Here is a 54,842-nt window from a genome sequence, read left to right on the forward strand (position 1 = left end):
CTTCGGTCGGTTCGTAACCGTCGCGGGCGAGCGCATCGCTCATGCGCGTGGAATCATAGACGTTCATCTGGCAGCCATAGGTCTTGATGAAGACCTTGCGGCTGTTGCTGCCGTCGCGGAGCATTTGTTCCGGGGCCGGGAGGAGGGCGCTGTCCTGTGTCATGGCGCGCTATTTAGTGGTTTTTGCCGTCGGAGAAAAGGGACTCTCGGCTCAGACGACATTTCGACCGCGCAGGCTTGTATTGAGCAGGTTGCGGATGCGGGTGGCGATGGTCGCGCTGACCTCCTTGCGATTGGTGTCGGCGCGATATTCCACCGCCTCGCCGAAGGAGACCTCTGCGTCGATCGCGCCGCAGCGCACGATGTCGAGGAGGTGCGGCAACAGCTCGATATCGCCTGGCCAGGCAGCGAGCGGCCGGTGATAGCGCCCCATGGCGATACCGTGCACCCGGGTATAGGCAACCGCCACCGGCTGCACCACGACTAGTCCCGTCGGCGAAGCGGGCACGGCCATGGCGGCGGCGCCAAACAGCGAGGACTTGACCTCCAGCAGCCGGTTGCCGTCCGAGGTCGTGCCCTCAGGGAAGAGCACGACGATTTCACCATCGGCCATGCGCCCGGCGATCTCGTTTGCCTGATGGCCGGTCTTGCGCCTCTCCTCGCGCACGACGAAGACGCTCTTCTGCAGCTTGGCGAGCGTGCCGAAGATCGGCCAGTCGGCCACCTCGATCTTGGCGATGAAGGCGACGTCGGCAACGGCCGACATCACCATGATATCCATCCAGGAGGAATGGTTCGAGCAGAGCATCAGCGGCCGGCGCCCTTCCAGCCGACCGCGGATGCGGACGCGGATGCCGAGACAATAGCAGACGATACGATGCCAGACACGCGGCAGCCGGCGCCGCAGCCGCCAGTCGAAACGCAGCGCCAGCAGCTGCAGCGGCACGAGCACGATGCTGACGGTCAGGATGACGACCGCAGCACAGGCAATGCGCAGCCAGGCGATCAAATGCTGGTCTCCCCGGCGGCCATTGCTTCAGAGGTCTTCCTTCTTCAGCGGCACGCCATAGAGCTCCAGCCGGTGATCGACCAGCCGAAAGCCGTGCTCGCGGGCAATGCGCTCCTGCAGCGCCTCGATCTCCGGCGAGCGGAATTCGATGACCGTGCCGGTCTTCAGGTCGATCAGGTGGTCGTGATGCTCTTCCGGCACCGTTTCGTAACGCGAGCGTCCGTCGCGGAAATCGTGGCGCTCGATGATGCCGGCATCTTCGAACAGCTTTACCGTGCGATAGACCGTCGAGATCGAGATCTTCGCATCGACCTTCACCGAGCGGCGGTAGAGCTCTTCGACGTCGGGATGGTCTTCGGAATCTTCGAGGATGCGCGCGATGACGCGGCGCTGCTCGGTCATGCGCATGCCGCGTTCGGTGCAAAGCTCCTCAAGGGTCTTGGCTGCGTCCGTCATGGCCCGCCTTTAAAAAGATATTCATATTGCGACAACGCCGGAGGGCTTTGGTGCCGGCCAGCATGTCATCTCTCTGTCAGGGAACTAGCGAAGAACGCGCTTCATGACAAGCGCCGTGGAGAGGGCGCCGTTTTCCTGCTTGTAATAACCCTTGCGTTCCCCGACCTTTTCGAAGCCGAGCTTGCGATAGAGGCCAAGCGCTGCCGTATTGCCGTCGTCGACTTCGAGAAACATGCTCTCGCCGCCGCGCGCGCGGGCTTCCCGCATCGCCGCCTGCATCAGCCGCCAGCCGAGCCCGGCGCGGGCGGCCTTCGCCTGCACGGCGATCGTCAGGATCTCCGCCTCGCCGGCGACATGGCGGGCAAGGATGAAGCCGGGAAGCGGCTTTTTCAGGATGGCGTTGGTCTGGCGCGCGACGAAGCCGAACACGGCGTCCTGCATCAGCAGGCCGTGAAATTCACCATCGCCCCAAGGCCGGGCAAAACGCTCGCCATGCAGGACGGCGACATCACGACAATCCTCGCGCTCCATGGCGATGATCTCGAATTCCGGCTTCAGCGTCAGGTAGGCTTCCAGCATCGTCATACTCGTCGGGCAATCGCATACCCGGCCTGCGGCTTGGCATCGGGTCCGCGCAGATAAAGGGGCTTCGGCTTTCCGGCATCGGGGGAGGCGGCAGCACCGAGGCGCGCCACGACGGAGATCGGGAATCTGTTGGTGTGATCGCCGCCGGCCTCCGGCTTCAGCAGCGCCGTCGCCGAACCGGTGATTTCGCCGTCGAAGCCTTCGGCAAAAGCCTGCGCTTGCGCAACGCTTAACGCCCGCGGCGCGTCGAGGGGCGAACCGTCCGATGAAAAGGACTGAAGGTAGATTTCGTCCCGCTTGGCGTCCATCGCTGCCAGCACGGCGCGATGCGGCGTCTTCTCGCGCTGGGCTGATGCCATGACCTCGAGCGTGGTGACGCCGACGGCGGGCACATTGAGGGAAAGCGCAAAACCGCGGGCTGCGGCAACGCCGACGCGGATACCGGTAAACGAGCCGGGGCCGATGGTGACGGCAATCCGGTCGATATCAGAAAGCACCATATCAGCCTGATCGAGCGCGCGATCGACGATACCGATCAGATGTTCAGCATGCCCCTTGCCGATCATGTCCGATGCCTCCCCCAGCACCGTATTCCTGCCGCTGTCGTAAACGGCGGCAGCGCAGTCCACACCTGCCGTGTCGAGCGCCAGAACGATCATGCCATCAATTTCCGAAAAATCTATTGTCGCCGATCATAAATTCGTCTGGCCGAACGAGAGATGAACGGCCGGACGAATACCAGAATTTTAAGCGGCAATCACTTCCTGCACTTCCGGAACGAAATGGCGCAGCAGGTTCTGAACGCCATGCTTCAGCGTTGCCGTCGAAGACGGGCAGCCGGCGCAGGAACCCTTCATGTTCAGGTAGACCTTGCCGTCCTTGAAGCCGCGGAAGGTGATGTCGCCGCCGTCCTGGGCAACGGCGGGCCGTACGCGGGTTTCGAGAAGTTCCTTGATGGTCAGCACGATGGATTCGTCGCCTTCGTCAAAAAACTCGTCGCCGGCATCGACGTCTTCGGAGAGGATGGAGGCATCGCCCATGACAGGCTTGCCCGACATGAAGTGCTCCATGATCGAGCCTAATATAGCCGGCTTAAGATGCTGCCATTCGGCATCGTCCTTGGAGACGGAAATGAAATCATAGCCGAAATAGACGCCGGTGACGCCGGGGATTTCGAACAGGCGGGCCGCCAGCGGCGAAGCTTCGGCCTCCTCGACGCTGCGGAATTCGGCCGTGCCGTTTTCCATCACCACCTTGCCCGGCAGGAACTTCTGCGTGGCGGGGTTCGGCGTGGCTTCGGTCTGAATGAACATCTGGTTCTCCATGCGGCCGGCCCATAGCGCAGCCGTCTTTAGAATTCTTCAAAAGAAGATAAGCCCATTGCTGGCGCCATTCAAGAGATTTTTACTCAAGAAATTATCAGCAGAGGGCGTCGATTTCCTCGTTGGTCAGGGTATCCGGCAGCACCGTGACCGGGATCGGAAACGCCGCGGCACGGCCGGCGATCGACGAGACCAGCGGTCCTGGACCTTCCTTCGCCGAACCGGCGGCCAGAACGAGGATCGCCACATCGCGGTCGTCCTCGATCACGGCGTTGATCTGTTCGGCCGCACCACCTTCACGGATGACGATCTCCGGCTCGATGCCGATTGTCTCGCGCACGATCTGGGCGATCTTGGCGACGACCGCCTCGGCCTCCTCCCGCGCCTCAGCCCGCATGATCGCCTCGACGCCGAGCCATTGCTGGAAATCCCCGTCGGGTATGACGTAGAGCAGCACCAGCCCGCCATTGGAATTCTTCGCGCGCCGGCCGGCATAATGAACGGCGCGCTGGCATTCGGGTGTGCCGTCGATCACCGCCATGAATTTGCGGCGATGACCTTCGAGCCGTGAGAGTCGCTTCGATACCATGGCGCGGACTCTGACACCCGAAGCGGAAAATTTGCAAGCCCAGTTTTTCCTCTTCTCCCCGCCGGGGAAGAAGAGGAGATCTGTCCTCAGTAGAGGAAGCCGATCACGTCGCGGACCTGGCTCATCGTCACCTCGGCGCGGGCTCTGGCGCGTTCGCCGCCCTTGCGCAGGATGGCGTCGATGTGGCTGGTATCGTCCATCAGCCGGCGCATCTCGCCGGTGATCGGCGCCAGCACATGGATGGAAAGATCGACCAGTGCCGGCTTGAAGACCGAGAACTGCTGGCCGCCGAATTCGGCAAGCACGTCGGCCTTGGATTTGTCGGCAAGCGCCGCATAAATCGCCACCAGATTGTCGGCTTCCGGCCGGCCCTGCAGCCCCTCCACCTCGCTCGGCAAACCGTCAGGATCGGTCTTGGCCTTGCGGATCTTCTTCGAGATCGCGTCCTCGTCGTCCATCAGGTTGATACGCGACAGATCGGAAGGATCCGATTTCGACATTTTCTTGGTGCCGTCGCGCAGCGACATGACGCGCGGCGCCGGCCCGCCGATCAGCGGCTCGACCATCGGGAAATAGGCATGCACCGGCTCGTTGCCGACGGTGATGTCGACGCCGTAACCGGTCTTGGCGATGTGCTCGGCATAATCGAGGTTGAACTTCATCGCGATGTCGCGGGCAAGTTCCAGATGCTGCTTCTGGTCTTCGCCGACCGGCACATGGGTGGCGCGGTAGACAAGAATGTCGGCGGCCATCAGGCTCGGATAGGCGTAGAGGCCGAGCGAGGCCTGCTCGCGGTCCTTGCCGGCCTTGTCCTTGAACTGCGTCATGCGGTTCATCCAGCCGATGCGGGCGACGCAGTTGAAGATCCAGGCAAGTTCGGCATGCTGCGGCACGGCCGACTGGTTGAAGACGATATGTTTTTCCGGGTCGATGCCGGCGGCGATGAAGGCGGCGGCGATCGAACGCGTCTGGCTCGGCATGTCCTCATGCACCAGCTGGGCGGTCAGCGCATGCATGTCGACGACGCAGTAGATGCAGTCATTGCCTTCCTGCAGCGCCACGAAGCGGCGGATCGCGCCGAGATAATTGCCGAGATGCAGATTGCCGGTCGGCTGCACGCCGGAGAATACGAGTTTCTTGAATTCGCTCATGTCGTCCTCAATAGGCTGGTGGAGGGCCCAGGGCTTTTCGCCCATGTTGCTAACGCGGCGGCTTATGCACGGCCAACCGGTCGCAATCAAGAGGTTACGCCTGCGGCATGCTGGATCAGATCGAAGCTGTTGCCATAGGGATCGGCAAACACTGCGACCGTGCCGTAAACCTCATGCCGCGGTTCTTCCAGAAAGCGCACGCCGGCTGCAAGCATTGCGGCATGGTCGCGGGCGAAATCGTCGGTCTTCAGGAAGAAGCCGACGCGGCCACCGGTCTGATTGCCGATCGCCGCCCGCTGCATTTCATTTGCCGCCTGCGCCAGCAGAAAGGCGGCGCCATCTCCGCCTCTGGGCTTCACCACCACCCAGCGCTTGCCCTCCGGCTGCGGCTCGTCCTGAAGGCAATCGAAACCGAGGGCATCGCAATAGAAGGCCTTGGCGCGGTCGTAGTCGTCGACGACGAGGGTGACGAGGAAAAGCGACTGGATTGTCATGTCATATCTCCCAATTGAGATGTTTATTCCCATGTGGATCGGCAATATCCGTTATTTTAAGCCAAATTGATCAAGCTGTTTACTCACAATTGAGTATAAAATTTCACAGAAAAGCTTTTATTGAACTGAAATTCTCGGTCGCGCAGGAGCGGCCCAATGGCCGCCCTGTCAACCGCCAGGAGGAACCATGCAGAACGCCAGTTTGCTCGTCATGGCAGGCCTTTTCGCCCTACAATCCGCAACCGGCGCCGTCGGTCAAGACAGCAAAAGACCGGCCATTCACCTGCCGAAACATGAAGCGCGCCTTGCCTACACGGTGCAGACGGTCAGCGTTCGCGCCGGTTGTTTTCCCGAGCGTCTGCGAGCGGTGCTGTCGCATATCGCCGCCAAGACCGGACGCCGCCCGATGATCACCTCAGGCCTCAGGCCGCACCCTCGCCGCCATGGCTCCCTGCATGGAAAATGCCTGGCCGCCGATATCAGGATGCCGGGCCTGTCGGAACGCGCGATCATCGCCGCCGCCAAAAGCGCGCCCGGCATCGGCGGCATCGGCACCTATTGCAACGGCATCGTGCATGTCGATGTCGGACCGCAGCGGCGATGGGTCGATTGTTAGAGCGATTCAGGAGACGTGCTGTGCAATGATTGTCCGGTTTGTGCCGGGGATTTGCCCCTCACCCTAACCCTCTCCCCGTTCTGACGGGGAGAGGGGACGTGCCCTGTGAGAGGTTGGTGGGAACGGAAAGGTCGCGGCATATCCCCTTCTCCCCGCCTGCGGGGAGAAGGTGCCGGCAGGCGGATGAGGGGCCGGCACCGGCGATCTGCCTAGCCTTGCGCATCCTTCACCGCCGCCGGTTTGCGGTTCAGATTGCGCCGGATCATGCCGAGATCGGCGCCGCCGATCAGGAAGGCGGCGGCGAAATAGATCAGCATGGAAATCGCAATCAGCAGTCCGAGCGTGCCGATCTTGGTCAGAAGCGGCGCGCCGGAGGCAAGCCAGGGCGCAAAATACTGCTTGAGGAAGACGATGGCCGCGCCCATGACCGCAGCAGCGACGATCAACAGGACGGTGCGCTTCGCCAGCGCCCATTCCCATGCCAGATGGCCGCGGCGCAGCAGCGTCGTGAACAGCAGCACGGTGCTGATCCACCCGGCCGTGGCTTCGGCAACGGCGATGCCGGGCGCGCCCATATAGGGGAAGAGGGTCAGCGCCGTGGCGCAGTTGGTCGCCACCGCGATTGCCGAGAAACGCATCGGCGTTTTGGTGTCCTCGCGGGCATAGAAGCCCGGCTGCAACGCCTTGATCAGCACGAAGGCCGGCAGGCCGATGCCGTAAATCGCCAGGATCGCACCGACGACGGCGGTGTTTTCCTGATGGAAGGCGCCGCGCTCGTAAAGCACGCGGATGATCTCGTCGGAGAGAATCCAGAGCGCGAAGGCGGCGGGGATCGTCAGGAACAGCACGAATTCGATCGAGCGGTTCTGCAGGTTTCCGGCCTCGCGCAGGTTGCCGCCCTTCAGCGCCCGGGCAAGTTCCGGCAGAAGCACCACGCCGACAGCGACGCCGACGACGCCGAGCGGCAGCTGGTAGATCCGGTCGGCATATTGCAGCGCTGCGATCGCGCCGTCGCGGGACGACGCAATCGCCTGGCCGATCAACTGGTTGATCTGGGTGATGCCGCCGGTCACCGCAGCCGGCACCGCTAGGATCAGCAGTCGCTTGACGTTCGGGGTCATCTTCGGGAAGCGGAAACCGATGCTCATGCCGGCCGCAAGCACGCCGATATAGACGACGGCGAGCTGCAGGACGCCCGCGGCAAGAACGCCAAAGGAGAGATACCAGGCCGTCGCCAGCGGATCGGCGCCGGTATAGAGCGCATAAAACAGCGCCCCGATCATCACCACGTTGAGGAAAACCGGCGCGATGGCGGCGGCGAAGAAATGATGCAGCGAATTCAGCATGCCGCTCATCATCGCTGTCAGCGACATGCACATCAGATAGGGAAACATCACCGCCGCCATACGGATGGTGATCGAGAATTTTTCGGGATCGTCGGCAAAGCCCGGCGCGATGACGAAGCGCACCAAAAGCGGCATGGTCAGCTCCATCACGATGGTGATGAGGAGCAGCACCGAAAACAGCACGCCGAAGACTTCTTCCGAAAAGCGCTTGGCGCCTTCGGTGCCGTTTGCCTCGATCTCCTTGGCAAACAGCGGCACGAAGGCGGCGTTGAAGGCGCCCTCGGCAAACAGCCGGCGAAAGAGGTTGGGAAAACGGAAGGCGGCGTAGAAGACGTCGGCCATCGGCCCGGTGCCGAGGGCGGCCGCCATCAGCGTTTCACGGGCGAAACCGAAGATGCGGCTGCCGAGGGTGGCGCCGCCGACGGTGGCGAATTTCTTGACGAGGCTCATGCTTGGGGACTCATGCGGAGGAATCGGCTTTTTTTTCGGCGGAAGGCGATGTCCGGGCGGTGGCGGCCGGCGCGATGATGCCGGAGGGCATGCGTTCGCGCAGTTCATCCTCCTCCTCGGCCATGACCGCCTTCATCCGGGCGGTGATGTTGGCGCGCTTGCTGTCGCCCGAAATCTTCTGTCCGACAAGGTCGGTGACGTAGAAAGTGTCGATCACTTTCTCGCCGAAGGTGGTGATGCGGGCCGACTGGATGTCCAGCGACAGATCGGAGAGCACGGCGGTGATCTCCGACAGCAATCCCGGCCGGTCGAGGCATTCGACCTCGATGACCGTGAACTTGTTCGACAGGCTGTTGGTGATGTTCACCGACGGCGGAATGACGAAGGCCTTGTTCTTCTTGCGGTGGCGCGCGCGCGTGGCGATGACCTCCGGCAGCCGTTTGCGGCCGGACAGCACGTCCTCGATCATCCGCCCGATTGTCGCGGCCCGGCGAAGCTCGTCGGCATCGTCGGTAAATTCGCGGCTGACATGGATGGTGTCGAGCGCCCGACCGTCTGAGGTCGTGAAGATCTGCGCGTCGACGATGTTGGCGCCGGCCGCCGCACAAGCGCCGGCGATGACGGCGAGCAGGCGCGGATGGTCGGGCGACAGCACGGTGATCTCGGTGATCGCGTGAAAACTGTCGGTCCGCACCGTCGTAGCGAGCGCCTGGCCGGCTTTATCGGCCTGGCGGATGAAATGGGCGTGGCGGACTTGGTCTTCCAACGGCACCGAGAGCAGATAGGGCTGGTAGTGCAGCTTGGTATAGGTATTGCGATCCTTCTGGCTCCAGTCGGAAAGGGCGGCATGCAGCGCCTCCGCGGCGGCATTGGCCCGCTCCTTGCGGGAAACCTCGGAAAAACCGCCGGCGAGCAGCAGCTCGGTTTCGTAATAGAGCGTGCGCAGCAACTGGCCCTTCCAGCCGTTCCAGACGCCCGGACCGACGGCGCGGATATCGCAGATCGTCAGGATCAGCAGCATCTTCAGCCGGTCGAGCGATTGCACGCGGTCGGCGAAATCGGTGATCGTCTTGCGGTCGGTGAGGTCGCGGGTCTGCGCTACCATCGACATGGTCAGATGTTCCTCGATCAGCCAGACGACGATTTCGGTCTGCTTCTGCGACAGACCGAAGCGGGCGCAAAGCTTGCGGGCGACGCGGGCGCCGGCGATCGAATGATCCTCCTGCCGGCCCTTGGCGATGTCGTGCAGGAGAACGGCGACATAAAGCGCCTCGCGGTCCTCGATGCCTGAGAACAGCTTGTTGGCGAGCGGATGCAGATCCTCGGCGCGGGCCTGATCGATCTCGGAGAGAACGTCGACGGTGCGGATCAGATGTTCGTCGACCGTATAGTGGTGATACATGTTGAACTGCATCATCGCGACGATCTTGCCGAACTCGGGGATGAAGCGGCCAAGCACGCCGGCCTCGTTCATCCGCCGCAGGATCAGCGCCGGATCGCGCTTCGACGTCAGGATCGACATGAACAGCCGGTTCGCCTCGTCGTTTTCCCTGAGGCTGTTGTCGATCAGGGCGAGCGACCGGGTGACGCGTTTCAGAGCGTCCGGGTGGAATTCCAACCCGTTGATGTCGGCGACGTGGAAGAGCCGGAGGATGCTGACCGGATCGCGCTTGAACACCTCGGGATCGGCAAGCGCAATGCGGCCGCGGTCCTCGACGAATTCGACACTGCCGGCGATCTTGCGATTGCGATGGGTGAAGCGGCTGATGACGCCGGTCAGGCCCGGGATCGACTTCGCCTGCTGGTCTTCAAGGGCGGCGCAGAGGATGCGGGTCAAATCGCCGACATCCTTGGCGACGAGGAAATAGTGCTTCATGAAGCGCTCGACGGCCGAAAGGCCCGGGCGGGTGTGATAGCCGAAGGCTTCGGCGATCTCGCGCTGGATGTCGAAGGACAGGCGCTCCTCGGCCTTGCCGGTCAGGAAGTGCATATGGCAGCGCACCGCCCAGAGAAAATCGTCGGCTTTCTCAAGCAGCCGGTATTCGTGTTTCGACAGCACGCCGAGCTTGACCAGCTCGGCCTGGTCGCGCACGTGATAATAATATTTCGAGATCCAGAACAGCGTGTGCAGGTCGCGAAGCCCGCCCTTGCCTTCCTTGACGTTCGGTTCGACGAGATAACGTGTATCGCCCGCCTTGCGGTGGCGCTCGTCGCGCTCGGCAAGCTTGGCGGCGATGAACTCAGGGCCGGTGCCGGTGACGATTTCCTTGTCGAAGCGGGTCTCGAGCTCGGTTTCCAGCCGCTGCAGGCCGCAGATGTAGCGCATCTCCAGGATGGCGGTGCGGATCGTCATGTCGGACTTGGAAAGCGCGATGCATTCCTCCACCGTGCGGGTGGCGTGGCCGACCTTGAAGCCCATGTCCCAGAGCACGTAAAGCATGAATTCGACCGCCTTGTGCGTCTCTTCCGCCGGCCGCGGCGGGAAGAGGAAGAGCAGGTCGATATCGGAGCCCGGCGCCAGCGTGTCGCGGCCGTAGCCGCCGACGGCGGTGACCGCGAACTTGTCCTTTTGCTGCGGAAAGATATGCGCGGTGGCGAAATTGTAGAGGGCGGTGATGATCTGGTCCTGCAGCCAGGAAATCCGGCAGGCGCAATTCAGCCCGCCGCCGTCGGCCATCAGTGCGGCCCGCGCCTTCTGCCGGCCCTCCGTGCTTGCTTTTTTCAGGGTCGCCAACAGGTCGGCGCGCAGCACGTCCGGCCGGTTGCGGTTGGCCTCGGCAACGGCGTCGCACTGCTTCTGCAACAGCTCGACGTCGAGGATGTGGGAAAAATCGAGATCGCGCATCGCTGTCGCCGGGGCGGTTTCCTGTTCATGCCGGGCGGCCTGATCCGCGCCTGCCTCGTGTTTCGTCCGCATGCGCTATAACCCCTTTATCAGGCGATTGACACGGGCCCTCATACTGCAAGAACCTTTAAATTTGGCGAAATGGTGTTGGTGAGCCGCGCAGGACAGCTTTCCCGAAAAGCTCAGCTGGCGGCCCGCGCATTCAGCAAATACAGCACCTGCCGTGTCTCGCTCATGATCTCTTCAAGCGACTGCTTGTCGCACTCGCGGTAGCCCGCCTTGGCGATCGAGGTTCCGAGCTCCGAGATCATAGCGCAGCAGCGGGTGATTTTCAGCATGCCGATCGGCGAGGTCCAGCCGCGCGCATTGCGGTCCTTATCGGCGCGCCGCATCGTGTCGAGCATGGAGCAGATGAGCGACAGGCGCTCGGTTTCGCGGATCAGCTTTTCCATGAACATCGCGTGCGTTGCCCTATTTCAGCTTCTTCTTGAGGTCGTAAAGCGCGTCCATTGCCTCGCGCGGCGTCATGTCGTCAAGGCTCATCCCCTTTAGCGCCTCCTCGACCTTGGAGGGTCCCCGGGCGGTGTCCTCGCGGCGCACCGCCACCTGGAAGAGCGGCAGGTCGTCGATCAGCTGGCTCGCCGGGTTCTTGCGGTCGGCATCTTCGAGGCGGGTAAGCACGTCGCGAGCCCGCGTCACCACCGAAGCCGGAAGCCCGGCAAGGCGGGCGACCTGGATGCCGTAGGAGCGGTCGGCCGCACCCGGCCCGACCTCATGCAGGAAGATGACGTCGCCGTCCCATTCCTTGACGCGCATCGTGGCGTTCGATAGCCGGGCAAGCTTTTCCGAAAGCACCGTCAGCTCATGGAAATGCGTGGCGAAGAGGCCGCGGCAGCGGTTGGCCTCATGCAGGTGCTCGACGGAGGCCCAGGCGATCGACAGGCCGTCGAAGGTGGCGGTGCCGCGGCCGATCTCGTCGAGGATGACGAGCGAACGGTCGCTCGCCTGGTTGAGGATCGCCGCGGTTTCGACCATTTCGACCATGAAGGTGGAGCGCCCGCGCGCCAGGTCGTCGGAGGCGCCGACACGCGAGAAAAGCCGGTCGACGATGCCGATATGGGCCGAGGTCGCCGGCACGAAGGAGCCCATCTGCGCCAGGATCGATATCAGCGCGTTCTGCCGCAGGAAGGTCGACTTGCCGCCCATGTTCGGGCCGGTCAACAGCCAGATCGCGCCGTCCTTGTCGCCTGATTTCGGCGACAGATCGCAATTGTTGGCAACGAAGGGGCCGCCTGCCTGCCGCCGCAGCGCCTGCTCGACCACCGGATGGCGGCCGCCCTCGATGGCAAACATCTTCGAGCTGTCGACCTGCGGGCGGCAATAGGCTTGCTCCTCGGCGAGAAGCGACAGGCCCGCGGCAACGTCGATGACGGCAAGCGCCCGGGCGCCGGATTTGATCGCTTCGGCTTCCGCAACCACGGCCGCCGCCATCTTCTCGAAGGCAGCAAGCTCGATCGTCAGCGCCCGATCGGCAGCATTGGCGATGCGGCTTTCGAGATCGGCGAGTTCGGTGGTGGTGAAGCGCATGGCGCTTGCCATCGTCTGGCGGTGGATGAAGCGGGCCTTGGCTTCGGCCGTGTCCGTCATCGGGGAGGCATTGCCGGCGGTCACTTCGATGAAATAGCCGAGGATATTGTTGTGCTTGATCTTCAGCGACCGGATGCCGGTCTCCTCGGCATATTGCAATTGCAGCCCGGCGATCACCCGGCGCGACTGGTCGCGCAGCGCCCGGACCTCATCGAGCTCGGCGCTGGCGCCGTCGCGCAGGAAGCCGCCGTCACGCTTCAACAGCGGCAATTCGTCTGCAAGCGTCTCGGCCAGCAGGGTTTCCAATGCTGCGGGGAGGGCCTGCAGCCCGGACAGCGCCTGGCCAAGCTCTTCCGGCAGCATCGCGCTTGCCAGCATGGCCGCAACCTCGTTCGCTGCCTGCAGGCCCTGGCGGATGGCGGAGAGATCGCGCGGGCCGCCGCGGTCGAGCGCAAGGCGGGACAAAGCGCGGGGCATGTCGGGCACATGTTTCAGCGTGTCGCGCAGATTGCCGCAGAGCGACGGTTCGTCGATCAGGAAGCCGATCGAATCAAGCCGCGCATTGATGCGGGCGGGGTCGGTCAGCGGCGACATCAGCCGCTCGGCAAGAAGCCGCGCGCCGCCGCCGGTGACGGTGCGGTCGATCGCTTTCAGCAGAGAGCCGTTGCGGTCGCCCGAAAGCGTGCGGGCCAGTTCCAGGTTGGCGCGGGTGGCGGGATCGATGAACAGCGTCGACGCCGCACTTTCCCGCTCCGGCTTTCCAAGCGGCGGCCGCTCGGCGATCTGGGTCTTTTCGACATAGGCAACGGCGGCGGCCGCCGCCGCCAGCTCGGCGCGCGAAAAGGTGCCGAAGCCGTCGAGCGTCGCGACGCCGAAATAACGCGCGATCCGGCCTTCGGCGCTGGCGCTGTCGAAGAGCACGGAAGGCTGCGGAACGGCGGTGCGGCCGAGCACGTCGAACACCGGCTTCAGTTCCGGATCGTGGAAGATCGTGTCGGGCAGGATCAGTTCGCGCGGATCGATGCGCAGGATATCGGCAAGCAGCCGCGAGGCTTCGGTCTCGGCAACCCGGAAGACGCCGGTGGAAATATCGATCCAGGCCAGCGCCAGCAACGGTTCGGCGCCGCCGCGAATGCGGGTCAGCGCCATCAGATAGTTGGATTCCGAGGGCGAAAGCAGCTTTTCCTCGGTGATCGTGCCGGGTGTGACCAGACGGACGACGTCGCGCTTGACGACGGATTTGCCGCCGCGTTTTTTCGCTTCGGCCGGATCCTCGATCTGCTCGCAGACGGCGACGCGGAAACCGAGCGAGATCAGCTTCTGCAGATAATCATCGGCCGCATGCACCGGAACGCCGCACATCGGGATATCCTGGCCCATGTGCTGGCCGCGCTTTGTCAGCGTGATGCCGAGCGCGCGCGAGGCCTCAAGCGCATCCTCGAAGAACAGCTCGTAGAAATCGCCCATGCGATAGAACAGCAGCGAACCCGGATTGTTCGCCTTGATCTCGATAAATTGCTCCATCATCGGCGTTGCCGAGGCACGGCTTTCCGCCGTGGCCAGCTCGGCAGCTGAAAAGGCTTCATTCTCTGTGTCAATTCGTGCGTTCACGGAGGTGCAGTTTTTCCCAAAAAAACAGGTGCCAACCCTATCCGCGCGCCGCTATAGATGACAACAGCATTTGAGGAAGAGCGAAGCGTCGCCCACAGGACGTTGGAGGATTTATGCCCGATATCGATAAGAAGGAACGGCCGGCGACATCAGTTACCGACCAGGAGGCGCTCGATTTTCACGCGACGGGCCGGCCCGGCAAGCTGGAAATCAACCCGACCAAGCCGATGGCGACGCAGCGCGACCTGTCGCTTGCCTATTCGCCGGGTGTCGCCGTCCCCGTCAAGGCGATCGCCGCCGATCCGCAGACGGCCTATGATTATACAGCCCGCGGCAACATGGTTGCCGTCATTTCCAACGGCACGGCGATCCTCGGTCTCGGCAATCTCGGCGCGCTGGCGTCCAAGCCGGTCATGGAAGGCAAGGCGGTGCTGTTCAAACGCTTCGCCGACGTCGATTCCATCGACCTCGAAATCGATACCGAAAATGTCGACGAGTTCATTAACTGCGTGCGTTTCCTCGGTCCTTCCTTCGGCGGCATCAACCTCGAAGACATCAAGGCGCCGGACTGCTTCGTCATCGAAAGCCGGCTGCGCGAGCTGATGGATATTCCCGTCTTCCATGACGACCAGCACGGAACGGCGATCATCGCCGCCGCCGGCCTGATCAACGCGCTGGAACTGACGGGCCGCGACCTGAAGACGACGAAACTCGTCTGCAACGGTGCCGGTGCCGCGGCGATCGCCTGCGTCGAACTGGTCAAGGCGATGGGTTTTGCGCCCGACAACATCATCCTCTGCGACACCAAGGGCGTCATCTACCAGGGCCGCACCGAGGGCATGAACCAGTGGAAATCGGCGCATGCGGCAAAGACCGACGCGCGCACGCTGGAAGAGGCGATGAAAGGTGCTGATGTCGTTTTCGGCCTGTCGCAGAAGGGCGCCTTCTCGGCCGAGATGATCCGCTCGATGGCGGATCGGCCGATCATTTTCGCCATGGCAAATCCCGATCCCGAGATCACCCCGGAAGAGGTGGCCCGCATCCGCGACGACGCCATCATGGCGACCGGCCGCTCGGACTACCCGAACCAGGTCAACAACGTCCTCGGCTTTCCCTATATCTTCCGCGGCGCCCTCGACGTTCGCGCCTCCACCATCAACGACGCGATGAAGATCGCCGCTGTCAAGGCGCTGGCAAACCTTGCCCGCGAGGACGTGCCGGATGACGTGGTTGCCGCCTATCAGGGCAACCGGCCGCGTTTCGGCTCGCAATACATCATCCCGGTTCCTTTCGATCCGCGGCTGATCTCGGCGATCCCGGTCGCGGTCGCCGAAGCGGCGATCGAAACCGGCGTCGCCCGCAAGGTCATCACCGACATGGCGGGTTATGCCCGTGAGCTTTCGGCGCGCCGCGATCCGATCGCCTCGACGCTCGCCAGCCTCTATGAGCGGGTGCGCCGTCGCCCGAAGCGGATCGTCTTTGCCGAGGCCGAGGAAGAACAGGTCCTGCGCGCCGCATTGTCCTATGCCAACCAGGAGCTCGGCACCGCCATCCTGCTCGGCCGCGAAGACCTGATCCGGGCGACGGCGGAGCGCGCCGGCATCGATCTCAACCGCCCCGGCCTCGAGATCGTCAATGCCCGTATCTCGACCCGGGTCGAGGCCTATATCGACTATCTCTATGCCAGGCTGCAGCGGCACGGTTATCTCCACCGCGACGCCCAGCGGCTGATCCATAACGACCGCAACCACTTCGCCGCCACCATGGTGGCGCTCGGCGACGCCGACGGCATGGTGACGGGCATCACCCGCAACTATTCGACGGCGCTCGAGGATGTGCGCCGTTGCATCGACGAGAAGCCCGGCCACCGCGTCATCGGCGTATCCCTGGCGCTCTGCCGCGGCCGCACGGTCTTCGTTGCCGATACGGCGGTGCACGACATGCCGACGGCCGAACAGCTTGCCGATATCGCCGAGGAGGCCGCCGGTCTGGCAAGGCGCATGGGTTATCCGCCGCGTGTCGCGATGCTAGCCTATTCCACCTTCGGCCATCCCTCCGGCGAACGCTCCGAGCGGGTGCGCGAGGCGGTGAAGATCCTCGACAAGCGCCGCGTCGATTTCGAATATGACGGCGAGATGGCCGCTGATGTGGCGCTGAACCGCAAGGTGATGGAGCAATATCCCTTCTGCCGCCTCTCCGGCCCGGCCAACGTGCTTGTGATGCCGGCCTTCCACTCGGCGTCGATCTCGACCAAGATGCTGCAGGAACTCGGCGGCTCCACGGTGATCGGTCCGATCCTCGTCGGCCTCGACAAGCCGGTGCAGATCACCTCGATGGGCGCCAAGGACAGCGACATCGTCAACATGGCGGCGATCGCCGCTTATGGCGGCACGTAACCCGTCCGTCGCATGACACGGCATTCCGTGCCCGGCCGACAACACGTCGGCCGGGTACGGATTTTGTTGGCCTATTTGCCGGCTTCGCCGCTCCGCGCCTCTATCTGTGCTCGATCCGCCTTCAGAAGTTCGAGGCGCCGTCTTTCAATAAGTCATACTTTTGATACAGTAATCTTCTATGCGCGGCATGAATTGCCCGCCTGGACCTTGAAAACGACGGGCAATTGACGGTTTCGCTGGTCAGTTGTTTCATATTTCATCAGCCGGTTGGTTCCCATGGCAGAAGACGCATCCGCCAATTTCATCGCCCGATTTCAGGGGGCAACTTTCGACGATATGGTCGAAGCCCTGACCCAGGGGTTTGGTTCGCTCGACGCATGGCGCAATGGTCGGGAGAAACCGCTCGACTGGAAGGTCGGGTTTTGGGGTGACGAAAGGGTGTCGCTGGTCAGCAATCAGGATGCCGGCGACTGGGGTGCAAGAACGGCGCACGGAACGCCGGAAACGCTGGCAATCGTCGTTCCGCGCACGGGTGCCCTCAATGTAGGGTTTGGTCGGACAGTGGTCGAAGCGACGCCTGGGCGGCTGCTGGTGATGAACAATCTTGAGTCGGAATGGGTTTCCATAGGAGCAGCGCCGCATCGGTCGGACACACTCAGTGTGAGCTGGACAATTATCGCCCAGGCCGTCGCCGCCATACTGGAGAGACCGCTGATCGGCACACTGGCGTTGGCGCCGGTCATTGATTTTTCCACGGCAGCGGGACAGTTGCTCGCCAATCTCGCACAAACGATCATCATCGGCCTGCGCAACAATGGGCCACTCCTTTACTCGCCAATTGCCATGTCGAACCTAACTCAGGCGCTTGCCGATCTCGTGGTGCGCCTGATTCCGCATCGCCTCTCGCATCTGCTCGACAGGAAAATCCATCTGATCGCGCCGCGGCATGTGCGTCGAGCCATTGAATTCATGCATGCGAACATCGACCAGCCCTTGGTAATGCAGGGTGTCGCCGAGGCGGCAGGCGTTTCCATTCGCGCTCTGGAAGTCGGTTTCCGTGAGTTCAAGGGAACCACACCGACCGCCTATCTCCGGACAATCCGCTTGCAAGCCGTCCGTGAGGATCTATGCGATCCTTCGAACCGGCAGCCGTTGCGGCACATCTGCTTGAGGTGGGGGTTCTTTCACTTTGGCCGTTTTGCGGCAATCTACCGCGCGGCGTATGGAGAGAACCCGTCGGACACCAGAAGGCGATCCGGAGGATGAGGCCACCCGGAAGACTTTAGCTCGCGAAGCGGCCGGCGTCGGCGCCGTAATAATTCAGGTAGCGGTCGGAAATGCTGGAAATCGGCAGCACGATCAGCACATCGGTCGTGTTGAAGGCATGATCGACGACGGCACTGGAGCCGACCATCGCGCCAAGTCTGAGATATCCCTTGATGAGTGGCGGTAGCGCCATCAGCGCCCGCTTCGGGTTGATGGCCTCGACCGGCATCAGATCCATGTTGCGGGCGAGATCCGGCAGGGCGCCAACGGCCCATTCGTCCTTCGCCAGCACACTATGGTAGAGGAAAGACAGTGCCAGCGCATGGCTTTCGAGATAGACGCCGGGGAAAGAGGCGCAGCCGAACATGGCGCTGACGCCGTGCTTCAGCGCATAGGCCCAGTTACCCTGCCACAGAAGCTCGACGGTGCGCTTGGTGCGGTATTCCGGCAGCACGCAGGAGCGGCCAAGCTCCATGAAGCGCTTGTCCGGATGTTTGGCGATAAGGCTCTCGATCTCGAATTCGGAAGCCGAGTAAAAACCGCCATTGGCGATGGCGACATCCTGGCGCAGCAGCCGGTAGGTGCCGACGATCTGGTCTTCCGAGTCACCCTCGATCGTGCGGTCGAGAACAAGAAGATGGTCGCAGAAGGCGTCATAGGCATCGACATCGCGCTGGCGGCGCATGGCGTCCTGCGGCAGCTGCGCCTTCATTTCGTTGACGAAAACGCGATAGCGCACGGCCTGGGCGGCATCGATCTCGCGCGCCGTGCGGGCAAGGCGGGTTTCCAGATTGCCGATGCGGCCGAGGATATCGCCGTCCTTCTGCGCAGCAGCCGGCGCGGGCCGTGCGGCCTCCACGGTGGTGTCACGATTCAGGATGTCGATGGCGGACATGACGATTCTCCCGTTGCCGGCTTATCGACGCCATAAAACACTTCTCTGCGACAGGAAAGTGACATATTGAATTTGTGAGCGCAAGAAGCAGGCTGCCCCCGCGGCACGTTACCGCGCCTCTGCCCGGCGGGCGGAAAGTGCGGCGACGGCCTGAACTTCGGTCAGCAGCCGCACCGGGTCGACCGGCTTGACCATGACGCGGTTGGCGCCGTTCAGCAAGACCTGCCGGCGGGATTCGTCGCTCTTGTCGGCGGTCAGCACAATCACCGGCACCGGGACAAGATCAAGCCGCCTTTCGTGGCCGCGCAGGCGTCCGAGCATGTCGATGCCGTTGCCGCCGGGCATCGACAGGTCGCTGATGATGATATCGGGCCGGGCATTCGCCTCGCAAAGGGCGCAATCGAGCAATGCCTCGAAATCCTCGACATGGCGCACCTTATGCCCGCCCTTCTCAAGGACGACGCGCACCAGCATGGCATTGATCGGATCGTCCTCGCCCAGCAGGATGTTGAGCCCGCTGGCAGCAACCATCGTCTCCGCCATCGAAAGGCCGAAGCCCGGCTGATTGTCGTTCAGCGCGTCGCGCTTCTCCATGCCGCGCATGCGCCCGCGCAGCACGTCGATCAGCGATTGTTCGCGCAGCGGCCGGATCAGCCAGGCATCGAAGAGGTCGAGCGGATGGGCGCTGCGCTCTTCCGGATTGACGAGCAGGACCTTGCGCAGGCCAAGCGCTGCGATTTCGGCGCGATCGGCAAGATGGGCGGAGAATTCCGCCGACATGCGATGGTCGATGATGATATCGGTCGGCCGCTTTCCGCCGTTGGCCAGCCCAAGCAGCGTTGCCCGGGCGCTCTCACCGTCGGCAACGAGATGGCAGTGGCCGCCGAGCGCGGTGATCGTCTCGGCGATGGCGGTGCGTGCGGCACCGGCCGGCGCCAAAAGCACGACGCTGTTGCCGGCAAGCAACGTATTGCGCCTGTCCGGGCGCTCGCTGCCGATATCGACAGGGAAGCGGATGGTGAATTCGCTGCCTCTGCCCTTTTCGCTGGTAACCGTCAGTGCGCCGTTGAATTCGCGCATGATGCGGGCGGAGATCGCAAGGCCGAGCCCGGTGCCGCTGCTCTTGTCGGCGAAGGTCCCGCCCTGCTCGAACTCGCCGAAGACGCGCGCCTGCTCCTCCGCCGTCATGCCGGGACCGCTATCGGTGACGGTGATCGACAGGTCGTCTCCGGCGAGCGACACGCGAATGAAGACGCCGCCGACCTGGGTGAACTTCACGGCATTGCCGATGACGTTGAACAGAACCTGGCGCAGCCGGGCCGGGTCGAAGCTCATATTCTCCGGCACGTCGGATGATACCGTGGCGCCGATCTCGATGCCTTTTTCATGCGCCCGGTGGGCGAGCATCTCGACGACGCTTTCCAGCAGCTTGCGCAGCGATTCCGAGCGCGGGTGCAGCGCGAAGCGGCCGACCTCGATGGTGGAGAAATCAAGCAGATCCTCGACCAGCTGCGTCAGCGCGTGGCCGGACTGGCGGATATTCGCCAGATAGTCCTGCTGCTCCTGCGTCAGCCGCGTTTCGGCGAGCAGATGCGTCATGCCGAGGATGCCGGACAGCGGCGTACGCACCTCGTGGCTGACGGTGGCAAGCAGCCGCGATTTGGCGGCGCTGTTATATTCGGCTTTCTGGCGGGCCTCTTCGCGGCCCTGGGCGATCAGCCGCTCGTCGGTCACATCTCTGGCTACACTCTGCAGCAGCAGACGGCCGTTAGCCGGGTCGCGGGTGACGACGTCGCGCCAGAGAAAGATGCGCTGGCCGTCCGGCGTCGAAATCTCGACGTCGAAGCAATGCGGTATCGGGCCGGGGCGGAAGGCAAGCCCGATCTCCTCGCAGCTCAGTCCCTCCGGATGAATCCGTCCGGTCAGGCGGCGAAACGTGTCGTTGGCGGAGATGATGCGCCGGTCCATGCTGCGGCTGACGGTGATGTCGCCGAGCACGTCGTGCACGTCGGCAAACAGCTTTGCGCCATCGTTCCAATCCGGCAGCGATTTGCCGCCGCTGGGGGGCTTGCGCCGCCGAACCATCAGGACCGCATAGCTGGCGATGACGGCAAGGCCGAGAACGACAAGCCCGCCCGACAGCAGCAGCGGATCGCCGGCATGGGCAAGCAGCGTCAGGATCAGCGCGGCAAGCAGGCCTGCGCCGCCAAGCCAGTAGACCAGCAGGCGCCGTGATGCTGCAGGCCCCACCTTGCTGTCGTCAGCTGCCTGAGGCGCCGACGCGCGGGCTCGCGGGGAGCAGCCCGCCATCCGCTCTTCACGCGGCTTGGCGGCGGGTCCGCCGAAGGCGGCGGACAAAGTTTCCTGCAATTGTCCCAGGCTCTGCATGCAATCTGGCTAACATGAGGCCTCTTCCGAATGCCTTCAGGAAATCGATAAGATTTTAGGGGCCGGCCTTTTTCGGCAGCAGCAGCTCGTCGAGAATGACGCAGCCGGCGCCGATGGTGATGAAGCTGTCGGCGAGATTGAACACCGCGAAGGACCAGCTTTCGGTGTAAAAGAGGATGTAGTCGATCACATGGCCATAGGCGAAACGGTCGACGAGATTGCCGATCGCCCCGGCAATGATCAGCGCATAGCCGAGATGGGCAATCCACCGGTCCTTCGCCGTGCGGTACCACAGCCAGATGACGAAGGCGACGATGATGAGCCGCATGCCGACGATGAACCAGCCATCCATGCCCTCCAGCATCGAAAAGGCGACGCCGAGATTATAGGTGCGGTAGAGCGCCAGCATCGGGATGACGGGCACCGCCTCCTGCAACGGCAGGCTATGATCGACGGCAATCTTGACGACCTGGTCGATGAGCACGGCGACGATGATGAAGAAGAGGATCGGCGCCGGGCGCGAAAACAGCGCGGGGCGGGTAGGCGTCTGTTCGGTCATTTGCCCTCGGCAAGTGAGAGGAGGTGGCGGCGCGCCTCGAAAAGCATGACGGCGGTGGCGACGGCGAGGTTCAGCGAATCGGCGCGGCCCTGCTGCGGGATGCGGGCAAGCGCATCGGCCTCCCTGGCCAGCTGCTCCGGCAGGCCGGATTGCTCGTTGCCCATCAACAGCACGGTGGGCTTTTTCCGGTAGTCGATCGTGCGGTAATCGACCGCGCCGGCAAGATGCGTCGCAACGACGGAAACGCCGGCCGATTTCCGCCAGGCGACGAATTCCTCCGCCGTCGCCCGTGCGACGGGAACGGCAAAGACCGAGCCCATGGTGGCCCGCACCGTTTCGAGCGAAAACGGATCGGTCGTCTCTCCGATGAGAATGATGCCGGAAGCGCCGGCCGCATCAGCCGTGCGGATGATGGTGCCGAGATTGCCGGGGTCACGCACCCGGTCGAGCGCCACCCAGGTCTCGCCATCCCGCGGCCGAATCTCCCGCAGCGGCTTCCAGCGCTGCTCGAAGATGCCGACGACCATCTGCGGATTGTCGCGGCGGGTGATCGAGGCGATCACCTTTTCGCTGACTTCGAGCACCAGCCCGCCCGAGGCGACGGTCTTTGCCGCCATCTGCTCGACCAGCGGCTTGCCCTTGGCGGCCTTGGCATAGACCAGCGTGCGGATCGTCCAGCCGAGCTCGATCGCATCGATGACGAGCTTCAGTCCTTCGGCCAGGAAAGTCCCGCTTTCCTCCCGCGACTTCTTGTTGGTCAGCGCCTTGATATCCTTGATGATCGGATTGGCGAGCGAGGTGACTTCCTTCACCTGCCCGACCCTGCGCGGTCCCTGATCGTGGAAGTCCTTGCTCATTTCGGCACCCAGCGGGAAAAGAGGGAGGTGGAAAGCGCGCGGCCCGGCGTCTTGCCGTCGAGGCCTGCCTCTCGGATGACCAGCTCGCCGGATTCGACCACCCCGCCGGCGCCCCGCATCGTCTCGCGCATCAGCTCGTGGATCGAATAGAAGCTGGCGCGGATCGAATAGGCCGTCAGCACCAGGCCGACCGCCTTCGGCGACAGGATCTCGCGGCAGACATCGAGCATCAACGGCAGATGCTCGAAGAGATGCCAGACCTCGCCGTTCGGGCCGCGGCCGAATTTTGGCGGATCGGTGAGGATGATGTCGTATTGGCTGCCGCGGCGTTCCTCGCGCAGGATGAATTTCATCGCATCCTCGCAGATCCAGCGGATCGGCAGCTTGTCCATGCGCCCCAGCGCCTGGTTTTCTCGCGCCCAGCCGATCGCCTTCTTCGAGGCGTCGACATGGGTGACTTCGGCGCCGGCTGCGGCGGCAACCAGCGAGGCGACGCCGGTATAGCCGAAAAGGTTCAGCACCTTCAGCGGCCGGCCGGCCTTTTCGACCTGATCCTTCATCCAGCTCCAGTGCACGATCTGCTCAGGGAAGACGCCGACATGACGGAAGGAGGTGAAGCGGCCGTGGAAATCGACGCCGAGCAGATTGAGCGGCCAGGTCTCGCCGAGCGCCTCCTTCGGGAAGCGCCAGCGGCCGGTGCCTTCCTCGTCGGTATCGCCGGTGAAGGCGGCATCGACCTTTTCCCAGACGTGGGCCGGCAGCGAAGGCCGCCACAGCGCCTGGGCCTCCGGGCGGATGATGCGGTAGGGGCCGTATTGCTCGAGCTTTTCGCCGTTGCCGCTGTCGATCAGATGGAAGTCGCCGGCCCCGAGCGATTCCAGGATGACGGGCACGCGCTCAGTCGGACGCTCGCCGCTGCGGGTCATCAGCGGCCGCTCGACGGCGGCAGGCACGGCAGGCTCGTGCACCGTCTCGCGGCTGACTGCCGGCCGCGCGACCGGCTTCGGCGGCCGGCCGGCCCGATCGTCCCTGCGGCTTTCACCGGCAGGACCGGATGTCTTCTTCTGGCCCGGCCGGCGTTCTCTATGTTTCAACGTGCTCTTCCGCGTCTCTGTCGGGGTGTCGTGAAAGGGTCTGTGCTCCACAGCACCCTTTGAGTTATGCAGTAGCCCAGAAAACCGTGCCGGATCAACTGCGCGCCGGCGCGGCATTTATTTCAAGCCTCGGATGCGCGCCTGCGAAGCCAGCTTTCCGCCGCATAAAGGGCTGCGATATGCATCGACTGCATGATGACCGCGCCGGACTGCACCTCGCCAAGGATGGCGGCAAGATCCGCAAACAGCAGCTCGACCTTTTCGCCTGGGTCGAAACGCGGTTCGCCGGCCCGGCTGAGGCCGAGCGCCAGCCAGCTCGTCACCGCATTGCTGTGGCTGGCGGCGTTCGGGTAGGAGGTCAGCAGCTTGACGAAGGTCGAGGCTTCATATCCGGTCTCCTCCCTGAGTTCGCGCCGGGCCGCCGCCATCGCCGCATCGCCGGTCTCGCTGTCGCCGCGCTCGACACCGCCAGCGACGAGCCCGTGGATGATCTCGCCGCGGCCGTGCCGGTATTCCCGCGTCAGCAGCACGCGCCCGTCGGGCATGACAGGCACGACGTTGATCCAGTCGGGATAGTCGAGCACATGGAAGGGCGCGATGACGGTCCCATCGGCGGTGATGCAGTCGTCGCTTCGCAGCCGGATCCAGCGGTCCTCATAGGTGATGCGGCTTGCCGTTACGTTCCAGGGCTTCAGTTCGTCACTCATCGCCAATTCCTTGTTGCGCAACCAGCGAGATAACATTCCTCTCCGCCTTGGCAAAAGCCTTTCCCGCTGGGATAAGGTGAGCGAATCGGAGATGGGGCTATCGAATGGATTTCACCGGCGAAGAACGCATCGCCGCGCCGCGGGATGTCGTCTGGGCAGCGCTCAACGATCCCGAGATCATGCGCGGCTGCATTCCAGGCTGCCAGAGCATCGAACGGCTGTCACCGGATACTTTCGAGGCGACGATCAGGGTCAAGTTCAGCCTGCTGTCGGCCACTTTCCATGGGCTGCTGACGCTGTCCAATGTCGATGCGCCGCAGAGCTACACGCTGTCGGCCGAAGGCAAGGGTGGTCTTGCCGGCTTCGCCAGAGGCAGCGCCGATGTCGTGCTCGAAGAAAGCGGCGTCGACACCATCCTGCATTATCGGGCAAAAGCCGAACTTGGCGGCAGGCTTGCCCAGTTCGGCGCACGCCTGCTCGATTCGACCTCGCAGCGGCTCGCCGAAGGGTTCTTTTCGGATTTCAATGCCGCCGTCGTCGCGAAGATCGCGGCCGGCTGATCCCCGCGCGGGCCGATGCATGTCGCCCAGAAGTGTGCAGCGGTTCTGGGACAATGACATGCATAAAACAAGAGCTTTAGCCTTGGCGCGCCTCGGAGCTTGGGTTAAATCGACGTCATGACGTGGACCATCAGGCCGCCGCGGGCGGAAGACCAGGAAATGCTCGCGGAGATTTATCTTTCCGTGCGCCGCGAAACATTCGTCTGGGTCGATCCCGGCAAGTTCCACCGCGAGGATTTCGCCGCCCATACCAATGGCGAGACGGTCTTCGTCTGCGAGCATGAAAACGGCGATGTAGCCGGCTTCCTGTCGCTCTGGCCGGCCGATGATTTCATCCACATGCTCTATATCAGACAGGACTTCCAGGGCTTTGGCGCCGGTAAGGCGCTGCTGCAGGCGCTGCCGGAATGGCCGCAGCACCGCTACCGGCTGAAGTGCCTGGTGAAAAACCGGCGGGCGAAGGCTTTCTACCTCGCCCATGGGTTCCGCGTCACCGGCAACGGCACGTCGCCGGAGGGCGACTATGAGGAATTGAGCTTTTTCCGGAGTGACTGATCGCCGACGCGAGCCGGTTTACCGCGCTGGAAGCTGCCCGGCGATTTCCTCGGCGCGGCTCTTGTGGCGGTCGGCCTCGCCCTGCCAGCGGATGGCTTCCTTGGCCTCGGTGCGGGCGCGCTTGCGGTGTTTGCCCTGGCTGAACCAGGTGGCGGCCGAGCCGATCAGCATGCCGGCGATCAGGGCAACCACCAGGAAGACGAAGAAGGGCGCGGAAACCGCAAGCACCTGATCCTCCGGCCGGAACGGATTGAAGGCGAGCGTGACGCTTTGCCGGTTGGCGACGCAGAAGACGATGAGGATGACGCCGAGCGGCAGCAGAATCAAAAGGTTGACGATCTTCTTGGCCATTGGGGTCTCCCTGCGTCGGATGCCGCCGCCCTCGTTGAGCGGCGCGTTGTAACTACGCATCGGCCCCGAAAATCGATTCCGATTGTCGGGGCCGATGCGTTAGCAGAATAGGAAAACGGTCTTCGAGTTCAAGTGCGGATTCGCCGCAGGCGGCTGGCGCTCAATCCTCTTCGTCGGCCTGGCCGGGATTGAGCCGCTCGCGCAGCTCCTTGCCGGTCTTGAAGAAGGGAACCCACTTCTCCTCGACGAAGACGGTATCGCCGGTGCGCGGGTTGCGGCCGGAGCGTGACGGGCGGTTCTTCACCGAAAACGCGCCGAAGCCGCGCAATTCGACGCGGTTGCCCGCAGCCAGTGCATCCGTGATCTCGTCGAGAACCGCGTTGACGATATTCTCGACGTCGCGATGATAGAGATGCGGGTTGCGTGCTGCAACAATCTGCACCAATTCGGACTTGATCACGTTCGCCCCCTTAAATTATTGATTTCTTATCAATCGTGGCCAACCTGCCAAACTGAAAGCAGCCCGTCAAGAAGCAACTTTGGGGGCAGGATTCCATTGATATCCTGGCCTTTCAAGAGATCATCATAACCGAAGATCGTAATCAACCGCGAAACAGCCCCAGCGAGCAGAAAAGGCGTATTGCTCTTCTTGTCCCAGTCGACCATCGGCAGGTCGGCGTCGACGCCGCGCGATTTGAGATAGGCGCGGATTTCGGCGTCGCCGCCGATCGTATCGACGAGTTTCACCTTCAGCGCCTGGCGGCCGGTATAGATCGTGCCGTCGGCCAGTTTCAGCACCTCGTCGCGCGGCAGCTTGCGCCGATCGGCGACCAGATCCACGAACCAGTTATAGCTGTCGACCACCATGTTGCGGATCATCGCCTTGGCGTCCTCGCTCGCCTCATGGAAGGGCGAGGGCTCGGCCTTCAGCGGTGAGGATTTGATCTCCTGCAGCGAGACGCCGATCTTGTCGAGCAGCGGCTGGATCTGCGGATACTGAAAGATGACGCCGATCGAGCCGGTGATCGAGCTGTCGCCGGCAACGATCGTATCGCCGGCGGTGGCGATCATATAGCCGGCGGAGGCGGCAAGCGTGCGCACGTCGGACACGACGGGCTTCTTGGCTGCGATCGCACGGATCGCCTTGAAGACCTTTTCGCCGCCATAGGTCGTGCCGCCGGGCGAGGAGATCGAGATCACCGCGGCCTTCACCTGGTCGTTGGTCTCGACCTTCTTCAGCCGCTCCAGAAGCTCGTCGTCATCGACGATCAGCCCCGATATCGTCACATGGGCGATATGCGGGCGGCTGGTCTTGGTGTCGCCGACCGTGAAGCTGTAGAAAGCAAAACCAAGCGCCACGACGAGAGCCACCGTGAAGAGGCGCCAAAACCACAACTTGCGGCGCAGCCGCCGGCGATCCGCGATCATCGAACTGTCCATGAAAACCTCCAGCGCTGGGCTCCGGCTTCGGCATGGCGCCGACGGATCCGGTGAAAATAGGGTGGCAGCGGCACGTACGAATGCCACTTTTTTATGTTTTTCCGTTTTGTTGCTTGTTGCAGAAAAAATTCCATATTGGCAAGCCAATGTAATAATGCGAAACGAACTGTGATTGGCGGCCGGCTTTGTTTTGAAGGCGCGGCAATCACCGCACATGGAACGAGACCTATGCTCGATACCCTGAAGAACAACGGAAACGCCGCCTATGCGGGCTCCGGCAGGAGCGCCTATGGCGATGCGTTGTTCCATTCCGCCCGCGTGCGGCGGCTGAAGATTTTGCTGCCGGTGGCAGCCCTCGTCATCGGCGCCGGCCTCGCAGGGGTGGCGTTGGTCAGCATCTATCTGCCCGAGAACATCAAAATGGAAGGCGCCAAGATCGAGAACGGCAAGGTGGTGATGGAAAAGCCGGCGATCTCTGGACGCAATTCCGACGGCATCAACTATTCGATGCTGGCCGAACGGGCACTACAGGATATCCGCAATCCCGATCTCATCACCCTCGAGACCATCAAGGCCGCCGTGCCGATGAACGATGGCCTGATCGCCCGCGTCGTCGCTTCGACCGCCGATTACAACCGGGCCACCGACAACCTGCATATGACCGCCCCTTTCACCCTGGTGCTGAGCAGCGGCCTCAACGCGAATTTCCAGTCCGCCCGCCTCGACATCAAGGGCGGAAACATGCGCAGCGACGACCCCGTCACCATCACCAAGGACAATGCCTCCATTGTTGCGAAGACGATGGAGATAACCGATAAGGGGCGGGTGATCACATTCGAGGGGAATGTTCGCATGAATGTCGATCCCACCACCATCCATAAACAGGGCACTTAACCAGCCGGGTCATCCATGACAAAAGATTGTCGCATTTCCACTTGCAAGACCGGTATGGCATTCGCTGCCGCCGCATTCGCCCTTGTTCTGACGGCTTCTGGCGCCGGTGCGCAGCAGGCCGCCACGATGTCGGGCATGAAGCTATCCAACGACCAGCCGATCCAGATCGAAAGCGACAAGCTCGAGATTCACGACCAGGAGCACACCGCGCTGTTCACCGGCAAGGTCAAGGTCGTCCAGGGGACGACGACGATGCAGTCCGGCAAGATGACCGTCTATTACAAGGATAAGGCGGCAAAGCCGGCCGCTGACGGGACGCAACCCCCAGCCCAACCCGCGGCGCAGCCAGCCCAGTCCGGTTCGCTTGCATCGGGGAGTGCCGATATCGACAAGATCCTGGTCACCGACAAGGTTCTCCTGACCTCAGGCACGCAGACCGCGACCGCCGATGACGGCAATTTCGATATGGCGTCGCAGACATTCATCCTCACGGCCGATCAGGGCAACAAGGTTATTCTGTCGGACGGGCCGAACGTCTTCACCGGCTGCAAACTGACCGTTCACATGCAAACCGGTCAGGCGGAGCTTGAAAGCTGCGGCGGGCGTGTCCAGATTCAGCTCGATCCAAAATCGCAGCCGAATGCGCAGCAGAAGCAGAACTGAGAAGCCGGCCTCCCACGTGAAATTATCATCGCTATCCACCATGTTCGGCCAGCCCGGGCCACAAGCTGCGGGCGCCGCCGACAAAAGCCGCTATCAGGGAACGCTGATCGCACGCGGTCTGACGAAGACCTATGCGACGCGTCGCGTCGTCAACGGTGTCTCGCTGGTGGTGCGCCGTGGCGAGGCCGTCGGCCTGCTCGGCCCGAACGGTGCCGGCAAGACCACCTGTTTTTACATGATCACCGGCCTCGTGCCGGTCGATGAAGGCACGATCGAGATCGACGGCAACGACGTCACGACCATGCCGATGTACCGCCGCTCCCGCCTCGGCGTCGGTTACCTGCCGCAGGAAGCCTCGATCTTTCGCGGCCTGACGGTGGAAGAAAACATTCGCGCCGTCCTCGAAGTGCACGTCAAGGACAAGGCCGAGCGCGAGCAGAAGCTGAACGAGCTGCTGGAAGAATTCCATATCCAGAAGCTGCGCAAGAGTGCGGCGGTCGCCCTGTCGGGCGGTGAGCGGCGCCGCCTCGAAATCGCCCGTGCGCTGGCGACCGACCCGACCTTCATGCTGCTCGACGAGCCCTTCGCCGGCGTCGACCCGATCTCGGTCGCCGACATCCAGAATCTCGTCCACCACCTGACGGCACGCGGCATCGGCGTTCTGATCACCGACCACAATGTGCGCGAGACGCTGGGTCTGATCGACCGGGCCTATATCATCCATGCCGGTGAAGTGTTGACCCATGGGCGGGCGAACGACATCGTCAACAATCCGGAAGTGCGCCGGCTTTACCTCGGCGACAATTTCAGCCTTTGAACGCCGATCCCTCAGAAATTCACCTTGCGGCATAGTTCCGCTTGACCAAATAGCTCAAAAGAGCAATTTTTGGGCCAAGTTGGATTTCCGTGGCCTGAAGCCTTGATCGGACGCGGTTTCCCGGAGGAATCGAGGGAGTTTCGCGTCCGTCATGGCACTGTCCGCCAGTCTTTTCCTGCGCCAGAACCAATCCCTGGTGATGACACCGCAGCTGATGCAATCCATCCAGCTGCTGCAGATGACGCATGTCGAACTCACCCAGTTCATCGCCCAGGAAGTGGAGAAGAACCCGCTGCTCGAATTTCCGTCGAATGACGGCGAGGCAGGGGCAGAACGCGGCGAAGCCGAGGACGAGCCTTATGGTCATTCTCCAGAGGATGCAGGCTCGGACGACGGCTACGACAACCGTACCGAGGCGCTCTCCAGCGACTGGTACGACAATGGCGGCAGCGCCAGCACCAGCCGGCTGAACGACGAGCTCGACGCCAATTACACCAATGTCTTTCCCGATGACAGCGCGCCGCAGCGCCCCGATGCGCCGGAGCTTGTCGGCCAGTGGAAATCGATGCCGGGCAGCGGCGGCGAGGGCGCAGACTATGATCTCGACGATTTCGTCGCCGGCCAGGTGTCGCTGCGCGATCATCTCGCCCAGCAGATCCCTTTCGTCTTGCCCGACATCGCCGATCGGCTGATTGCCCAGAACTTCGTCGATCAGCTCGACGACGCCGGTTATCTGCAAGTCGATCTCGTCGAGACCGGCGAGCGGCTGGGCACCAGCCTGACTGCGGCCGAGCGTGTGCTGGCCGCCCTGCAGACGCTCGATCCGCCGGGGGTTTTCGCCCGCAGCCTCTCGGAATGCCTGGCGATCCAGCTCAGGCAGAAGGACCGGTACGATCCGGCCATGCAGGCGCTCGTCGAAAACCTCGAACTGCTGGCGCGGCGCGATTTTGCCACGCTGAAGCGGCTCTGCGGCGTCGACGAGGAAGACCTTCTCGACATGCTTGGCGAAATCCGCCAGCTCAACCCCAAGCCCGGCAGCGGTTTCGAGGCCGGTGTTTCCGAAGCGATCATGCCCGATGTGGTGGTCAGGCCCTCCTCGGACGGCGGCTGGCTGGTCGAGCTCAATCCGGATACGCTGCCGCGCGTGCTGGTCAATCAGTCCTATTTTTCCCGGGTGACCAGGAATGGCGAGGATCACGCCTTCCTGTCCGATTGCCTGCAGAGCGCCAATTGGTTGACGCGCAGCCTCGATCAGCGGGCAAAGACCATCATGAAAGTGGCAAACGAAATCGTCCGCCAGCAGGATGCCTTCCTGCTGAACGGTGTCGACCACCTGCGTCCGCTGAACCTGAAGACGGTCGCCGAGGCGATCAAGATGCACGAATCCACCGTCAGCCGCGTCACCTCGAACAAATATATGCTGACGCCGCGCGGCCTCTTCGAGCTCAAATATTTCTTCACCGTCTCAATCAGCGCCGTTGCCGGCGGCGACAGCCATTCGGCCGAGGCCGTGCGTCACAAGATCCGCGCCCTGATCATGCAGGAGAGCCCGGAGGCGGTGCTCTCCGATGATGATATCGTCGACATGCTGAAGAAGGGCGGCGTCGATCTTGCCCGCCGCACGGTTGCCAAATACCGCGAGGCCATGAACATCGCCTCCTCGGTCCAGCGCCGACGCGAAAAGCGGGCGCTCGCCAAGGTCGCCGGCTTCTGACGCGGCAATGCTTCGGCCTTGATCGAAGCATCCCGCCCGCAAATCCCGCTATTCCTCCGGTGTTTTGAACCAACAGCGAAATGCCGACCATGCCGCAAAATCCAAACCTTGCCAGGGAGCTTATCCTGCTGCTGGCGCTGGCCACCCTCTGGGGCGCCTCCTACACCTTCATCAAAATCGGCGTCGAGACCATCCCGCCGGTGACGTTGATCGCCGCGCGCACGCTGATTGCCGGCGCCATCCTGCTTGCCGTCCTCCGTCATCGGAGAATTCGCCTGCCGAGTGACGGCGCGACGTGGCGGCGGTTTTTCGTTCAAGCCTGTCTGAACAGCGTCATTCCCTTCACGCTGATCGCCTGGGCGGAACAATCCGTCGATGCCGGGCTGGCGGTGATCCTCAATTCGGCAACGCCGATCTTCACCTTCCTGCTAACCGTGCTGATAGTCCGACACGAACAGGTGACGGCGCGAAAGCTTTTCGGCGTCATGGCGGGACTGGCCGGCATCTGCCTCGTCATCGGCGTCGAGGCGCTCAATGGTCTCGGCGAAGACCTGATGGCGCAGCTCGCCATCATCCTGGCGACCGCCTGTTATGCCGGGGCCGCGATTTTCGGCAAGAACTTCAATGGCTTCGACCCCGCCGTGCCGGCGGCCGGCTCGCTGATCTCGGGTGCGGCCATTCTGCTGCCCGTCAGCCTCGTCGTCGATCGGCCCTGGACGCTCGATCCGTCGGCGGCATCGATGCTGGCGCTGCTTGGCCTTTCCGCCTTTTCGACGGCGCTCGCCTTTGCCATCTATTTCCGTCTGGTCCAGACGCTGGGGTCTGTGGGAACGACCTCGCAAGCCTATCTCAGGGTGCCGATCGGAGTGACGATCGGCATCGTCTTCCTCGGTGAAAGCCTGAGTCCGACGGCCTGGATCGGACTCATTTGCGTCATATCAGGTGTCGCAGCGATGACAATCCCGGCAAGAGTGAGTGCAACCAAAGCGGGAACCATCTAGAAATATTGGCTGGCGATCGATGCTGTGCTCTGTGGAGTATGGGGTGCGCCGCACGTCGCGCGAGCATTAGCAATCGGGGTTTTTCGCCCTATTGACTTTTAGGCGGCGGCTGGCTAGAAGCCCGCCGCAATCGATGCCGTAAACGGCGTCTGGAGTTATCCCCAGCATCAGAAGGGCATCAAGGACCCGCAGGCTGACGCCGATCTTGCTTGAGATTGCGCGAAGTGCTTGGATGAACCTGAGGCTTGGCGTAAACTGATACCCGCAAACGATGATAAGAAGGGAAACTCCATGAGTGTGCGTGTGTCCGGTAAACATATGGAAATTGGTGAATCGTTCCGTCAAAAGATCGAGGACCAAATTGGTATGGCCATCACGAAATACTTCGACGGGGGGTATTCCGGCCAGGTGACCGTGGAAAAGGCGAGTTCTCGTTTCTCCGCAGACTGCAAGCTTCACCTCGACAGCGGGGTGGTACTGCATGCGGCCGGCGAAGCGACCGATCCCCAGCTTGCTTTTGACGCCGCTTCGGAGCGCATCGAAAAGCGCCTGCGCCGCTACAAGCGCAAGCTGAAGGACCATCACGCCGGAAACCATCTGAACGGTTTTGCAGAAGTCGCCTACACGGTCATGGATTCTGTTCCTGACCACGAGGATGAAGTCCCCGACGATTTCGCCCCGGCGATCGTCGCCGAAAGCACGAAGCAGCTGAAGACCATGTCTGTCGCCACCGCCGTGATGGCGCTTGATATGACCGACGAGCCGCTTCTCCTGTTCCGCAGCCCCGGCAAGGAACATTTGAACATCGTTTACCGTCGGCACGACGGAAATATTGGCTGGATCGATTCAGCCAATATCAAAGGCTGAGATCAGGCGGTGAGCGGCGGTATCGCCGCCGCTCCTTGCATTTGATCCCGGCGACAGAAGGAAAAAGAAATGGCATTGGCAGATTTGCTCCATCAGGATGCGATCATTCCCGCCCTCAGAGTAAATTCCAAGAAACAGCTGCTTCAGGAATTGGCCGCAAGAGCCGCCAGGATAACCGGGCTCTCCGAACGGGAGATCTTCGACGTCATCCTGCAGCGCGAACGCCTTGGCTCGACCGGCGTCGGCAACGGCATCGCCATTCCCCACGGCAAGCTGGTCAACATCCATTCGATCGTCGGCATCTTCGCCCGGCTGGAGCAGCCGGTCGATTTCGAGGCCCTGGACGACCAGCCTGTCGATCTCGTCTTCCTGCTGTTGGCGCCGGAAGGCGCCGGTGCTGATCATCTGAAGGCGCTGTCGCGCATCGCCCGCGTGCTGCGCGATCACGATCTGGTCGCCAAGCTGCGCGCCACCGATTCCGCTTCGGCGATCTACGCCTTCCTCAACGAAGAGCAGACGTCGAACGCCGCCTGAGCGACAGCTATCCCTGAAATGAAAAAGGCGCCGGGTCATCCTGGCGCCTTTTGATTTCATAGGGATTGAGTGCTCAGAACTCTTCCCAATTGTCCTGCGCCACGGCGGCTGAACTACGTGAGGGGAGAGCCGCGCGGCGCGGAGCCGGGGCGACAGCGCGGTGCGAAGCGGCTGGAGCAGCCGGTGCCCGCATCCTTTGCGCGACCGAGGCGAGTGCGGCTGTATTGCCCGAGCCTGCGACCCGGAAGCGCGTGGCAAGCGCCTTCAGCGTCTGTGCCTCGTCGTTGAGTGCGACGCTGGCAGCGGTTGCTTCCTCGACCATCGCCGCGTTCTGCTGCGTCACCTGGTCCATCTGGTTCATGGCTTGGTTGATTTCCTTCAAGCCGACCGCCTGTTCGCTCGCCGATGCCGAGATCTGCCGGATGAGGTCGTTGATGCTCATCACCTGTTCGGCGATCTTGTGCAGCGTACCGCCGGCGCGCCCGACGAGATCGACACCTTCCTTGACCTGGACGGCCGAAGTGTTGATCAGCGTCTTGATTTCCTTGGCGGCATTGGCCGAACGCTGTGCCAGTTCACGCACTTCTTGGGCGACGACGGCAAAACCCTTGCCGGCTTCGCCGGCGCGCGCCGCCTCGACACCGGCATTCAGCGCCAGCAGGTTGGTCTGGAAGGCGATCTCGTCGATGACGCCGATGATCCTGGAAACTTCCGTCGAAGACTGTTCGATGCCCTGCATCGAGGCAATCGCCTTCTGCACCACTTCGCCGGACTTCTCGGCGTCCTGGCAGGCGAGGTTGACATTATCGGCGGCCGTTCGGGCATGATCGGCGCTGGAATCGACCTGCGCGGTGAGCTCGTTGAGCGCCGCCGCCGTCTCCTCCAGGCTTGCCGCCTGCTGTTCGGTGCGCTTGGCAAGGTCGGAAGCGCTATTGCTGATCTCGCCGGTGCCCAAACCGATATTGGCAACGCTGAGGTTCATCGTGTTGATGGTCTCTTCAAGGCTCGCAAGGGCGGCGTTGAAATCCTGTTTCAGCTTGCCGTATTCGCCGGGGAATTCGTCGGTGATGCGGTAGCCGAGATTGCCCTGCGACAGCTCGGAAAGGCCGGCGCCGACGATCGAGACGATTTGGCGCTGCAGCGACACCGATTGCTGGCGTTCCGATTCCGAACGGCTGCGCTCGCCCTCCGCCGCCTGCCGCTCTCTGGCGGCCTCGTCCTCGAGGCGACGGCTGTCGGCCAGCGTGAAGCGGAAGCCTTCCAGCGCCTTGGCGACAGAACCGATTTCGTCGGTGCGCTGCTGGCCGGCGACCGCTTCGTCATATTTGCCGTCGCCGAGCGCTTCGACACTGGCAACCAGCCCGCCGAGCGGCCGCTGCACCAGCGAGCGGACGGCGAAATAGAGCGCCAGCATGACGGCACCGAGCACGATCAGGCCGTTGATGATCATCATATAGGTCTGGTCCCGCACCGGCGCGTTGATCGCCGTATGCGGCACATCGACGAGCACGACCCAGGTGGCGTTGACGCCGGGAACCGCGAAGGGATAGACGACGCGGTCGAAGGGGGCGAGCCCGTCATAGGTCAAGTTGCTGACCAGGCCGGGCTGTTTGCTCGACAGCGCCGATTTGACGACATCGGCGCCTTCGCCGTCATACTGCTTGGTCATCAGGTCGGGGATCGGCGCGACGATCCAGTTGCCGGTCTGCGACAGCAGCGTGACGCGGCCGGAGCCGAAGGGATGCAGCGCCTGCAGCTTGTCGGTCAGCGACTTCAGCGAGATGTCGACGCCTCCGACGCCGATCATCTTGCCTCCGGACATGACGGGATAGGCGATCGAGGTGAGCAGCGTCGGAACGTCGGTCCCCTCGGCCAGGTAAGGCGTCGTGATCGCACCCTTGCCGCTGTCGGCGGCGAGCTTCCACCACTCGGCGGTATAATCATTGTCGAAGGTCGAATATTGGATGCCGCCGTCCTTGGTCTTCGACCAGTAGGGCGTAAAGGCGCCGTTCTTGTTCGTGCCTTCGTCATTGTTGTTGGCGATTTCCGCGGCCTTGCCGTCAATCGCGCCGAGCTGCTCGCAGAACCAGCTGCCGAAGGCGAAGGCATTCTGCTCGAGATTGGCCTTCAGCACGTTGATCATGCCCTTGCGATCGAGCGACTTGCCTTCATGGCCGCGGCCGATGACACCCGTCATGGTGCGCGCGGCGCTGGCGAGCTCGCCGACATTGGCGGCGATTTCATTGGCGATCGATTTTGCCTCGAGGTTGGCCTGATCCATCGTCAGCGTCTGGACGCGATCCCGGGTCTGGCCGATGAGGAAAAAGTTCGAAACGATGAGAACGAGTGCGATGGCGATGCCGGTGATGACGATGAGTTTCGCCGCCAGCGATTTCATTCGAAAAATGAACATGGGATCCTCGGGCAAGGATGCGCCGAAAGGGCATTCTCCGGCGCAGCAGCAAAGGCATCGCCCCGTCATGGAGCAGCCGCGTGGCCGGCCGGATCCCAAAGAAATGAGGACCCGCCGGCCACGCGCAAGATCGCCGGAGATCCCTTAACTTTGAATGAAACTTTAGCCATCCGCCGAGGCAAAACGCAGAAATTCCCCTTAAAATTAAGGGGCTCCGCGGGCGGCTTCGCAAAGAGACCTAACTTATATCCTGGCTGCGACGTCCGCGCTCGCGGGGATCGAAGGCTGTGCCCCTGATTTCAGGCAGGCGAGCGAACCGGCAACGGCCGCACGGCGCAGCGCCGAGGCAAAAACGAGGCCCTCGTCGAGGCTGGCCGCGAAGTAGCCGCAGAAAGTGTCTCCGGCGCCGACCGTATCGACCGGTTCGATCTTGAGGCCTTGCGCCCTTGAAATCGCCCCGTCGCGGATGGCGACGACCCCGTCGCCGCCGAGCGTCACGATCAGCGTCTGGCCGGTTTCGGCGTGCAGCCGGGCGAGCGCCGCCTCACGCGCCTGCGCGTCCATGCCGTCCTGTCCGGCAAGCCGCTCGAACTCGGTCTCGTTGGCGATGACGATATCGGCAAGCCGGCCGAGACGCGGTGCGTCGGGAATCAAAGGAGCAAGGTTGAGGATGCTGGTGACGCCCTTGGCGCGGGCGGCCGACAGGGCGGTCTCGACGGCATCGGCCGGCACTTCGAGCTGCAGCATCAGGATATCGCCTGCACTCATGCGACCGATCGCCGTCTCGGCATCGGCGGACGTCACCAGACCATTGGCGCCGGGAACGACTGCGATCATGTTTTCGCCGTCGCCGCCGACAAGGATCAGCGCCGTACCGGTGGGGCCGTCGACATGTTTGACGCGGGAAAGGTCGGTTCCCGCCTCGTCGAGCAGGGCAAGGGCGTCAGTGGCGAAACTATCCCTGCCGACGGCGCCAGCCATATGCACATAGCGGCCGGCGCGGCGCGCGGCCAGCGCCTGGTTGGCGCCCTTGCCGCCGGCGGCGGTGGCAAAACCGTTGCCGGCCACCGTTTCGCCGGGCTTGGGCAGGCGTTCGGTGGTGGCGATAAGGTCCATGTTGATGGACCCGAAAACTGTGATCATCAGGGTGTCCCGTCTTTTGGAGCCAGCAAGTGACGTCATAATGCCGAAAACTCTGCGCGTTTTTCGGAAGACATCATGCTCCTGCTGTTTCATGCGGGCGAGACACTGCCCGAAGCGGTCACTCCTCGTCAACCACCCGGAGCTTGAGAAGACCGGTGCGGCTTTCCACCGATTTGGCGGCGGGTTCGTTATCGCGTGGTTTGCTGTCGCCGCCGGCCTCGAATTCCAGCGCTTCGATCTTGGCGCCGCGCTTGGTCAGTTTGTCGGCCGAGGTGACCACCATGTCGATATCCTTCTGCGCCATGGCGAAATGACCCTGCAGCTTGCGCACCCGCTCATCGAGACGGCTAAGATCGTCCATCAGGATCGCTACTTCGCCCTGGATCAGATGCGCCTGCGCCCGCATGCGCTGGTCTTTGAGCACGGCCTGGATCACCTGGATGGATAGCATCAGCAGCGACGGCGAGACGATGACGATGCGCGCGCGGTGCGCCTTCTGCACCAGGGCCTCGAAGTTTTCGTGGATCTCGGCGAAGATCGATTCCGACGGCACGAAGAGAAAGGCCGTATCCTGGGTTTCGCCCTGGATCAGATATTTCTCGGAAATGTCCCGGATATGGACCTCCATATCGCGGCGGAACTGCTGGCCGGCGATCTTGCCGGCCTCGGGGCTGCCGGCGTCGCGGATGGCATTCCAGGCCTCGAGCGGAAATTTCGCGTCGATCACCAGCGGCGGCGCGCCGTTCGGCATGCGGATCGTGCAGTCCGGCCGCGAGCCGTTCGACAGCGTCTGCTGGAAGCCATAGGCGCCCATCGGCAGGCCGTCGGCGACGATCGTCTCCATCCTCGACTGGCCGAAGGCGCCGCGCGTCTGCTTGTTGGAAAGAATAGCCTGCAGCCCGACCACATCCTTGGCGAGCGTCTGGATATTGCTCTGCGCCGCATCGATCACCGCCAGTCGCTCCTGCAGCCGCTGCAGGTTCTCATGTGTCGATTTGGTCTGCTCGGTGATCGTCGAGTTGACGCGCTGCGACATGCCGTCGAGGCGTTGGCTGATGGCCTGATTGAGCTCACTCTGCCGCGCGCCAAAAACTTCGGTCATCGCGGCGATGCGGCCCTGCATCTCCGCGTGGATCTTCAACAGCTCGGCCATGCGCGCGTCGCCTTCAGCCGCGCGAAAACTCGCCTCCTCCGCCTGCTCGCGGCGAAGGCTTGCGCCACGCAGCAGAAGGACGATCACCAGAAGCACGAGGGCCAGGAGAACCCCACCGGCCAGCGCCAGCATGGCCGGGCTGATCGAGGCAAGCGACAGAGTGAACGAATCGGAATTGACGGTCATGCCGCAACCATAACAGAAGAGATGGCAATATATAGATCAAAACGTGAACGGAATTGGCGGTCCCCAATATCTTCGCACGCTGCGGCTCGCGCCCGAGCTGCGGTCTTCAGTCATCGCTGTCCGCCGGGTCCCTTAGGCGAATATGGCGAAATTCCGGGCGGGGATGCAAAAAAGCGTCTTCCCCGCCCGCCGGATAATTCCATAGTCGGAAAAGATGGGTTATGGGAACGCCATGACCATCAAGCCACTCATCATTCTTCCCGATCCTATTCTCCGCCAGGCCTCCAAGCCGATCGAGCGGGTCGACGCCGACCTGCAGCGTCTTGCCGACGATATGCTGGAAACCATGTACGACGCGCCGGGCATCGGCCTTGCGGCGATCCAGATTGGCGTGCCGCGCCGCATGCTGGTCATCGATGTGTCGCGCGAGGGCGAGGAAAAGCAGCCGCAGGTCTTCATCAACCCGGAGATCGTCAAATCTTCCGACGAGCGTTCGATCTATGAGGAAGGCTGCCTGTCTATCCCGGATTATTATGCCGAGGTCGAGCGCCCGGCCGTCGTTTCGGTCAAATATCTCGACCGCAACGGCAAGGAACAGACAGTAGAAGCCGACGGCCTGCTCGCCACCTGCCTGCAGCACGAGATCGATCACCTGAACGGTGTGCTGTTCATCGACTATATCTCGCGGCTGAAGCGGGAAATGGTGATCAAGAAGTTCACCAAGGCGGCGAAATCCAAGGCGCTCTGAGTGTCGCGTTGAAAATGTACCGGCAAAGCATTATGATATCGGTGATATCATAATGAGAGGTGCCGCATGGGCGATCTTCTGATCAGAAATATTTCCGATGCAATGAAGCGAGACATTGCGGAAGCGGCGCAGCGGAGCGGGAACAGTCTTTCCGACGAGGCCAAGGATCTTTTGCGGGACGCTCTTCAAAGAAAGACCGAAGCAAAATCCGAGACCGTGTCGGTGTATGACGCGATACGCGCCGCTTTCGTCAGCGAAAATGCAGTGGACGATGAATTTGCGGCAATCATGGAAGAAATCGAGGCCGCGCGGAAAAAGGATTTCGGCCGGCCGTTCGAGGATTTCGAATGATCGTTCTCGATACGAATGTGGTTTCCGAGTTCGCCCGGCCGTTGCCAAATGAAAAGGTGAAGGCCTGGATATTGCGGCAGGATGGCGCGAGAATCTGGCTTTGCACTGTCGGACTGATGGAGCAGATTTACGGTGCCGAAAAAGTTCGCCTGAAGACCGGATCGGATCGCTTCTTTCGTGCCATCGAGAATTTGGTGAAAGGCCAATTTCGTGACCGTATCGTCGGCTGGGATTTGGACGCGGCCATGGCAACCGGGCGCCTGCGGGCGAAACGTGAAAACATCGGTCGGCCGATTTCGGTCCAGGATGCGATGATTGCCGCCATCTGCCTTGCCAATGGCGCGACGCTCGCCACCCGCAACACCAGAGATTTCGAAGGACTTGATCTCAAGCTCGTAAACCCGTTTGAAGAGGGTTGATCCTCAATTGGCGAGATAGAATGTCTCTTAGCATCATCTTCATGGGAACCCCGGAGTTCTCGGTTCCGACCCTACGCCTGCTCGTCGACGCGGGTCACCGGATCGTCGCGGTCTATACGCAGCCGCCGCGGCCGGGCGGCCGGCGCGGGCTCGATCTGCAGAAGTCGCCGGTGCATCAGGCGGCCGAACTGCTCGGTCTTCCGGTCTTCACCCCGGTGAATTTCAAGGACCCCGAGGAGCGTGAGCGGTTTGCAGCCCTCAATGCCGATGTCGCCGTCGTCGTCGCCTACGGCTTGCTGCTGCCGGAAGCGATTTTGAACGGCACCCGCGACGGCTGCTATAACGGCCATGCCTCGCTGCTGCCGCGCTGGCGGGGGGCTGCCCCCATCCAGCGGGCGATCATGGCCGGTGACGCAGAAACCGGTATGATGGTGATGAAGATGGACAAGGGCCTCGATACCGGCGCCGTCGCACTCACCCGCAAAGTCGAGATCGGCCCGAACATGACCGCAGGTGAATTGCATGACCGGCTGATGCAGGTCGGCGCCAAGGCGATGGCGGAAGCCATGGTGAAGCTGGAGATGAACGACCTGCCGCTGACGCCGCAGCCGCAAGAGGGCGTGCTCTATGCCGCCAAGATCGACAAGGGCGAGACGCGCATCGATTTCGCCAGGGATGCGAGCGATGTGCACAATCATATCCGCGGTCTGGCGCCATTTCCGGGCGCCTGGTTCGAACTTATGATCGGCGGCAAGCCGGAGCGGGTGAAGGTGCTGGGCTCGGAGCTGGCGGAGGGGCAGGGGCCGGCCGGGCAATTGCTGAGCGACGATCTCGTCGTCGCCTGTGCGTCGGGCGCCGTGCGGCTGACACGGCTGCAAAAGGCAGGCGGCAAGCCGCTGGCGGCAGCCGATTTCCTCAGGGGCACGCCGCTTGGCGCAGGCATGAGGCTCTCCTGATGCCGCGTTTCCGCATGACCGTCGAATATGACGGCGGCCCCTATGTCGGTTGGCAGCGGCAGGAGAACGGCCACTCGGTGCAAGGCGCGATCGAGGCCGCTGTGCTGTCGCTGACCGGCGAGACGGTCTCCGTCCGCGGCGCCGGGCGCACCGATTCCGGCGTCCACGCCATGGGGCAGGTGATCCATACCGATCTTTCGAAGGACTGGTCGCCCTATCAGCTGCAAAACGCATTGAACGCGCATCTGAGGCTTGCCGGTGAACGTGTCGCCATTCTCGATGTCGAGACAGCTCCCGAATTCTTCGATGCCCGCTTCTCGGCGCTCAGGCGCCATTACCTCTACCGCATCGTGAGCCGCCGGGCGCCGCTGGCGCTCGAAGCCGGCAAGGCCTGGTGGGTGCCGAAGCTGCTTGACTACGAGACCATGCACGCCGCCGCCCAGAGGCTGGTCGGCCGGCACGATTTCTCCACTTTCCGCGCCGCCCATTGCCAGGCAAACAGCCCGGTGCGCACACTCGACCGGCTGGATGTGACGCGCAACGGCGAACTGATCGAGATCCGCGCCACGGCGCAGAGTTTTCTGCACAACCAGATCCGTTCCTTCGCCGGCACACTGAAGCTCGCCGGTGAAGGCAAATGGACGCCTGACGATGTCGAGGCCGCCCTCGAAGCGCGCGACCGCAAGGCCTGCGGCCCGGTGGCGCCGCCCGATGGGCTCTATTTCCTGCAGGTGGATTATCCGGACGTGATCCCCGACCGCCGCAGGCCGGTCAGCGATCCCGATGACGATCGATCGTAAGCTTCGTCAGACCGGATAGATACCGAGGAAGTGCTGCAGATATTCCGAAAGGATCATCGATGGCACGAGCAGCACCAGCGTCATCGCCCCGACCATCAGCGCGTGACCTTGGCAGATCATCCGCAGAATGCGCGCCAGCACGAAGACCTGCGCCAGCATGAAGGCAAGCAGCAGCAGCGAGACGAGGCCGACGGAGCCCGGAAGGAAGACCACCATCGCCAGCAGCAGCCCGTTGATATAGGAGAGCGGCACGCCGAGCCAGTTGACGCTGACGACGACGGGGGCGAAACGCTCGCCCATACGGAAGGCCAGCAGCAGCAGCCCGGCAAAGACCAGCGGCACGAACCAGTTGGCGAGCTCGACGAGGCCCAGCCTGAGATAGAAGGCAAAGCCGACATAGGCTTCCGGCGGCATCGACCGCAGAAAGACCTGTCGCCACCAGAGCCAGGAAATGCCCATCGGCGGCAGGCACCAGGCGATCGCCCAGAACGAGCGGTTGACGCCGCGCTCGGACATGTCGAGGTAGCGGAAGCCGCGCGGATCCAGCCGGATCAGCAGCCAGAGGCCGGCCAGATAATACTGGACTTCCTTAAAGCCCGGCATTGGCGAACCAGCGGGCGATGAAGGTTTCGTAGATTGCCGTCAGCGTCTCCAGGTCGGCGACAGCGACGCGCTCGTCGACCATGTGCATCGTCTGGCCGACGAGGCCGAACTCGACGACCGGGCAATAATCCTTGATGAAGCGCGCATCCGACGTGCCGCCGGTGGTGGACAGCTGCGGCGACCGGCCGGCGACGCTCTCGACCGCGGAAGACAGCGAGGCGATCAGCGCGTTGTTGCGCGTCAGGAAAACATGGCTTGGCCGGTCGGCCCAGTCGATATCGTATTTCACCGCTTCGCGGCCCGGCCTGAGCTGGCCGTTGCCGGCGGCGGCATCGAGGCGCCGGAGGATTTCGGCGCGAAGCGTCTCGACCGTCCAGCTGTCGTTGAAGCGGATGTTGAAGCTTGCCGAGGCCTTGGCCGGAATGACATTGGTTGCCGGGTTGCCGACATCGACCGTGGTCACCTCGAGATTCGAGGGCTGGAAGTCGGCGGTGCCGCTGTCGAAAGGCGGGTCCATCAGCGCCTGGGTCAGCTGCAGCATGCCGCGCACCGGATTGTCGGCAAGATGCGGATAGGCGGCATGGCCCTGAACGCCGTGCACGGTGATCTTGCCCGACTGCGAACCGCGCCGGCCGATCTTGATCATGTCGCCGAGGCTATCCGGATTTGTGGGTTCACCCACAAGGCAGGCATCCCAGCGTTCGCCGCGTTCGGCCGCCCATTGCAGCAGCTTGATCGTGCCGTTGATCGCCGGACCTTCTTCGTCGCCGGTGATCAGAAAGGAGATCGAGCCGGCGGGCGGCCCGTTTTTCTCGATATGGCGGGCGACGGCGGCGACGAAACAGGCGATGCCGCCCTTCATGTCGACGGCGCCGCGGCCGAAAAGCTGGCCCTTGGCAATCTCGGCGGCAAAGGGCGGATGGCTCCAGGCGGCCTCGTCGCCGACCGGAACGACATCGGTATGGCCGGCAAACATCAGATGCGGGCCGTCCGAGCCGAGCCGGGCATAGAGGTTTTCGATATCGGGCGTTCCCTCTTCGCTCGCCTTCACACGGTCGACGGTGAAGCCGAGCGGCGCAAGCATGGCGTCGAGCGCCGACAGAGCGCCGCCTTCGGCCGGTGTCACGGAGGGGCAGCGAATCAGCGTCTGAAGATTGGCGACGGGATCGGTAGCGGTCATGGCGTCGAACTATCCGGCGGGAATGGCAAAGACATGGCAAGGCGGCGCCTCGCGTAAAGACGCCGCCTGTTTACCGGATCAATGTCCTGGTGTCATCAATCTCTGAGCAGCTCGTTGATGCCGGTCTTGGATCGGGTCTGTTCATCGACGCGCTTGACGATGACGGCGCAATAGAGATGTGGCGCCGGCTTGCCGTTGCCCATGGTCGCATTGCCCGACGGCATCGAGCCGGCGACGACGACGGAATAGGGCGGCACTTCGCCGTAGCTCACCTCGCCGGTGGCGCGATCGACGATCTTGGTCGACTTGCCGATATAGACGCCCATGCCGAGCACCGAGCCTTCACGGATGATGCAGCCTTCGACCACTTCCGAACGGGCGCCGATGAAGCAATTGTCCTCGATGATCGTCGGGCCGGCCTGCATCGGCTCCAGCACGCCGCCGATGCCGACGCCCCCGGAGAGATGCACATGCTTGCCGATCTGCGCGCAGGAGCCGACCGTCGCCCAGGTATCGACCATCGTGCCTTCGCCGACATAGGCGCCGAGATTGACGAAGGAGGGCATCAGGATGGCATTCGGGGCGATGTAGGCCGAACGGCGCACGACGCAGTTCGGCACGGCGCGGAAACCGGCGGCGCGGAAATGGTTCTCGCCCCAGTTCTCGAATTTCGAAGGCACCTTGTCCCACCAGGTGGAATTGCCCGAGCCGCCCTTGACCACCTCCATGTCGTTGAGGCGGAAGGACAGGAGCACGGCCTTCTTCAGCCACTGATTAACCGTCCAGGCGCCGTCGGCGCCGCGCGTCGCGACACGAACCTTGCCGGCATCGAGCAGGTCGAGCGCTGCTTCGACCGCATCGCGAACCTCGCCCTTGGTTGACGTGTTCACCTTGTCGCGATTGTCGAAGGCGGCTTCGATGGTCTTTTCGAGGGATGCGAGGTCGGTGGCGCTCATGAGAATTCCTTAAACTTCGATCTTTATCGTGGAGACGGCGGGGTCTCCGGAATGCGGTGGGCGGGGGTTTGCCCTGCTCTACAGCATGCAGCCGTAGAACGGAATGATTTTTCCGACAAGATCATATCTGGTTTCAAGGCGTTATAGCGACATATCCGGCTTTGAAGCCGGCAATACTGAAAGGCATTTCGACATGGCGAAGGGACGAAACGGCGGATCGCGGCGCAAGGATGGCGTATGGGACCCGCTGAAGAGCAGCTCGACCGACAGGCAGCGCGCCGCCGCAGTGCCGAAAACGCCGCAGACGATGTCGCCCGCCTACCGTCTTGCCTATGTCGACGAGGATTTCCTTTGCCGCGAGGAGCTGCGGCCGATCCGCCTGCAGCTGGAACTGATGAAGCCGGAAATGATGCTGACCGAGCGCGGCATCAAGTCGACCGTCGTCATGTTCGGCGGCGCCCGCATTCCCGCCCCCGGCCAGAGCGCCTGGGCTGCCCGTAACGATGTCCAGCGCGTCAATCTGGAGGCGGCCTCCGTCTATTATGACGAGGCGCGCAAATTCGCCCGGCTCTGCTCGAAATATTCGGCAAGCCTCGATTTCCACGAATATGTCATCGTCACCGGCGGCGGCCCCGGCGTCATGGAAGCCGGCAATCGCGGCGCGGCCGACGAAGGCGCGCCGTCGATCGGCCTCAATATCGTGTTGCCGCACGAGCAGGCGCCGAACGCCTATGTGACGCCGGAGCTCAGCTTCAACTTCCACTATTTCGCCATTCGCAAGATGCATTTCATGGTGCGCGCCAAGGCAATCGCGGTCTTTCCCGGTGGCTTCGGAACACTCGACGAATTCTTCGAATGCTTGACGCTGATCCAGACCGGCCGCATGGAGCGCTTGCCGCTGATCCTCTTCGGCGAGGCGTTCTGGCGCAGCATCGTCAATTTCGACGCATTGGCTGAATTCGGCACCATTGCGCCCGACGACGTCAAGCTGATCAGCTTCGTCGACACGGCCGAAGCCGCCTGGAAGATCATCCAGGATTTCTACGAACACCGGGAATAGGTCCCGGCATCTCTTTCCCCGCCGGAGCGGGGAAAGAGTGGTCGGCAATGGTTCGCCCGGCCTTACAGAAGCGGCCGGTCCGGCATGTCGTCGATCGAGATGACGCCGTCCTTGTTGCGGTCCATCCGGGCAAACAGCTTGTCGAAAGCGGCGACGGCTTCCTGCTTGGAAATCTGGCCGTTCTGATCGGTATCGACCCGGTGCATCATCATCGAGGCGCGCATGAAGGTGCCGCCATGGCGCATCCAGCGATGCCCGTCACGGCCATCATGCCCGCCGTGACCGTCGCGTGGCGGCCGTCCCTGGTCGTTATCGTCAGGCGTCGCGGCTGCGGTATCCGTATCCTTGTTTTCGCCGGCCTCCTGCTTGCGCTGATCTCTCATCGCCTGCATCTGCGCCTTCTGGTACGCGCCGATTTCGCCTGGCGTCAGCGAGCCGTCATTATTGGTGTCGATCGCAGCGAAAACCTTGTCGAGGCCGGCGGTCGCCTCTTCCTTGGTGACCTTGCCATCCTTGTTCGTGTCGAATTGCTTGAGCATTCTGACATAGGTGATTTCGCGGAAGGCGGCAGGCCCCGGACCGTGCATGCCGGCGTGCTGACGCGGCCCGTCGCCGGGTGCGGCATAGCCTGCCCCGGCGGCTGCGCCGAAGACGAGGGTGGAGGAAAGCGCTGCCAATATCAGCTTGTTGCGGTACATCGTATTTGCCTTTCGTGAGGTGTCCCCTCACGAAGAAAGCTATGGCAACGGGGCGCAAAGACCCAGTTAAACATCGGTAAGCTGAATGAAATTTTGGTAATGCCGCCAGCCGGTTACTTAGGCCGGACCGATAATCTTGCCGAGAAAGGCGGCGAGATCGTCGGTGACGAAATCGATGTGATCCTCTTCGCCGCTGGTCTTCTCCCACCATTCGACGACCGTGTCTTCCAGATTGCGCGGCACCAGCAGCACGGTCTGCATGCCGAGTGCCTTCGGTACCGTCAGATTGCGCGGCAGATCTTCGAACATCGCCGCCTTGCTCGTTTCGACGCGTTTTAAAGCCGTGAACTTGTCGTAGGTCGCCTGCGCCGGCTTCGGCACATAGTCGGCGGCGACGATATCGAAGATGTCGTCGAAATGCTCGAGAATGCCGAGGGCTTCGGCCGCCATTTCCGCATGCTTGACGCTGCCATTGGTGAAGATGAATTTGCGCCCCGGCAGCGCCTTGATCGCCGCGCCGAGTTCCGGCTGCGGCGTCAGCGCCGAATAGTCGATCGCATGCGCCTTTTCGAGGAAATCGTTCGGGTCGATGCCGTGATGGATCATCAGGCCCTGCAGCGTCGTGCCATGCTCGAGGTAATATTGCTTCTGCAGCTTGCGCGCCTCGTCCCGCTCCATCTGTAAGAGGGCGGCGACATAGGCGGTCATGTTCTTGTCGATCTGCGCGAAGAGATTGACATGATGCGGATAGAGCGTGTTGTCGAGGTCGAAGACCCAGTCTGTGACGTGCGCGAAATCGGCTTTATGAGGCGTGCGGTCGATCTTGGTCATGGCGGTCTTATGGCATGGCTTATCCGCCAAGGAAATCGGCAAGAAAAAATAGACGCCTGATTTTCGGCGGACGCGGCAGGCATGGGGTGTTAGAAAGCGGGTATGCTTTTCGAACGCCCCGACGATGATACGCTCTATGATGCCTTGATCGCGCGCAGCGCCGATTATGAGGGCCAGGCCTATGTCTGCGTCAAGACGACAGGTATCTTCTGCCGTCTGACCTGCCCGGCGCGCAAGCCGAAGCGGGAGAACACCCTGTTCTTCGAGACGATCGCCGCCTGCATGCATTCCGGCTTCCGCCCCTGCCAGCGCTGCCGGCCGCTGCAGCAGCCGGGCCGGGAGCCGATTGTCGACGCGTTGCTCGCCGCGCTGGACGGCGAGCCGGAGGTTCGCTGGAGCGAGGATGAACTCGTGCGCCGCGGTCATGATCCCTCGACCGTGCGCCGCGCTTTCAAGCGGGCGCTCGGCATGACCTTCCATGACATCGTCCGCTATATCAGGCTCGGCGAAGCGGCCCGGCAGCTGGCCGACGGCGCGCGTGTCATCGATGCGCAGATCGATGCCGGATACGAGTCTCCGAGCGGCTTCCGCGCGGCGTTCCGGCGGCTCGTCGGCGAGGCGCCGGCGCTTTCGCAGAACCGCGAACTGCTCTTCGCCGACTGGCTCGACACGCCGCTCGGACCGATGATCGCGGTCGCCGACAAGACCCATCTGCATCTGCTCGAATTCCACGATCGCAAGGCGCTCCCGAGCGAGCTCGAAGCGCTGCAGAAACGCGTCCGCTCCTCGGTCGCGATCGGCCGCACCGCAGCGACCGACCAGATCGAGGCGGAGATCCGCGCCTATTTCGAGGGGCGGCTCACTCTCTTCAATACGCCATTGGCGCTCGGCGGCACGCCCTTCGAAAAACATGTCTGGGCAAAGCTGATCGAAATCCCTGTCGGTGAGACGCGCGCCTACGGTGATCTTGCCAGGGAGATGGAGAGGCCGGAGGTGGTGCGTGCCGTCGGCCGCGCCAACGGCGCCAACCAGCTTGCCATCGTCGTGCCCTGCCACCGCATGCTCGGCGCCGATGGTTCGTTGACCGGTTACGGCGGCGGGCTCTGGCGCAAGCAGTGGCTGCTACGGCATGAAGAGAAGATCAGCATGCAAACAAGGATGGAGGAGACAGCATGAACCAGACTGAAAAGGCCAAGGCCTTCGGCGCGCTTCACCAGAAGGGCAACCCGATCGTCCTCTACAATATCTGGGATGCCGGCACGGCCAAGGCGGTTGCCGATGCCGGCGCCAAGGCGCTTGCGACGGGAAGCTGGTCGGTCGCCGCCGCCCATGGATTTGCCGATGGCGAGAAACTGCCGATGTCGGTGCTGGTGGAGACGGCGAAATCCATCACCGCTGTCATCGACCTGCCGCTTTCGGTCGATTTCGAAGGCGCCTATTCGGCAGAGCCCGAGGGGGCGGCGGCCAATGTCGCCAGGCTGGTGGAGGTCGGCGCCATCGGCATCAATTTCGAAGATCGGGTGGTTGCCGGCGAGGGGCTCTACCCCATAGAGAGCCAGGCGGCCCGCATCCGCGCCATTCGCGCCATGGCCGACGGCAAAGACATCCCCTTCTTTATCAACGCCCGCACCGATCTTTTTCTCGCTGAAGGCGATCTTTCCAAACATGCCGGCCTCGTGGACGAAGCGATCGAGCGGGGCAGAGCCTATGCGGCCGCCGGCGGCAACGGCTTCTTCGTTCCTGGCCTGATCGAACCCGCCTTGATCGAAAAGATCTGCGCGGCATCGACGCTGCCGGTCAATATCATGATGCGGGCAGGCGCCCCCGATGTGATGACCCTGGCAAAGCTCGGCGTCGGCCGCATCAGTTACGGCCCGGGGCCTTACCGGTCGATGATGGAAAAGCTGAAACAGGAGGCGGCGGCGATCTACAGCCTCTGATCGGATTGGAGCGCCGCGCGACTTTCAGGGCGCGCGGCGTTGCAACATTTGGCCTGTTCAGGCGCGGAAGCGCAGATTCCGTCGCGTCAGCTGGTCGACCGAGGTGCAGCCCATCAGCTTCATACCGCGTTCGATCTCGGTACGCATCGTCTCCAGCGCCCGTTCGACACCGGGCTGTCCGGCGGCGGCAAGCGGGAAGAGATAATAGCGGCCGAGCCCAACCGCCTTCGCCCCCAGCGACAGCGCCTTGAGAACATGCGTTCCCCGTTGCACGCCGCCATCCATCATCACGTCGATCCGATCGCCGACGGCATCGACGATTTCGGCGAGCTGATCGAAAGCGCTACGCGAGCCGTCGAGCTGGCGTCCGCCATGATTGGACAGCACGATGCCGGTGCAGCCGATCTCGACCGCGCGCTTGGCGTCTTCGACCGACATGATGCCCTTCAGGCAGAATTGCCCGCCCCAGGCCTGCACCATCGCCGCCACGTCGTCCCACGACATCGAGGGATCGAGCATCTCGGTAAAATACCGGCTGATCGACAGCGCGCCGCCATCCATTTTCACGTGGTTTTCGAGCTGCGGCAGTCGGAATGCCTCATGCGTCATCCAGTCGATCGCCCAGGACGGCTTGATCGCAAACTGCATCATGCCGGCGAGATTGAGCTTGAAGGGAATGGCAAAGCCGGTGCGCTTGTCGCGCTCGCGGTTGCCGCCGGTGATGCTGTCGACCGTCAGCATCATCGCCTGCACGCCGGCAGTTTTCGCCCGCGCCATCATCTCATGATTGAGGCCGCGATCCTTGTGGAAATAGAACTGATAGACCTGCGGCCCGGCGCTGATCTGGCGGGCTTCCTCCAGGCTGATGGTGCCGAGCGAGGAGACGCCGAACATCGTGCCGTGTTTTCCCGCCGCCGCCGCGACCGCCCGCTCGCCTTGATGATGAAAAAGCCGCTGCAGCGCCGTCGGCGAGCAATAGACCGGCATCGCCAGCTTCTGCCCCATGACCGTCACCGACATATCGACGTCGGCAACGCCGCGCAAAACATCCGGCACCAGGTCGCAAGCCTCGAAGGCGGCAGTATTGCGCCGATAGGTCACCTCATCATCGGCAGCGCCATCGATATAATCGAAGATCGGCCCGGGAAGCCGCTGTTTGGCCATGCGCCGGAAATCGTGGAAATTGTAGCAGTCTGTAAGGCGCATTTTTTTGCTCGACCCGTTTTGATTTCGGGCGGCAACCTAAAGCACGATTCAAGCCTTTGCCAAGGCTTCATCGCGCGATTTGTGACCTCTCGGGGAGGACATCGCACATGAGGATATTGTCCTGTTCGGTGAAGACCTCGAGCAGGACGAATGAGTGCCGTTCAGGATGACGACGGCATCCGCGGCAACCTTGATTGCATCGATGCAACTCTTGACCTTCGGGATCATGCTGCCAGAGATCGTCGGTGACGGAGGCGATCTATTCGCGCAACTGGCCTTGACCGGCGAGGCTCCGCTGCACGCTGATGGCTTGGGCGATGAAGTTGCGGACGACGGGCGAGCGCTCGTCACGCCGGGTCGAGAGGGCCAACCGTGCTTTTGGCGCGTCGCCGGCGATGGCGATGTAGCGAACGCCGGGAACCTTGATCTTCGTCATCTCCGCCGGCACGATCGATATGCCGAGGCCGACGGCGATCAGGCTGGCAATCGACGTGATTTGTGGCGCCGGCTGGCCAAGAACCGGTTCAAATCCTGCTCGTCGGCAGGCGGCGATAATGTCATCGAAAAAACCGACGCCTGCCTCGCGCGGAAAGAGGACGAAGCTCTCTTCGGCAAGTTCGTCGAGCCGCAATGCCTGCGCTTGTGACTTGGGATGTCCGGACGGCAGGGCGATGACCATCGGCTCTTCAGCGAGAAGCTGAGACCGGGCTTGCGCCAGATCACCACCGCCCGGGCGGACGAATACCGCGTCGAGTTCGGCCGCATTCAGCCGTTCGAGCAATCGCGCAGTGGGCGCTTCCTCCAGGCTGAACTCGACCGCCGCATATTTCTCGCGAAAGACGTTGATCGCGCCAGGCACGATCGGATTGAAAACCGCCGAACTGGTAAAGCCCAATCGCAGCCGGCCTTGATGTCCGTGCGCTGCCCGCAGAGCCGATTGCTTTGCTTGTTCGGCCTGCAGCAGGATGGCTTGAACTTCAGGCAGAAAAGCCTTGCCCGCCTCGGTCAGCTCCGCACCGTTCGGAAGGCGTCGGAAGAGCGGCGCACCAATCTCATTTTCTAGATCGCGGATCTGGTTGCTCAGCGGCGGCTGTCCGATGCCAACCCTGCGAGCCGCGCGTGTGAAGTTCAATTCTTCAGCGACGGCGATGAAATAACGAAGGTGACGCAGCTCCATGGCATACTTTTAAGATATCAACGTCGCCTGTGCAATATATTGGAAATACCGCCGGTCTCCCGCCACATAATTCCAGCGCTCGCTTAGCGGCGCGCGATCATAGCCAGACGGGAGTTCAACATGAGTGCAGATAAAAAACTGTTCCTGATTACCGGCGTCAGCTCGGGTTTCGGCCGCGCCTTTGCCGAAGCAGCACTCGCAAGAGGGCACAGAGTCGTTGGCACGGTGCGCAACGACGAAGCCGCGATCCGCTTCGAAGACCTGGCGCCTGGCCGCGCCATCGCAGTGCACCTCGACGTCGCCGATGTTGAGGCGATCGAGCCGGCTGTTGCGGAAATCGAGAAATCGATCGGTCCTGTGGACGTTCTCATCAACAACGCCGGCTACGGACATGAGGGAACAATGGAGGAATCGCCGATCGAGGAAATGCGCCGGCAATTCGGAGTCAATGTCTTCGGAGCAGTCGGGATGATGAAGGCGCTCCTGCCGTTCATGCGCCGGCGGCGGGCGGGCCATATCATCAACATCACCTCCATGGGCGGTTTCATCACGATGCCGGGCATCGCCTATTACTGCGGCAGCAAATTTGCGCTCGAAGGCATGAGCGAGGTCCTTGCAAAGGAAGTGAGAGATTTCGGCATCTGGGTCACGGCAGTGGCTCCTGGCTCGTTCCGCACCGATTGGGCGGGCCGTTCCATGGTCCGCAGCGCCAGAGGCATTGCCGATTATGATGCGCTGTTTGATCCAATCCGCAGGGCACGTGAGGAAAAGAATGGCAAGCAGGCGGGCGACCCTCGTAAGGCAGCCGCAGCCGTGATGGCACTGGTCGAGGCAGAAAAGCCACCGGTCCATCTGTTGCTGGGAGCCGACGCGCTTTCGCTCGTGCGCGACAAGCTCGAAAGCTTGCGCGCGGAAATCGACGCCTGGGAACACCTCACGCTTTCCACGGGTTTTGCCGAAGCATGAGGAAGGGGCCGGCAGCAGCCCCTTCTTCGATTAAGGAACGATCAGCGTTCCGATGCCGTGCTCGGTGAAGATCTCCAGCAGGACGGAGTGGGCGGTCTTGCCGTTCAGGATGACGACGCCCTGGACGCCGGCCTTGATCGCGTCGATGCAGGTCTCGACCTTCGGGATCATGCCGCCCGAGATTGTGCCGTCGGCGATCAGCGCATGCGCTTCGGCGACGGAAAGCTCCTTGATCAGCTGGCCGTTCTTGTCGAGCACCCCTGCGACATCGGTCAGGAACAGCAGCCGGGTGGCGTTCAGCGCCCCGGCAATGGCGCCGGCGAAAGTGTCGGCATTGATATTGTAGGTGGCGCCGTCGCGGCCGGGTGCGACCGGGGCGATCACCGGGATCATTTCGGAGCGGGCAAGCAGATCGAGCAGCGTGCGGTCGACCTCGACCACTTCGCCGACGAAGCCGAGATCGAGCACGCGCTCGATGTTGGAATCCGGATCCTTGACGGTCTTGCGCGCCTTTTCGGCGAAAACCATGTTGCCGTCTTTGCCGCAAAGGCCGATCGCCCATTCGCCGGTCTGGTTGATCAGCGCGACGATTTCCTTGTTGATCGAGCCGGCCAGCACCATTTCGACGATCTCGACGGTCTTCTGGTCGGTGACGCGCAGCCCGCCCTCGAATTTCGATTCGATGCCCATCTTGTTCAGCATGGCGCCGATCTGCGGGCCGCCGCCGTGAACGACGATCGGGTTGACGCCCGATTGCTTCAACAGCGCGATGTCGCTGGCAAAGGCCTTGCCGAGCTCGGGATTGCCCATGGCGTGGCCGCCATATTTCACGACAATCGTCTTGTTCTCGTAACGCTGCATGAAGGGCAGCGCCTTGGCCAGAAGCCGTGCCTGCAGTTCGCTTTCGGACTCGTTCATGGGGACCCCGCGGAATTGTTCGCGGCCTTTTATCGCAAGTTTCCGACAGAGGGAATAATCCAGAGGGCAATAGTTTTTCGTATGTGGCACGGAACCGGGGAACTTCAGCCCCCCGGGCAGGGCGGCATGATATGACGAACAGCATGCAAGGCGATGAGATCAAGGACCTGATCGGCCGCGTCGCACTCGGCGACCGCAGGGCCTTTGTTGCCCTCTATAATCAGACCGCAGCGAAACTTTTCGCAATCTGCCTGCGTATCTTGAAGGATCGCACGGAAGCCGAAGAGGTCGTGCAGGAAGTCTATATGAGCATCTGGCAAAGGGCTGGAAGTTTCCAGGCAGCCACGGGTTCGTCCTCGGCGTGGCTCTCGGCGATCGCCCGCAACCGGTCGATCGATGCGTTGAGGGCGCGCAAGCCTGTCGCCGACGAAATCGACAGCGCCTACGATCTTGCCGATGCAGCACCCGACCCGGAAATGCAGACGGTCACAAAGGATGAAGGAAGGCGGATTGACACCTGCATGGAAGAGTTGGAAGCTGATCGTGCGGTCGCGGTGAAACGGGCTTATGTCGAAGGGCTGAGCTATCAGGAACTGGCCGATCAGTTTGGTGTCCCGCTGAACACGATGCGGACCTGGCTCAGGCGCAGCCTCTTGAAACTGAGAGAGTGCATGGAACGATGACATCGCCCGACAAAAGCAAGGGAGACCGCTCCCGCGACGAGGTTCTCGCCGGCGAATATGTGCTTGGCGTCCTGTCGCTGCAGGATCGCCGGGTGGTGGAAGAGCGCATGCGCCACGATCGGCCGTTTGCGGCGATCGTCAGCCGCTGGGAAACCAACCTTTCCGCCTTCAATGATGAGTATGAGACCGCCGCTCCAAGCCGGGAAACCTTCAAACAGATCGAGGCGCGGCTTTTCGGCGATGCCCGGAAATCTCCATCCTTTTCGCAAGGGCTCTGGAATTCGGCGGGTTTCTGGCGCTCGCTGAGCTTTGCCTGCATCGTCGTCGCCGTCAGCGCCGTGATCTTCGCCTCCGGCGTGGTGCCGCAGCCGCAGGGACCGACACCGCTGGTGGCCTCGCTTTCCGGCCAGAACAACGCCATCAATCTTCTCGCCTCCTACGAGCTGCAGAGCGGCCGGTTGAAGATCGTGCCGGTCGCCGCCGGCAAGCCGGAGGAGAAGTCGCTGGAACTCTGGCTGGTGCCGGGCAGCGGTGTGCCGAAATCGCTCGGCGTCTTCCAGCCGGGTGAGAGCGGTGAACTCGTCATTCCCGCCGATCTGCGCAAGAGCCTCGCCGATGGTGCAACGCTTGCCGTCAGCCTCGAACCCTTCGGCGGTTCGCCCACCGGCCAGGCGACCGGTCCGGTGATCGCAAGCGGCCCGTTACGCCGGCCGTAATGGGCGTCGGCCCTAAAATCATTTTCTCCCGTCTGAAACTCTTTGGCGCAAGCCTCCGTAGTTCGAAATGTCCGGACGACGCTCAGGCATAAGGCCCGCGGATGCTGTCCGGCCAGAGGA

The 54,842-nt window shown here is 62.6% G+C and carries 56 protein-coding genes (1 of these 56 only partly in view); 23 read left to right on the plus strand and 33 right to left on the minus strand.

Annotated features, from left to right (window positions below):
* From miaB to RLEG4DRAFT_RS34565, 9 genes are all read right to left on the minus strand, one after another.
* Window positions 1-163, minus strand: the start of a protein-coding gene (gene miaB, locus RLEG4DRAFT_RS34525; protein WP_003583839.1) for a tRNA (N6-isopentenyl adenosine(37)-C2)-methylthiotransferase MiaB. It extends 1,247 nt beyond the left edge of the window; the window shows 163 of its 1,410 coding nt (coding positions 1-163); its start codon is at window positions 161-163; the stop codon falls past the left edge of the window.
* A gap of 48 nt (window positions 164-211) precedes the next feature.
* Window positions 212-1,009, minus strand: a complete 798-nt coding sequence (locus tag RLEG4DRAFT_RS34530) for a lysophospholipid acyltransferase family protein (protein WP_003583840.1) — start codon at window positions 1,007-1,009, stop codon at window positions 212-214.
* Window positions 1,010-1,036: 27 nt separating this feature from the next.
* A complete protein-coding gene (locus RLEG4DRAFT_RS34535; protein ID WP_003583841.1) occupies window positions 1,037-1,465 on the minus strand; it encodes a Fur family transcriptional regulator in 429 nt (142 codons plus the stop codon).
* Between the two features lie 84 nt (window positions 1,466-1,549).
* Window positions 1,550-2,050 carry a GNAT family N-acetyltransferase gene (locus RLEG4DRAFT_RS34540; protein ID WP_003583842.1) on the minus strand — a complete coding sequence of 167 codons (501 nt, stop codon included), beginning with the start codon at window positions 2,048-2,050 and terminating at the stop codon, window positions 1,550-1,552.
* A complete protein-coding gene (tsaB, locus tag RLEG4DRAFT_RS34545; RefSeq protein WP_003583843.1) occupies window positions 2,047-2,709 on the minus strand; it encodes a tRNA (adenosine(37)-N6)-threonylcarbamoyltransferase complex dimerization subunit type 1 TsaB in 663 nt (220 codons plus the stop codon). The genes RLEG4DRAFT_RS34540 and tsaB overlap by 4 nt, the downstream gene beginning before the upstream one ends.
* An 87-nt stretch (window positions 2,710-2,796) precedes the next feature.
* Window positions 2,797-3,363: a NifU family protein gene (locus RLEG4DRAFT_RS34550; protein WP_003583844.1), complete on the minus strand. Its 567-nt coding sequence runs from the start codon at window positions 3,361-3,363 to the stop codon at window positions 2,797-2,799.
* 106 nt (window positions 3,364-3,469) lie between these two features.
* Entirely contained in the window at window positions 3,470-3,961 is a 492-nt protein-coding gene (locus RLEG4DRAFT_RS34555; protein WP_003583845.1) for a universal stress protein, read from the minus strand.
* An 86-nt stretch (window positions 3,962-4,047) separates the two neighbouring features.
* On the minus strand, window positions 4,048-5,112 hold the full coding sequence (gene trpS / locus RLEG4DRAFT_RS34560; protein ID WP_003583846.1) for a tryptophan--tRNA ligase: 1,065 nt from the start codon (window positions 5,110-5,112) through the stop codon (window positions 4,048-4,050).
* An 86-nt stretch (window positions 5,113-5,198) separates the two neighbouring features.
* Entirely contained in the window at window positions 5,199-5,606 is a 408-nt protein-coding gene (locus tag RLEG4DRAFT_RS34565; RefSeq protein WP_003583847.1) for a VOC family protein, read from the minus strand.
* Window positions 5,607-5,793: 187 nt separating this feature from the next.
* Here RLEG4DRAFT_RS34565 and RLEG4DRAFT_RS34570 point away from each other — a divergent pair, with 187 nt between their 5' ends.
* Window positions 5,794-6,222 carry a YcbK family protein gene (locus RLEG4DRAFT_RS34570; protein WP_003583848.1) on the plus strand — a complete coding sequence of 143 codons (429 nt, stop codon included), beginning with the start codon at window positions 5,794-5,796 and terminating at the stop codon, window positions 6,220-6,222.
* A 209-nt stretch (window positions 6,223-6,431) separates the two neighbouring features.
* Here RLEG4DRAFT_RS34570 and murJ read toward each other — a convergent pair whose 3' ends face one another.
* The 4 genes from murJ to mutS form a co-directional block, all read right to left on the minus strand.
* Window positions 6,432-8,018 (minus strand): murein biosynthesis integral membrane protein MurJ, encoded by a 1,587-nt coding sequence (murJ, locus tag RLEG4DRAFT_RS34575; RefSeq protein WP_003583849.1) that lies wholly within the window; start codon window positions 8,016-8,018, stop codon window positions 6,432-6,434.
* A 10-nt stretch (window positions 8,019-8,028) separates the two neighbouring features.
* Complete coding sequence (locus tag RLEG4DRAFT_RS34580; protein ID WP_003583851.1) at window positions 8,029-10,935, minus strand: [protein-PII] uridylyltransferase; 2,907 nt, start codon at window positions 10,933-10,935, stop codon at window positions 8,029-8,031.
* 110 nt (window positions 10,936-11,045) lie between these two features.
* Window positions 11,046-11,321: a hypothetical protein gene (locus RLEG4DRAFT_RS34585; RefSeq protein WP_003583852.1), complete on the minus strand. Its 276-nt coding sequence runs from the start codon at window positions 11,319-11,321 to the stop codon at window positions 11,046-11,048.
* A 13-nt stretch (window positions 11,322-11,334) separates the two neighbouring features.
* Window positions 11,335-14,061 (minus strand): DNA mismatch repair protein MutS, encoded by a 2,727-nt coding sequence (gene mutS / locus RLEG4DRAFT_RS34590; protein WP_003583853.1) that lies wholly within the window; start codon window positions 14,059-14,061, stop codon window positions 11,335-11,337.
* A gap of 113 nt (window positions 14,062-14,174) precedes the next feature.
* Here mutS and RLEG4DRAFT_RS34595 point away from each other — a divergent pair, with 113 nt between their 5' ends.
* Together RLEG4DRAFT_RS34595 and RLEG4DRAFT_RS34600 are read left to right on the plus strand one after the other, a co-directional pair.
* Complete coding sequence (locus RLEG4DRAFT_RS34595; RefSeq protein WP_003583854.1) at window positions 14,175-16,457, plus strand: NADP-dependent malic enzyme; 2,283 nt, start codon at window positions 14,175-14,177, stop codon at window positions 16,455-16,457.
* 276 nt (window positions 16,458-16,733) lie between these two features.
* Window positions 16,734-17,723, plus strand: a complete 990-nt coding sequence (locus RLEG4DRAFT_RS34600) for a helix-turn-helix domain-containing protein (RefSeq protein ID WP_003583855.1) — start codon at window positions 16,734-16,736, stop codon at window positions 17,721-17,723.
* A gap of 16 nt (window positions 17,724-17,739) precedes the next feature.
* On the opposite strand, the gene RLEG4DRAFT_RS34605 is transcribed toward RLEG4DRAFT_RS34600, so the two are convergent.
* The 6 genes from RLEG4DRAFT_RS34605 to RLEG4DRAFT_RS34630 form a co-directional block, all read right to left on the minus strand.
* The gene (locus RLEG4DRAFT_RS34605) at window positions 17,740-18,618 is read right to left on the minus strand and encodes a GNAT family N-acetyltransferase (protein ID WP_003583856.1); all 879 of its coding nucleotides are present in this window, start codon (window positions 18,616-18,618) and stop codon (window positions 17,740-17,742) included.
* Between the two features lie 108 nt (window positions 18,619-18,726).
* Window positions 18,727-21,006, minus strand: a complete 2,280-nt coding sequence (locus RLEG4DRAFT_RS34610; RefSeq protein ID WP_003583857.1) for a PAS domain-containing hybrid sensor histidine kinase/response regulator — start codon at window positions 21,004-21,006, stop codon at window positions 18,727-18,729.
* A gap of 55 nt (window positions 21,007-21,061) precedes the next feature.
* Complete coding sequence (lspA, locus tag RLEG4DRAFT_RS34615) at window positions 21,062-21,565, minus strand: signal peptidase II (RefSeq protein WP_003583858.1); 504 nt, start codon at window positions 21,563-21,565, stop codon at window positions 21,062-21,064.
* Complete coding sequence (locus RLEG4DRAFT_RS34620) at window positions 21,562-22,422, minus strand: TrmH family RNA methyltransferase (RefSeq protein WP_003583859.1); 861 nt, start codon at window positions 22,420-22,422, stop codon at window positions 21,562-21,564. Before RLEG4DRAFT_RS34620 ends, lspA begins: the two co-directional genes overlap by 4 nt.
* Window positions 22,419-23,516: a class I SAM-dependent methyltransferase gene (locus tag RLEG4DRAFT_RS34625; protein ID WP_037094518.1), complete on the minus strand. Its 1,098-nt coding sequence runs from the start codon at window positions 23,514-23,516 to the stop codon at window positions 22,419-22,421. Before RLEG4DRAFT_RS34625 ends, RLEG4DRAFT_RS34620 begins: the two co-directional genes overlap by 4 nt.
* A 122-nt stretch (window positions 23,517-23,638) precedes the next feature.
* The gene (locus RLEG4DRAFT_RS34630; RefSeq protein ID WP_037095005.1) at window positions 23,639-24,223 is read right to left on the minus strand and encodes an NUDIX hydrolase; all 585 of its coding nucleotides are present in this window, start codon (window positions 24,221-24,223) and stop codon (window positions 23,639-23,641) included.
* Window positions 24,224-24,327: 104 nt separating this feature from the next.
* Between RLEG4DRAFT_RS34630 and RLEG4DRAFT_RS34635 the strand changes: the two genes are divergently transcribed.
* Window positions 24,328-24,783 (plus strand): SRPBCC family protein, encoded by a 456-nt coding sequence (locus RLEG4DRAFT_RS34635; RefSeq protein ID WP_003583862.1) that lies wholly within the window; start codon window positions 24,328-24,330, stop codon window positions 24,781-24,783.
* A gap of 117 nt (window positions 24,784-24,900) precedes the next feature.
* The gene (locus RLEG4DRAFT_RS34640; protein WP_003583863.1) at window positions 24,901-25,338 is read left to right on the plus strand and encodes a GNAT family N-acetyltransferase; all 438 of its coding nucleotides are present in this window, start codon (window positions 24,901-24,903) and stop codon (window positions 25,336-25,338) included.
* Between the two features lie 18 nt (window positions 25,339-25,356).
* Here RLEG4DRAFT_RS34640 and RLEG4DRAFT_RS34645 read toward each other — a convergent pair whose 3' ends face one another.
* The 3 genes from RLEG4DRAFT_RS34645 to sppA form a co-directional block, all read right to left on the minus strand.
* Window positions 25,357-25,689 (minus strand): LapA family protein, encoded by a 333-nt coding sequence (locus RLEG4DRAFT_RS34645; protein ID WP_003570781.1) that lies wholly within the window; start codon window positions 25,687-25,689, stop codon window positions 25,357-25,359.
* A gap of 160 nt (window positions 25,690-25,849) precedes the next feature.
* On the minus strand, window positions 25,850-26,149 hold the full coding sequence (locus RLEG4DRAFT_RS34650; protein WP_003544934.1) for an integration host factor subunit beta: 300 nt from the start codon (window positions 26,147-26,149) through the stop codon (window positions 25,850-25,852).
* A gap of 29 nt (window positions 26,150-26,178) precedes the next feature.
* Window positions 26,179-27,129 (minus strand): signal peptide peptidase SppA, encoded by a 951-nt coding sequence (gene sppA / locus RLEG4DRAFT_RS34655; protein ID WP_003583864.1) that lies wholly within the window; start codon window positions 27,127-27,129, stop codon window positions 26,179-26,181.
* Window positions 27,130-27,357: 228 nt separating this feature from the next.
* Here sppA and lptC point away from each other — a divergent pair, with 228 nt between their 5' ends.
* The 7 genes from lptC (at window position 27,358) to ptsN (ending at window position 33,619) form a co-directional block, all read left to right on the plus strand.
* Window positions 27,358-28,023, plus strand: a complete 666-nt coding sequence (gene lptC, locus RLEG4DRAFT_RS34660) for an LPS export ABC transporter periplasmic protein LptC (RefSeq protein WP_003583865.1) — start codon at window positions 27,358-27,360, stop codon at window positions 28,021-28,023.
* 15 nt (window positions 28,024-28,038) lie between these two features.
* Window positions 28,039-28,686 carry an LptA/OstA family protein gene (locus RLEG4DRAFT_RS34665; RefSeq protein ID WP_003583866.1) on the plus strand — a complete coding sequence of 216 codons (648 nt, stop codon included), beginning with the start codon at window positions 28,039-28,041 and terminating at the stop codon, window positions 28,684-28,686.
* A 40-nt stretch (window positions 28,687-28,726) separates the two neighbouring features.
* Window positions 28,727-29,503 (plus strand): LPS export ABC transporter ATP-binding protein, encoded by a 777-nt coding sequence (gene lptB / locus RLEG4DRAFT_RS34670; protein ID WP_003583867.1) that lies wholly within the window; start codon window positions 28,727-28,729, stop codon window positions 29,501-29,503.
* 151 nt (window positions 29,504-29,654) lie between these two features.
* Window positions 29,655-31,217, plus strand: coding sequence for an RNA polymerase factor sigma-54 (rpoN, locus tag RLEG4DRAFT_RS34675; protein ID WP_003583868.1), 1,563 nt, complete (start codon window positions 29,655-29,657; stop codon window positions 31,215-31,217).
* An 80-nt stretch (window positions 31,218-31,297) separates the two neighbouring features.
* A complete protein-coding gene (locus RLEG4DRAFT_RS34680; RefSeq protein WP_037094522.1) occupies window positions 31,298-32,218 on the plus strand; it encodes a DMT family transporter in 921 nt (306 codons plus the stop codon).
* A gap of 291 nt (window positions 32,219-32,509) precedes the next feature.
* Window positions 32,510-33,085: a ribosome hibernation-promoting factor, HPF/YfiA family gene (hpf, locus tag RLEG4DRAFT_RS34685; RefSeq protein WP_003583870.1), complete on the plus strand. Its 576-nt coding sequence runs from the start codon at window positions 32,510-32,512 to the stop codon at window positions 33,083-33,085.
* Between the two features lie 69 nt (window positions 33,086-33,154).
* Window positions 33,155-33,619 (plus strand): PTS IIA-like nitrogen regulatory protein PtsN, encoded by a 465-nt coding sequence (gene ptsN / locus RLEG4DRAFT_RS34690; RefSeq protein ID WP_003570770.1) that lies wholly within the window; start codon window positions 33,155-33,157, stop codon window positions 33,617-33,619.
* A gap of 73 nt (window positions 33,620-33,692) precedes the next feature.
* Here the strand turns inward: ptsN and RLEG4DRAFT_RS34695 are convergent, their stop codons facing one another.
* From RLEG4DRAFT_RS34695 to RLEG4DRAFT_RS34705, 3 genes are all read right to left on the minus strand, one after another.
* Window positions 33,693-36,032 (minus strand): methyl-accepting chemotaxis protein, encoded by a 2,340-nt coding sequence (locus RLEG4DRAFT_RS34695; protein ID WP_003583871.1) that lies wholly within the window; start codon window positions 36,030-36,032, stop codon window positions 33,693-33,695.
* 243 nt (window positions 36,033-36,275) lie between these two features.
* Entirely contained in the window at window positions 36,276-37,175 is a 900-nt protein-coding gene (locus tag RLEG4DRAFT_RS34700; protein WP_003583872.1) for a ribokinase, read from the minus strand.
* 118 nt (window positions 37,176-37,293) lie between these two features.
* Window positions 37,294-38,514, minus strand: a complete 1,221-nt coding sequence (locus tag RLEG4DRAFT_RS34705; protein WP_003583873.1) for a DNA recombination protein RmuC — start codon at window positions 38,512-38,514, stop codon at window positions 37,294-37,296.
* A gap of 232 nt (window positions 38,515-38,746) precedes the next feature.
* On the opposite strand from RLEG4DRAFT_RS34705, the gene def reads away from it, so the two are divergent.
* The 5 genes from def to truA all read left to right on the plus strand — a co-directional run bounded on the left by def (window position 38,747) and on the right by truA (window position 41,788).
* Complete coding sequence (gene def / locus RLEG4DRAFT_RS34710; protein WP_003583874.1) at window positions 38,747-39,262, plus strand: peptide deformylase; 516 nt, start codon at window positions 38,747-38,749, stop codon at window positions 39,260-39,262.
* Window positions 39,263-39,328: 66 nt separating this feature from the next.
* The gene (locus RLEG4DRAFT_RS34715; protein WP_003583875.1) at window positions 39,329-39,613 is read left to right on the plus strand and encodes a FitA-like ribbon-helix-helix domain-containing protein; all 285 of its coding nucleotides are present in this window, start codon (window positions 39,329-39,331) and stop codon (window positions 39,611-39,613) included.
* Window positions 39,610-40,032 carry a type II toxin-antitoxin system VapC family toxin gene (locus tag RLEG4DRAFT_RS34720; protein WP_003583876.1) on the plus strand — a complete coding sequence of 141 codons (423 nt, stop codon included), beginning with the start codon at window positions 39,610-39,612 and terminating at the stop codon, window positions 40,030-40,032. Before RLEG4DRAFT_RS34715 ends, RLEG4DRAFT_RS34720 begins: the two co-directional genes overlap by 4 nt.
* A 20-nt stretch (window positions 40,033-40,052) precedes the next feature.
* Entirely contained in the window at window positions 40,053-40,988 is a 936-nt protein-coding gene (gene fmt / locus RLEG4DRAFT_RS34725; RefSeq protein WP_003583877.1) for a methionyl-tRNA formyltransferase, read from the plus strand.
* Entirely contained in the window at window positions 40,988-41,788 is an 801-nt protein-coding gene (gene truA, locus RLEG4DRAFT_RS34730; RefSeq protein WP_003583878.1) for a tRNA pseudouridine(38-40) synthase TruA, read from the plus strand. Before fmt ends, truA begins: the two co-directional genes overlap by 1 nt.
* Window positions 41,789-41,794: 6 nt before the next feature.
* Here truA and RLEG4DRAFT_RS34735 read toward each other — a convergent pair whose 3' ends face one another.
* The 3 genes from RLEG4DRAFT_RS34735 to dapD form a co-directional block, all read right to left on the minus strand.
* Window positions 41,795-42,391, minus strand: coding sequence for a hypothetical protein (locus RLEG4DRAFT_RS34735; protein ID WP_003583879.1), 597 nt, complete (start codon window positions 42,389-42,391; stop codon window positions 41,795-41,797).
* The gene (gene dapE / locus RLEG4DRAFT_RS34740) at window positions 42,378-43,571 is read right to left on the minus strand and encodes a succinyl-diaminopimelate desuccinylase (RefSeq protein ID WP_003583880.1); all 1,194 of its coding nucleotides are present in this window, start codon (window positions 43,569-43,571) and stop codon (window positions 42,378-42,380) included. The genes RLEG4DRAFT_RS34735 and dapE overlap by 14 nt, the downstream gene beginning before the upstream one ends.
* Before the next feature lie 95 nt (window positions 43,572-43,666).
* Complete coding sequence (dapD, locus tag RLEG4DRAFT_RS34745) at window positions 43,667-44,527, minus strand: 2,3,4,5-tetrahydropyridine-2,6-dicarboxylate N-succinyltransferase (RefSeq protein WP_003583881.1); 861 nt, start codon at window positions 44,525-44,527, stop codon at window positions 43,667-43,669.
* Between the two features lie 193 nt (window positions 44,528-44,720).
* On the opposite strand from dapD, the gene RLEG4DRAFT_RS34750 reads away from it, so the two are divergent.
* Window positions 44,721-45,587, plus strand: coding sequence for an LOG family protein (locus RLEG4DRAFT_RS34750; protein ID WP_003583882.1), 867 nt, complete (start codon window positions 44,721-44,723; stop codon window positions 45,585-45,587).
* Between the two features lie 62 nt (window positions 45,588-45,649).
* Here RLEG4DRAFT_RS34750 and RLEG4DRAFT_RS34755 read toward each other — a convergent pair whose 3' ends face one another.
* Both RLEG4DRAFT_RS34755 and RLEG4DRAFT_RS34760 read right to left on the minus strand, forming a co-directional pair.
* Window positions 45,650-46,285 (minus strand): EF-hand domain-containing protein, encoded by a 636-nt coding sequence (locus RLEG4DRAFT_RS34755; RefSeq protein WP_003583883.1) that lies wholly within the window; start codon window positions 46,283-46,285, stop codon window positions 45,650-45,652.
* A 117-nt stretch (window positions 46,286-46,402) separates the two neighbouring features.
* Window positions 46,403-47,116, minus strand: a complete 714-nt coding sequence (locus tag RLEG4DRAFT_RS34760) for a pyrimidine 5'-nucleotidase (RefSeq protein WP_003583884.1) — start codon at window positions 47,114-47,116, stop codon at window positions 46,403-46,405.
* 102 nt (window positions 47,117-47,218) lie between these two features.
* Here RLEG4DRAFT_RS34760 and RLEG4DRAFT_RS34765 point away from each other — a divergent pair, with 102 nt between their 5' ends.
* Both RLEG4DRAFT_RS34765 and RLEG4DRAFT_RS34770 read left to right on the plus strand, forming a co-directional pair.
* Window positions 47,219-48,292, plus strand: coding sequence for a bifunctional transcriptional activator/DNA repair enzyme AdaA (locus RLEG4DRAFT_RS34765; RefSeq protein WP_003583885.1), 1,074 nt, complete (start codon window positions 47,219-47,221; stop codon window positions 48,290-48,292).
* Entirely contained in the window at window positions 48,289-49,056 is a 768-nt protein-coding gene (locus tag RLEG4DRAFT_RS34770) for an isocitrate lyase/PEP mutase family protein (protein ID WP_003583886.1), read from the plus strand. Before RLEG4DRAFT_RS34765 ends, RLEG4DRAFT_RS34770 begins: the two co-directional genes overlap by 4 nt.
* A gap of 57 nt (window positions 49,057-49,113) precedes the next feature.
* Here RLEG4DRAFT_RS34770 and RLEG4DRAFT_RS34775 read toward each other — a convergent pair whose 3' ends face one another.
* Both RLEG4DRAFT_RS34775 and RLEG4DRAFT_RS34780 read right to left on the minus strand, forming a co-directional pair.
* Entirely contained in the window at window positions 49,114-50,262 is a 1,149-nt protein-coding gene (locus RLEG4DRAFT_RS34775) for an alpha-hydroxy acid oxidase (protein ID WP_003583887.1), read from the minus strand.
* A gap of 259 nt (window positions 50,263-50,521) precedes the next feature.
* The gene (locus RLEG4DRAFT_RS34780) at window positions 50,522-51,439 is read right to left on the minus strand and encodes a LysR family transcriptional regulator (RefSeq protein ID WP_003583888.1); all 918 of its coding nucleotides are present in this window, start codon (window positions 51,437-51,439) and stop codon (window positions 50,522-50,524) included.
* Window positions 51,440-51,559: 120 nt separating this feature from the next.
* Here RLEG4DRAFT_RS34780 and RLEG4DRAFT_RS34785 point away from each other — a divergent pair, with 120 nt between their 5' ends.
* Window positions 51,560-52,405 (plus strand): oxidoreductase, encoded by an 846-nt coding sequence (locus tag RLEG4DRAFT_RS34785; protein WP_003583889.1) that lies wholly within the window; start codon window positions 51,560-51,562, stop codon window positions 52,403-52,405.
* A 30-nt stretch (window positions 52,406-52,435) separates the two neighbouring features.
* Here the strand turns inward: RLEG4DRAFT_RS34785 and argB are convergent, their stop codons facing one another.
* The gene (argB, locus tag RLEG4DRAFT_RS34790) at window positions 52,436-53,323 is read right to left on the minus strand and encodes an acetylglutamate kinase (protein ID WP_003570750.1); all 888 of its coding nucleotides are present in this window, start codon (window positions 53,321-53,323) and stop codon (window positions 52,436-52,438) included.
* 143 nt (window positions 53,324-53,466) lie between these two features.
* Here argB and RLEG4DRAFT_RS34795 point away from each other — a divergent pair, with 143 nt between their 5' ends.
* Together RLEG4DRAFT_RS34795 and RLEG4DRAFT_RS34800 are read left to right on the plus strand one after the other, a co-directional pair.
* Window positions 53,467-54,006, plus strand: coding sequence for a sigma-70 family RNA polymerase sigma factor (locus RLEG4DRAFT_RS34795; RefSeq protein WP_037095008.1), 540 nt, complete (start codon window positions 53,467-53,469; stop codon window positions 54,004-54,006).
* Window positions 54,003-54,722, plus strand: a complete 720-nt coding sequence (locus RLEG4DRAFT_RS34800; RefSeq protein WP_003583891.1) for an anti-sigma factor — start codon at window positions 54,003-54,005, stop codon at window positions 54,720-54,722. The genes RLEG4DRAFT_RS34795 and RLEG4DRAFT_RS34800 overlap by 4 nt, the downstream gene beginning before the upstream one ends.
* Window positions 54,723-54,842: the final 120 nt, after the last annotated feature.

Source organism: Rhizobium leguminosarum bv. trifolii WSM2297 (genome assembly GCF_000271845.1).

Coding starts and splice junctions, on each gene's coding strand:
- RLEG4DRAFT_RS34735 (WP_003583879.1), bottom strand. CDS start 42,391: ATGCCGGGCTTTAAGGAAGTCCAGTATTATCTGGCCGGCCTCTGGCTG.
- dapE (WP_003583880.1), bottom strand. CDS start 43,571: ATGACCGCTACCGATCCCGTCGCCAATCTTCAGACGCTGATTCGCTGC.
- RLEG4DRAFT_RS34555 (WP_003583845.1), bottom strand. CDS start 3,961: ATGGTATCGAAGCGACTCTCACGGCTCGAAGGTCATCGCCGCAAATTC.
- lspA (WP_003583858.1), bottom strand. CDS start 21,565: ATGACCGAACAGACGCCTACCCGCCCCGCGCTGTTTTCGCGCCCGGCG.
- RLEG4DRAFT_RS34765 (WP_003583885.1), top strand. CDS start 47,219: ATGCTTTTCGAACGCCCCGACGATGATACGCTCTATGATGCCTTGATC.
- sppA (WP_003583864.1), bottom strand. CDS start 27,129: ATGGACAGTTCGATGATCGCGGATCGCCGGCGGCTGCGCCGCAAGTTG.
- hpf (WP_003583870.1), top strand. CDS start 32,510: ATGAGTGTGCGTGTGTCCGGTAAACATATGGAAATTGGTGAATCGTTC.
- fmt (WP_003583877.1), top strand. CDS start 40,053: ATGTCTCTTAGCATCATCTTCATGGGAACCCCGGAGTTCTCGGTTCCG.
- RLEG4DRAFT_RS34585 (WP_003583852.1), bottom strand. CDS start 11,321: ATGTTCATGGAAAAGCTGATCCGCGAAACCGAGCGCCTGTCGCTCATC.
- RLEG4DRAFT_RS34540 (WP_003583842.1), bottom strand. CDS start 2,050: ATGACGATGCTGGAAGCCTACCTGACGCTGAAGCCGGAATTCGAGATC.
- lptB (WP_003583867.1), top strand. CDS start 28,727: ATGTTCGGCCAGCCCGGGCCACAAGCTGCGGGCGCCGCCGACAAAAGC.
- RLEG4DRAFT_RS34680 (WP_037094522.1), top strand. CDS start 31,298: ATGCCGACCATGCCGCAAAATCCAAACCTTGCCAGGGAGCTTATCCTG.
- RLEG4DRAFT_RS34550 (WP_003583844.1), bottom strand. CDS start 3,363: ATGTTCATTCAGACCGAAGCCACGCCGAACCCCGCCACGCAGAAGTTC.
- trpS (WP_003583846.1), bottom strand. CDS start 5,112: ATGAGCGAATTCAAGAAACTCGTATTCTCCGGCGTGCAGCCGACCGGC.
- RLEG4DRAFT_RS34705 (WP_003583873.1), bottom strand. CDS start 38,514: ATGACCGTCAATTCCGATTCGTTCACTCTGTCGCTTGCCTCGATCAGC.
- dapD (WP_003583881.1), bottom strand. CDS start 44,527: ATGAGCGCCACCGACCTCGCATCCCTCGAAAAGACCATCGAAGCCGCC.
- murJ (WP_003583849.1), bottom strand. CDS start 8,018: ATGAGCCTCGTCAAGAAATTCGCCACCGTCGGCGGCGCCACCCTCGGC.
- lptC (WP_003583865.1), top strand. CDS start 27,358: ATGCTCGATACCCTGAAGAACAACGGAAACGCCGCCTATGCGGGCTCC.
- RLEG4DRAFT_RS34535 (WP_003583841.1), bottom strand. CDS start 1,465: ATGACGGACGCAGCCAAGACCCTTGAGGAGCTTTGCACCGAACGCGGC.
- RLEG4DRAFT_RS34635 (WP_003583862.1), top strand. CDS start 24,328: ATGGATTTCACCGGCGAAGAACGCATCGCCGCGCCGCGGGATGTCGTC.
- rpoN (WP_003583868.1), top strand. CDS start 29,655: ATGGCACTGTCCGCCAGTCTTTTCCTGCGCCAGAACCAATCCCTGGTG.
- RLEG4DRAFT_RS34570 (WP_003583848.1), top strand. CDS start 5,794: ATGCAGAACGCCAGTTTGCTCGTCATGGCAGGCCTTTTCGCCCTACAA.
- RLEG4DRAFT_RS34580 (WP_003583851.1), bottom strand. CDS start 10,935: ATGCGGACGAAACACGAGGCAGGCGCGGATCAGGCCGCCCGGCATGAA.
- RLEG4DRAFT_RS34785 (WP_003583889.1), top strand. CDS start 51,560: ATGAGTGCAGATAAAAAACTGTTCCTGATTACCGGCGTCAGCTCGGGT.
- RLEG4DRAFT_RS34605 (WP_003583856.1), bottom strand. CDS start 18,618: ATGTCCGCCATCGACATCCTGAATCGTGACACCACCGTGGAGGCCGCA.
- ptsN (WP_003570770.1), top strand. CDS start 33,155: ATGGCATTGGCAGATTTGCTCCATCAGGATGCGATCATTCCCGCCCTC.
- RLEG4DRAFT_RS34610 (WP_003583857.1), bottom strand. CDS start 21,006: ATGCAGAGCCTGGGACAATTGCAGGAAACTTTGTCCGCCGCCTTCGGC.
- tsaB (WP_003583843.1), bottom strand. CDS start 2,709: ATGATCGTTCTGGCGCTCGACACGGCAGGTGTGGACTGCGCTGCCGCC.
- RLEG4DRAFT_RS34755 (WP_003583883.1), bottom strand. CDS start 46,285: ATGTACCGCAACAAGCTGATATTGGCAGCGCTTTCCTCCACCCTCGTC.
- RLEG4DRAFT_RS34600 (WP_003583855.1), top strand. CDS start 16,734: ATGGCAGAAGACGCATCCGCCAATTTCATCGCCCGATTTCAGGGGGCA.
- RLEG4DRAFT_RS34640 (WP_003583863.1), top strand. CDS start 24,901: ATGACGTGGACCATCAGGCCGCCGCGGGCGGAAGACCAGGAAATGCTC.
- argB (WP_003570750.1), bottom strand. CDS start 53,323: ATGAACGAGTCCGAAAGCGAACTGCAGGCACGGCTTCTGGCCAAGGCG.
- RLEG4DRAFT_RS34700 (WP_003583872.1), bottom strand. CDS start 37,175: ATGATCACAGTTTTCGGGTCCATCAACATGGACCTTATCGCCACCACC.
- RLEG4DRAFT_RS34800 (WP_003583891.1), top strand. CDS start 54,003: ATGACATCGCCCGACAAAAGCAAGGGAGACCGCTCCCGCGACGAGGTT.
- truA (WP_003583878.1), top strand. CDS start 40,988: ATGCCGCGTTTCCGCATGACCGTCGAATATGACGGCGGCCCCTATGTC.
- RLEG4DRAFT_RS34775 (WP_003583887.1), bottom strand. CDS start 50,262: ATGCGCCTTACAGACTGCTACAATTTCCACGATTTCCGGCGCATGGCC.
- RLEG4DRAFT_RS34750 (WP_003583882.1), top strand. CDS start 44,721: ATGGCGAAGGGACGAAACGGCGGATCGCGGCGCAAGGATGGCGTATGG.
- RLEG4DRAFT_RS34565 (WP_003583847.1), bottom strand. CDS start 5,606: ATGACAATCCAGTCGCTTTTCCTCGTCACCCTCGTCGTCGACGACTAC.
- RLEG4DRAFT_RS34630 (WP_037095005.1), bottom strand. CDS start 24,223: ATGAGTGACGAACTGAAGCCCTGGAACGTAACGGCAAGCCGCATCACC.
- RLEG4DRAFT_RS34770 (WP_003583886.1), top strand. CDS start 48,289: ATGAACCAGACTGAAAAGGCCAAGGCCTTCGGCGCGCTTCACCAGAAG.
- RLEG4DRAFT_RS34620 (WP_003583859.1), bottom strand. CDS start 22,422: ATGAGCAAGGACTTCCACGATCAGGGACCGCGCAGGGTCGGGCAGGTG.
- RLEG4DRAFT_RS34695 (WP_003583871.1), bottom strand. CDS start 36,032: ATGTTCATTTTTCGAATGAAATCGCTGGCGGCGAAACTCATCGTCATC.
- RLEG4DRAFT_RS34780 (WP_003583888.1), bottom strand. CDS start 51,439: ATGGAGCTGCGTCACCTTCGTTATTTCATCGCCGTCGCTGAAGAATTG.
- RLEG4DRAFT_RS34645 (WP_003570781.1), bottom strand. CDS start 25,689: ATGGCCAAGAAGATCGTCAACCTTTTGATTCTGCTGCCGCTCGGCGTC.
- RLEG4DRAFT_RS34795 (WP_037095008.1), top strand. CDS start 53,467: ATGCAAGGCGATGAGATCAAGGACCTGATCGGCCGCGTCGCACTCGGC.
- def (WP_003583874.1), top strand. CDS start 38,747: ATGACCATCAAGCCACTCATCATTCTTCCCGATCCTATTCTCCGCCAG.
- RLEG4DRAFT_RS34595 (WP_003583854.1), top strand. CDS start 14,175: ATGCCCGATATCGATAAGAAGGAACGGCCGGCGACATCAGTTACCGAC.
- RLEG4DRAFT_RS34720 (WP_003583876.1), top strand. CDS start 39,610: ATGATCGTTCTCGATACGAATGTGGTTTCCGAGTTCGCCCGGCCGTTG.
- RLEG4DRAFT_RS34715 (WP_003583875.1), top strand. CDS start 39,329: ATGGGCGATCTTCTGATCAGAAATATTTCCGATGCAATGAAGCGAGAC.
- RLEG4DRAFT_RS34665 (WP_003583866.1), top strand. CDS start 28,039: ATGACAAAAGATTGTCGCATTTCCACTTGCAAGACCGGTATGGCATTC.
- RLEG4DRAFT_RS34760 (WP_003583884.1), bottom strand. CDS start 47,116: ATGACCAAGATCGACCGCACGCCTCATAAAGCCGATTTCGCGCACGTC.